The sequence below is a fragment of the Granulicoccus phenolivorans DSM 17626 = NBRC 107789 = JCM 15570 genome, from assembly GCF_000423085.1.
GTDB classification, from domain to species: Bacteria; Actinomycetota; Actinomycetes; order Propionibacteriales; family Propionibacteriaceae; genus Granulicoccus; species Granulicoccus phenolivorans.
Genome location: NZ_AUHH01000022.1, coordinates 1 through 57,671, shown reverse-complemented (window position 1 = coordinate 57,671; position 57,671 = coordinate 1). Strand labels below are relative to the sequence as shown.

Here is a 57,671-nt window from a genome sequence, read left to right as displayed (position 1 = left end):
CCTGGGGGCGTACCGCCGACGACGCGGTCCGCACCGTCGGCCTCTACGACGTCAACGACGGCCGGCTGCTCGCCTCGGGCAAGCTGTCCACCGACCAGGTGAACGCCGGGATGCCCCTGACAGTCTCCCCGGGCGGGGAGTTCGCCGCCGCGGGTCCGTTGTTGGTCCGGCTCGCCGACGGGACCTCGAAGGTGGTCGACCGCTGGTCCACGATCAAGGCGGACGCCAAGAACATCTACGGCACCCGCGACGGGATGAAGATGGTCTGGACCGGCCAGGGCGACCCCCAGGAACTGCCGGCCGATTCGGTGATCCCCTGGGGGATGTCCGATCAGCGGCTGGCGATCGTGCTGGACGCCCACCCCAGTGACAACACCAAGTTCCTCCTCGGCGGGCTCAAGGGCTGACCCGGCTCAGGCGCCGCGCAACCGGTCGCCGAACCGCGCCTCGACCTGCTTGGAGATCCCGTACGCCGACCGGGCCGCCCGGCGTACCAACGGCATCGCCCGGGTGGTGAGCGTACGCCGCCCGCCCGGCAGTTCCAGGCGGCCGAGCAGCGCCTCGGGGAAGAAATCGGGGTAGTCGGCCCCATGCGCGGCCAGCCATGCCGCCACCCGGGGGCGCCGCGCCGCCAGCAACAGCGGCTGCATGCAGAAGCCGACCGCTTCGACCAGGCCGGCCACCTCACCGGCCGGGGCGCCGGGCCGCCGATCGGGCCCCGGGTACCGGGCGTCGACCAGCACCAGCGGGATCCGATTGCTGTTCGGGTACGGCTTCAGCCGCCGGATCAGCGGTCGGGTGCCGACGCGGATCACCGGGATGGCGTACAGCTCCGCGGCGGTGGCCAGGGCCGTGGAGAAGCAGCCGACCACCAGGTCGGGACGGGCCCGGGCGTACAGGACCTCGGCCAGGACCGGCTCGGCGAACACCCGCACCTCGGCGCCCAGCGCGGCGGCCCGCTCCAGCAGGGCCCCGGTGAGTTCGGCCGGGGCGCTGGGATGGGGTTTGAACACGATCCGCCGGGCCCCGGCCCCGACCGCGGCCGCCAACAGGTCGGCGTGCAGTTGTTCCTCCTCGCCCGCGCTGACCAGCCCGAGCGGGGACAGGTACTGGCCCAGCAGCAGGGCGACCGGGCCCTCGCCGGCCGGTGGCTGCGGCAACGCCTGACCCTGCGCCAGCCGGTCGATCACCGCGGTGAACGCGGCGGTGTCGATGACGGTGCGCGGGGTGGCGAACTCGGTCAGCAGCAGCGGATCCAGCCCCGGCACCAGATCCAGATGCAGCAGCCGGTCGATCCGGGCGCCGATCTCGGAGACCACCCGGGTCCGGGTCGGCGACCAGGTCATCAGCCCGTCGGCGTACACATCGATCCCGGCCTGCGGGAAGACCAGGGCGAGGGTCTGCGCGGGGGAGACCTGAATGGACTCCACGATGAGCTGGACCGGCGTGTCGCCCAGGTCCCACAGCAGCCGGAAGTAGCGCTCCCACAGCGGGGCCTCGGCGTCGGAGGGGCGCCAGCCGCTGGGGTGCAACGGCGCGATCGCGGCGTTGTAGGAGACCACCCGATCGAACGGGGCGGCCAGCTCGGCGAAGCCGGGGGCCTCGGTGAGCGGGGCCGCACTTTCCGGGGCGGCCGAGTTGTTGGTCAGCAGCAGCACCCGCAGCCCGGTCCCGCCGGCCTGCTCGAACAGGCCCTGGTCGAGGGCGGCCCGCACGGTCGCCAGCCCGTACAGGGTGGACACCTCGAAGATCTGGGTACGGACCGGCGCGGCTGGGACGGCTGCGTTCATCGGGACTCCTGGGGCGTGTGTTCGGCGATCAGCCGGGTGAGTCGGGACCGGCGTTCGGGCGCCAGCTCGGCGAGCACGTCGTCGAGGGCCGGCTGCGGGCAGCGGGCCAGCGACCCGCCGACCAGCCCGAGGAAGCTGCGGCGCAGCGGCCGCGGATAGCGCGACAGCAGGCTCAGGTGCCGCAGGGTCAGCTCGCAGTAGCGGCGCAGCACCTTCGGCAGGAACCGGTCGGCCTCCGGGTCGGCGAGCACCAGCGCGATCGCCTGTTCCATCGCGGGGACGAAATCGAATTGGCGCGAGTCCACCACCCGGGACAGCGATCCCGGGAGATCGCGTCGATAGAACAGGCCCACCGGCTCGGCGATCGCCATCTGCGGCACGGCCAGATGCAGCCGCCAGATCCACGGCCGGTCCTCGGCGGTGTGCAGGTGCTCATCGAAGGTCAGCAGGCCCGCCTCGGCGAGTTCGCGGTGGTAGATCCCGGCCCAGGCGTACGGATGGTCGATGGAGGTCTGCTGGGCGGCCGGCAGGATCTGGGTCCGTGGACTGCCGGTACGGCCCTGCCGCAACTGCGACGGGATCCGCCGGATCACCCGGTCCCGGCCGGTCACCACGACGTGGTCGCAACGCAGCATCGGGACCGCCTTCGCGGTGATGTCGTCCAACAGGGCGCCGAAATAGCCGGGCGCGACGTAGTCGTCCCCGTCGAGAAAGGTCAGGTACGCCGTCTCGGTCTCGGCGACCCCGCGATTGCGGACCGCGGAGGCACCCAGCGGATGGTCGTGGCGGATCATCCGGGCCCCGGGCAGCTCCCGCGCGGCGCGGGCCAGCAGGTCGGGGGTCCGGTCGCCGGAGCCGTCGTCGATCAGCAGCACCCGGACGCGCGCATCGATCGCCCGGCCGATCGAGGCCAGGGTCGTGGGGGCAAGGTCGGCCAGGTTGTAGAAGCCGACGATGACGGTGAGGCCGGGGTCAGCCATGCCGAACCTCGGGGACTGCGGCGGGGCCGGCCGGCAGCGCGGCGAGCAGCCGGCCCGCCCGGCGTACCGCCCCGATCGCCTGGGCCCGGGGCTCGGGCATCGACGCCACCGCCTCGGCCAGCACCGCCGGATCGGCGGCGTCCAGGATCTGCGCCGCCTCGCGATAGAACCGGGCCCGCAGCGCGGGGGAGAACCGGGCCCGCAACGAGTAGTGCCAGGAGATCAGCCCGCACTGGTTCTGCACCAGCTTGAGCTCGAAGCGCTCCGCCTCGGGATCGGCGTGCACGATGTCGGCGATCTGCCGCAGCGCCGCCAGGAACGCCAACTGCCGCACGTCCCCGGTCCGGGTCAGCGAACCGGCATTGTCCCGGCGATAGAACACCCCCACCGTCCGCGCGATCGTGAACGCCGGCACCTGCAGGTGGAGCTTCCAGATCGCCGGCCGGTCCTCGGCGGTGCGCAGCTCGGCGGGGTAGTGCACGATGCCCGCCTCGGCCAGCTCCCGGTGATACACCCCGGACCAGGCATGGGCGAAGTCCACCGAGGTGGTCCGGGCGCCGGTGATCGAGTCCCGCGGGACACCGATCCGCCCGGCCCGGTTGCGGTCGGGGATCCGGATCAGGGTACGCCGGGTGCCCTCGGTCTCCACGTGATCGGTGCGGACCCACGGGACGCCGGCGGCGAGCACCTCGTCGAGCAGGGCGGGCAGGTATCCCGCCGCCAGGTGATCGTCCCCGTCGAGGAAGGTGAACCACGGCGTGTCGAGCAGTGCCAGCCCACGGTTGCGGGCCTCGCCGAGGCCGACATTGTCCGGCAGGGCGAGCACCTGCGTACGCGGCAGGGTCCGGGCGGCGGTTTCCAGCAGGTCGCGGGTGTCGTCGGTGGAGGCGTCGTCGACCAGCACGAACCGGATCCGCGGGTCGGTGTTGCGGGCCAGGCTGCGCAGCGCCGGCACCGCATCGGTCCCCAGATTGTAGAAGTTCACGATGACGGTCAGCGCCGCGGCGCGGACGTGCGCGCGTTCCGTGGGCGGCACCGAGGCTGCGCTGCGGAACGAGGTCATGGGGGCCACCCTAATCGGGTGCTAGCCTGAGCCCGACCTAGGGGGTTTGAATGAACGCTGCGCAGGGACCAACCCGCCAGATCGGAAGCCGCACCGTCGGGGCGGGCCATCCGGCCTTCATCACCGGTGAAATCGGCATCAACCACAACGGCGACATCGAGAACGCGACCAAACTGATCAAGATCGCCGCCGAAGCCGGCTGCGACGCGGTCAAGTTCCAGAAGCGGACCCCGGAGATCTGCACGCCGCGGGACCAGTGGGACGTCATGCGGGACACCCCGTGGGGCCGGATGCCCTACATCGAGTACCGCCACAAGGTCGAGTTCGGCGAGGACGGCTACGCCGAGATCGCGAAGACCTGCGCCGAGCACGGCATCGAGTGGTTCGCCTCCCCGTGGGACGAGCCGTCGGTGGACTTCCTGGAGAAGTTCGACGTCCCGGCGCACAAGGTCGCCTCGGCCTCGCTGACCGATGACGGGCTGCTGAAGAAGCTGGCCGGGACCGGCAAGACGATCATCCTGTCCACCGGGATGTCGACGATGGAGCAGATCGAGCATGCGGTGGAAACCGTCGGGACGCAGAACCTGATCCTCGCCCATGCCACCAGCACCTACCCGGCGCAGGCCGAGGAACTCAACCTGCGGATGATCAACACCCTGGCCGCGAAGTACCCCGAGGTGCCGATCGGCTACTCCGGGCACGAGACCGGGCTGCAGACCTCGCTGGCCGCGGTCGTGCTGGGGGCCTCCTTCCTGGAGCGGCACATCACCCTGGACCGTGCCATGTGGGGCTCCGACCAGGCCGCCTCGGTCGAGCCGGGCGGGCTGGAGCGGCTGGTCCGCGATATCCGGGTGGTGGAGGCGGCCCTGGGTGACGGGGTCAAGAAGGTCTACGACTCCGAACTCGGCCCGATGAAGAAGCTGCGCCGCTTCCAGGGCGAGCAGCAGTCCTGATCCACCGGCCCGTGCCCGATCCCGGACCGCAGCCCCGCCCGGCGCTGGCGCTGGTCGAGTCCCCAGCGCAATTGCTGAACGCGATCGAGTGGGCGTACCACAGCGGTACGCCCACCACCGCGGTCGTGCTCGGACCCACCGATCCGACCACCCGGTGGCAGCTGCACCGGGTCGCGGAGTTGGCGCCCGATCCGGTCGCGGTGCAGTGGGCCGAGGTCCGCTCCGGTGCCCGGGCGCCCGCGCTGGCCCGGGTCGCGCGCGGCGTACGGGCGGCCGGGACGGTGGTGATCGGTGACCCGTACTCCGGGATCATCCACACGCTGCTGAATCTGGTGGGTACCGACCCGCGGCTGGTGGTGATCGACGACGGCACCGCCACGATCCGGTACGCCGAGCAGTGGGCCACCGGCGTACCGCTGAACCGCTGGCACCTGGGGGCGACCGACGCCCGGGTACACCCGCTGCGCCGGCGCGCCCAGCGCCTGCTCGGCCACCGCAGCGCGGCGGTGGAGCTGTTCACCGCCATGCCCCTGCTCACCGGGACCGCCCCCCACACCGGGACCGGCGACACACCCACCGGCGACACCCCGCCGGTGACCCCGAACACCTACGCCTGGGTCCGCGACACCTTCGGTCCGCCCCGCGTCCTGGCCGGCACCGACCTGATGGGGACCTCGCTGGTGGAGAGCGGCCTGATCTCCGAGGATGCCTATCTGGCCGGGATCGCCGGCCTGGTCGCCGGCCGCAGCGTCGCCCGGTATCTGCCGCACCGCAAGGAGTCGGCGGCGAAGCTGGCCCGGATCGCCGCGCTCGGTCCGCAGTTGGTCCGCCCGGCCCTGCCGATGGAGCTGTATGCCCGGATCGGGCCGATCGGGCGCACCCTGCTCAGCTTCCCCTCCACCGTGCTGCACACCCTACCGCTGGTCCTGGCCGGGACCGGGGTGGAGATCGCGGCCCTGTCGGTGGCGGACTCCTGGTTCACCGGCACCGCCGCCGCCGACCAGCGGGACTTTGTGAACCGCATCACCGGCTGACGAAACCGGTTGGGGTGCCCAGCTGTGGGCACGGTAGGCTCGCCGGGTGGATTCTCTGACTTTGCTTCCGGCAGTGGACGTACGCGGCGGGCAGGCCGTGCAACTGGTGCAGGGCGAGGCGGGCTCCGAGAAGGTCTTCGGTGACCCTCTGGAAGCCGCGCAGCGCTGGCAGGACGCCGGTGCGCACTGGATTCACCTGGTCGATCTGGACGCCGCGTTCGGCCGGGGTTCCAACGCCGAGGTGATCGCCGAAGTGACCTCGCAGATGAAGTTGCAGGTGGAACTGTCCGGCGGGATCCGCGACGACGCCTCCCTGGAGCGGGCCCTGGCCACCGGCTGCGCCCGGGTCAATATCGGCACCGCCGCCCTGGAGAACCCGCAGTGGTGCGCCGAGATCATCGCCCGCCACGGCGACCGGATCGCGATCGGGCTGGACGTGAAGGGCGATCGACTGGCCGCCCGCGGCTGGACCCGGGAGGGCGGGGACGTGTTCGAGACCCTGCAGCGGCTGGACGAGGCCGGTTGCGCCCGGTTCGTGGTGACCGACGTGAAGTCCGACGGGATGCTCAGCGGCCCCAACTTCGAGCTGCTCGGGGCCATCTGCGCGCGGACCGACAAGCCCGTGGTCGCCTCCGGCGGAATCTCCACCCTGGCCGACATCCGGCAGCTGGCCGGGCTCGTCCCGATCGGGGTCGAGGGCGCCATCATTGGCACCGCCCTGTACGAAGGCCGGTTCGCGCTGTCGGATGCCCTGCGCATCGCAGCCGGCGAGGAAACCGACGCCACGGCATGAGCGAGACCACTCCCGTCGTCACCGGGGTCCGGGGCGGCCGCACGCTGGACGGTCGGATGGCCGACCTGCTGGCCGGCAAGAAGATCGTCATCACCGGGGTCACCGGCTTCATCGGCGAACAGCTGTTGTGGAAGTTGCTGACCTCCCTGCCCGACACTCGCGCCGGCGTTCTGGTCCGTCGCAAGGGTTCGGCCACCGCCCGGGCCCGGGTCATCCAGCTGCTGAAGAAGCGCATCTTCAAGGATCTGCGGGAGGCCGCCGGCGGCCCGGAGGCCCTGATCGAGCAGCGGATCGACGTGATCGAGGGTGACCTGCCCAACGTCCCGGACCTGCCGCACGACCTGGACGTGCTGGTGCACTGCGCCGGTGACGTGTCCTTCGACCCGCCGATCGACCAGGCCTTCGCGACCAATGTGATCGGCACCCGGGCACTGATGACCAAGATGCTCGAGGCGATGACCGTCGACGGCAAGCTGGCCAAGATCCCGCACTACGTGCACGTCTCCACCGCCTACACCGCCGGCCGGCGGCGCGGTGCCATCCCGGAGGCCCCGCACGAGCACGAGGCCGACTACATGGTCGAGACCGAGGCCGCGCTGGCGATCGCCGAGCGGATCCGGACCGACTCGCGTACCCCGGAGCGGCTGGGCAAGCTGCGTCGGGAGGCCGAGCGGGTGCATCGCCAGGCCGGGTACCTGACCACCGCCAAGGACATCGAGCGCCGCCGGGTGCAGTGGGTGCACGACGAACTGGTCCGGGCCGGGACCGAACGTGCGCGCTCCCTGGGCTGGACCGACGTGTACACCTTCGCCAAGGCGATGGGGGAGCGGATCGTGGCCGACCTGGGCCGCGAGATCAAGGTGTCGATCGTCCGGCCGGCGATCGTGGAGTCCTCCCTGGTGCATCCCTACCCGGGCTGGATCGAGGGCTTCAAGATGGCCGAACCGATCATCCATGCCTACGGCAAGGGCCAGATGCCCGAGTTCCCCGCGTCCCCGGACTCGGTGATCGACATCGTGCCCTGCGACCACGTGGTGAACTGCATCCTCGCGGTGTGCGCCACCGAGCCCGAGGTCGGGACGCCGGAGTTCTATCACGCCAGTTCCGGCGCGCGGAATCCGCTGACCTTCCGCCGGGTGTATCACCACATCCGCAACTACTTCACCGAACACCCGATGGCGACCGGGGCCCGCTCCACGCCGTTGGCGACCTGGAACTGGCCGGGATCGGCCAAGGTCGAGCAACTGCTGACCACCTCCGAGCGGGCCTCGAAGGTCGCCAACCGGCTGCTCGATTTTGCCCCGCGCAGCCGGCGGACCCGCAGCCTGGCCGAGCAGGTCGACAAGCTGTCCAGCCGGACGGTCTTCATGCGTCGCTACCTGTCGCTGTACGGGGAATACCTGCGCTCCGAACTGCACTTCATGGACGACCACACCCTCGCCCTGCACCGTTCGCTGCATCCCGACGATGTCGCGACCTGGGCGATGGACACCGCGGTGATCGACTGGCGGGAGTACATCGAGGAGATCCACACCCCCTCGGTGACCGAACCCGTCCGCCGGATGGATCGGCTGCGCCGCCGGGCCGGGACCCGGGCCAGCACGTTCCGGGACCTGTCGAAGGTCAAGGACGATCCCAGCACGGTGATCGCGGTCTTCGATCTCGACGGCACCGTGATGAGCGGCAACGTGGTGGAGACCTACCTGTGGGCGCGGCTGCCGGAGTTGTCGAACCGGGAGAAGCTGTCGGAGGTGACCGCCCTGCTGGGGTCGCTGCCGGCGTACCTGCGCGCGGAGCGGACCGATCGCGGCACCTTCCTGCGCGCCATTTACCGCCGCTACGCCGGGGCGGACCTGGCCCAGTTGGAGGCGGCGATCGACGGCCATGTCGGGCGTCGGATCCTGGACCGGCTGAGCCCGGACGCGATCCGCCGGGTCCGCGAGCACCGGGCCGCCGGGCACACCACCATCCTGATGACCGGGGCGATCCGGCCGCTGACCCGCCCGCTGGCACCGCTGTTCGACCACATCGTCGCCGGCGAACTCGACGTCGACGCCGACGGGCGCTGCACCGGGTTCCTCACCGGACCGCCGATGGTCGGGGAGTCCCGGCCGGCCTGGCTGAAGCGGTTCGCCGAGACCCACGGGATCGACCTGTCGAAGTCCTATGCGTACGCCGACTCCCACGCCGACCTGCCGATGCTGGCCGCGGTCGGCAACCCGGTCGCGGTGAATCCTGACCTCGGCCTGATGCGGGCCGCCAATTCGAATTCGTGGACGACCGTCGAGTGGGACGCCATGGCGCAGACCCCTCGCTGGTCGGTCCAGTCCTGACCGGCTAGGAGAACCGACATGTCCCGTCCTGGATTCCTTCTCGAAACCGACGAGCGCACCCCCGAACTGCTGGTCCCCGCCGGTCCGGGCGTCCGGATGCAACGGATGCCGCGGGGGACCGAGGTGCTGTACCCCAGCGAGGCACTCGACCGGGTCCCCGATTCCCTCGAGGCCATCGACAAGGCCCTGGCCACCCCGCTCGGCTCGGCGCCGCTGCGGACCCGCCTGGCCGGGGTACGCCGGCTCGCCCTGGTGGTCACCGATTCCGCGCGGCCGGCTCCTGCGATGGCCGGCTCCGACATCCGCGCCACCGTGCTGGAGCGGATCCTGGAACTCGCCGCCACCGCCCGCGTCGACGAGGTGACGGTGCTGCTGGCCAATGGGCTGCGGCGCAAGATGAGCGGCTCGGAGCTGCAGCAGCTGACCGGGGAGCGGGTACACCGTTCCTTCTTCCACGACGGCAAGCTGTTCAGCCATGACGCGACCCAGACCCGCAGCCTGACCACGCTCGCCGACGGGGTCAGCGTCAACGAGGCGGTCGGCCAGGCCGACCTGGTGATCAACCTCAATGTGACCGGCGAACTCGGCCACACCAACGGCCGACAGCTGACCCGAGGCATCACCGGGCAGCAGACCGCCTGGGCCCAGCTCGGGCTGGATCCGGATCCGGCCACCGAGGACCGGGTGCTGGCGGAGATCACCAGCGCGGTGCCGGTGTTCGCCGTCGATGTGGTGCTCAGCCCCGGGGTCTGGACCGGTCCGCTGCGCTTCCTGAGCAAGCGCGAATGGGAGTGGCAGCTGCAGGATCGGGCCGCGGCCGCCGCGGTGCAACGGGCCCTGACGATCGCGCCGCGGCAGACCCGGCGCCGCCTGTTCGCCGGCGCCACCCAGGACTACGGCGTCCTGGCCGTCCATGCCGGGGGCATCGCCGAGGTGACCGGGCGTACCACCGAACTGCTGAGCGCCCAGCAGAGCGTCGAGGTGGTCGGGCAGTCCGATGTGCTGATCACCGGGCCCGCCTCGACCACCGAGCACAACGTGGACGCGGTGATGAACCCGCTGGTCGCCGCCTGGGACTGCCTGGCCCACAGCTTCGGCAGCCACGCCGGCACCCCGGCGGTCCGCCCCGGCGGGGTGATGATCTGCTTCGCGCCGCTGGCCCAGGCCTTCAGCGCGCGCTTCGACACCGCCGCCGCCGACTTCTTCGCCGAAGTGCTGCCGGAGACCACCGACGCCACCGTGATCCGGGACCGGTTCGAGGCCCGCTTCGCCACCGACGAGTGGTACCGACACCAGTACGCCACCCAGGGCGCCCACCACGGCCTGCACCCGCTGGAACTGTGGTACGCGATCCAACCCGCGGTCCGGCACTGCAGCGACATCATCTGGGTCGGTGCCGACCGTGCCGCCGCCGCTCGGCTCGGCTTCCGGGCCGCCAGCACCCTCGCCGATGCGCTCGAGATCGCCTCGGCCCAGGTCGGCCGGACCCCCCGGATCCGCCTGCTGCACACCCCGCCGGTACGCGTCCAGGTCACCGAGGCCACGGCATGAGCGGCATCTGCCGGGCGGGCGCTCGGGGCGTGACCTGGTACGGCACCCAGCGGGTGCCGCGCGGGGGCGCGGTCCTGGTGTCGAACCATCCCACCGATCACGACGCCCGACTGCTGGCGGGGGCGGTTGCCGGGCCGATCCTGGTGATCCGCCAACTCGGGGATCGGGTGGGCCGGTCCTGGGGGGTGCGAGCGATGGACTTCGACCACCCCGGCGCCCAGGCCGACCTGATCGTGCTCGCGCTGAAACGCGGCCTGAAGGTGCTCACCTTCCCCGAGCAGGAGCCCGGGCCGACGCTGCGCCGCTTCCACGAATATCCGGCCGAACTGGCCGAACGGGCCCGCGTCCCGCTGGTGCCGGTCGGGATCCGGGGGGCGTACGCCGCGGCCACCGACCCCGACATCCGGATCCGCTTCGGCGAACCCATTCCGGCCGGGACGCCGAGCACCACCACCGTCGCCGCGCATGCTGCGGTGATGGATCTGCTGGCCGAGGACTCCACCAGTTGGTGGCAGGTGCAACAGGTGCGCGCCCGCGGCGAAGATCCCTCCGAGGCCGTGGAATCGGGCGCGAACTGGCTCCGGGTCTGGGCCCAGACGGCCGCGCCCCGGTTGGGCCACACCCCACCGACGCGACGAATATGGCGATAAGTCGATAGATCACCTTCTGGGAACACGGCGTCGGCCGGTCCGGGCCTGACTATGCTTGAGAAGTTGGCAGTGGCGCCGTGACCTCAGGAGGTGGGTATGACGCACGTCCTCGATGACGTGACACCGTTGACCTGGTCAACTCCGACCCAGGCGGATATGTCCGATGTGATCGGCCTGGTTCACGGGATCTACTACTTCGACAACTCGGCCGAACGGATGAGCGAGACCGAGATCATCGAAAGTTTCCCCAGCGGACACCCCGAGCTCGTCATCGCCGGACGGGCCCAGGACACCCTCCTGGCGGTCGGGTGGAACATCCCCTGGGACGCCGGTCAGGACTCCCCGATCGGCCGGGTGAACCTGCGCGGCGGCGTCCACCCCGCGTACCGGCACAAGGGCATCGGCCGGCACCTGCTGGAGTGGCAGATGCAGATGACCCGCCGCTGGTGGTGGGAGAATCGCGGCCCGCTGGAAACCGACCTGGAGATGTACACCACCGCGGACGCGCACCTGACCACCCGGCGCCGGATGTACGAGCACGCCGGCTTCCAGGAGTACCGCTGGTTCTTCGATCTGCACCGCGACCTGGTCCACGAACTGCCCGAGCGCTGCGCGTGCGGCGCGGGGCTGCGGCTGGTGAAGTTCGGCCCCGAGCTCAGCGAGGCCACCCGGCAGGCGCACAATGCGGTCTTCGCCGACGCGTTCGGGGCCGAGGAGATCAGCGCCCAGGAATGGACCGAGTCGCTGGCGCGGCCGAACGCCCGCCCGAGTTGGTCCTGGGTCGTGGTCGACGCCGAGGACACTGTGGTCGGGTACGCCCTGAACTCCTGCAACGACCCCGACAGCCGCTTCCCCGAGGGCTGGACCGACCGGCTCGGCGTACGCCCCGACTACCGGCACCGGGGGATCGGCCGCGGCCTGCTGGTGGAGTCGCTGCGGACCTTCGCCGAGGTCGGCATGTCCAGCGCCGGCCTCGGTGTGGACACCCGACCCTCGGCTCACGTTGCGGGGGACACCGAGGAGACCGAGCTGGCGCTGTATCGTTCGGTCGGATACGAAGCCACGGACACGATCGTGCAGTACCAGCGCACCGAGTGCCTGGAGCACGTCCGCGAGCAGATCAAGGGAAAGTGAGGTGCCCGGTGTCGGGACACTCCAAGTGGGCAACCACCAAGCACAAGAAGGCCGTCATCGATGCCAAGCGGGGCAAGCTGTTTGCCAAGCTGGTGAAGAACGTCGAGGTCGCGGCGCGGCTCGGCGGAGGCGATCCGGCCGGTAACCCGACGCTCTACGATGCGATCCAGAAGGCCAAGAAGTCCTCGGTACCCAACGACAACATCGATCGCGCGGTCAAGCGCGGAGCCGGTGAGGGCGCCGACGCGGTCAACTACGAGACCCTGTTCTACGAGGCGATGGCCCCCGGCGGGGTCGGGCTGCTGATCGAATGCCTCACCGACAACCGCAACCGCTCGGCCTCCGAGGTCCGGGTCGCGGTCACCCGCAACGGCGGCTCGATGGCCGATGCCGGTTCGGTCTCCCGTATCTACCAGCGCAAGGGTGTGGTCGAGATCGCCAAGCAGCAGGACGGCCGGACGGTGACCGAGGACGAACTGCTCGAGGCCACCCTGGAAGCCGGCGCCGAAGAAGTGCTGGATCAGGGCGAGGGCTTCACCATCCAGTCCGATCCCTCCGATGTGGTCGAGGTGCGCAAGGCCGTCCAGGCAGCCGGGATCGACTACGAATCCGCCGAGGTCTCCTTCCTCCCGGACTACGACACCGACGTGGACGCCGAGACCGCGGAGAAGGTCGAGCGGATCATCGACGCCCTCGAGGACTGTGACGACGTCCAGAACGTCTTCGCCAACTACAACGCCCCCGACCAGCCGGAGGACTGACGGTCCGGATCGGGTCCCGGACGTGCGCGAGTCGCTCACGTGCTTGATGTCGCTCGCGCGAGTCGCTCACGTGCTTGATGTCGCTCGCGCGAGTCGCTCACGTGTTCGAACGGGAGCGCGGGCTAGGCTGAACCGGCTTGACCCGGCCGCGTGCGTCCCGCCGGGGCCGATCGAGGTAAGGGGTGGTCGCCGGTGCGCGGTGTCATGCGGGTCCTGGGCATCGATCCGGGCCTGACCCGATGCGGGGTAGCCGTCGTCGAGGGGCGGCCCGGCCAACCGCCGCAGCTGCTCCAGGTCGGGGTCATCCGCACCGACGCCACCCTGGACACCCCGCGCCGGCTGGTCACCATCGAGGCCGAGATCGACGCACTCGCCGCCGCCTGGCTGCCCGACGTGGTCGCCGTCGAGCGGGTATTCGCCCAGCACAACGTGAACACCGTGATGGGCACCGCCCAGGCGGCCGGCGTGGCGATGCTGGTCGGCGCCCGGCGGGGGATGCCGGTGGCCCAGCACACTCCCAGTGAGGTCAAGGCCGCCATCACCGGCTCGGGACGGGCCGACAAGGACCAGGTCGGCAGCATGGTGGCCCGGATCCTGCGGCTGAGTGAACCCCCGAAACCGGCCGACGCCGCCGATGCGGTCGCGCTGGCCATCTGCCAGGTCTGGCGCGGGGGCACCAGCAATCGGTACGCCGAGGCCATCGCCAAGCAACAGCGGGCCAAGAACACCCGGGCCGGAGGACAGTGATGATCACCCATCTGCACGGCACCGTCTGCGCGGCCGGGGCCACCTGGGTCGACCTGGATCTGCAGGGGTTGGGGTTCCGGGTGCTGTGTACGCCCGCCACGGCCGCCGGCGTACGCCTGGGCGAGGCGACCCACCTGCAGACCCATCTGGTGGTCCGGGAGGACTCGCAGACGCTCTACGGCTTCGCCACCAGCGAGGAGCGGGACTGCTTCGAGCTCTGCCTGGGCGCCTCCGGGGTCGGGCCCAAGCTCGCCCTGGCGATCATGTCTGTGCTCAGCCCCGGCGAACTCGCCGCAACCGTCGAGGCCGGCGACCACAAGACGCTGACCCGGGTCCCCGGCATCGGCCCGAAGGGCGCCCAACGGATCGTGCTGGAACTCAAGGGCAAGGTGATCGGCTTCGCCGGCACCGGGCCGGCGGCGGTCGCGGCGCCGGTGAGCGAACCCTGGCGCGAGCAGGTCAGCACCGGGCTGCAGGGGCTCGGCTGGTCCACCAAGGATGCCGAGGCCGCCTGCGACCGGGTGGCGCCGCTGGCCGAGACCGAGGACAACGTCGCGGTGCTGATGCGCGCGGCCCTGCAGACCCTGGCCAAGTAGCTCGCCGAACCCGGGGCCCGGCCCGGACCCGGGTACCCTCGACCCGGCGGACCGCTCGCCGGTCAGGAAGGATCGTGGATGGAACACTCACCGGTGGACCCGCACGCGGACCCGGCCGAATCGGCCGAGGAAGCAGCACTACGGCCGGGCACCCTGGCGGAATTCCGGGGCCAACCCCGGGTCGCCGACCAGCTCGGCCTGGTGCTTGCCGCCGCCCGGGGCCGCGGTCAGGTACCCGACCATGTCCTGCTGTCCGGACCGCCCGGACTGGGCAAAACGACCCTGGCGATGATCATCGCCGCCGAAATGTCGGCACCGCTGCGGATCTCCTCGGGCCCGGCCATCCAGCACGCCGGCGACCTGGCCGCGATCCTGTCCGGCCTGGTCGAGGGGGAGATCTTCTTCCTCGACGAGATCCACCGGATGTCGCGACCGGCCGAGGAAATGCTCTACCTGGCGATGGAGGACTTCCGCGTCGACGTGGTGGTGGGCAAGGGCCCCGGCGCCACCGCCATTCCGCTGGAGATTCCCCGCTTCACCCTGGTCGGGGCGACCACCCGCGCCGGGCTGCTGCCCGGACCGCTGCGGGACCGCTTCGGGTTCACCGCCCAGCTCGACTACTACCGACCCGCCGACCTGATCGGCATCCTGCGCCGCTCGGCCGGCGTACTCGGGATCCAGCTGGCCGAGGACGCCGCCGCCGAGATCGCCGGCCGCTCCCGCGGCACCCCCCGGATCGCCAACCGGCTGCTGCGCCGGGTCCGCGATTTCGCCGAGGTGCACGGCGACGGCCGGGGCGATCTGGCCACGGCCCGGGCGGCGCTGGAGTTGTACGAGGTGGACGAACTGGGCCTGGATCGACTCGATCTCAACGTGCTCACCGCGCTGTGCCGCAACTTCGGTGGTGGTCCGGTCGGCCTGGGCACCCTCGCGATGGCGGTCGCCGAGGAGGCCGAGACCCTCGAGGAGGTGGCCGAGCCCTTCCTGGTGCGGCAGGGCTTCCTGATGCGTACGCCGCGCGGCCGGGTGGCGACCCCGGCGGCCTGGGCACACCTGGGCCTCACCCCACCCCAGGGATGGGACCAGGCGGGGCTGTTCGGGGCCCGCTGAGCCGGCACCGGGTACCGGGACCGCCGGCGCCGGGGGTGTCGGGAGTCGGGGTTTTGCCGGATTCGTGGGTAGACTCCGGCAGTCGGCGCATGCGACGGATCCGACAACGGGTCCGGTGGGCCGTGAGCGAAGGGAAACTCAGTGGACGCATTCACGATTGTCCTCATCGTGGCCATGGTGGCAATCTTCTACTTCATGGTCCTGCGGCCGAACAAGAAGCGGCAGGAACAGCAGAAGCGGACCATCAATGAGCTGACCGAGGGCACCACCGTGCTGCTGCAGAACGGCTTCTACGCCACCTTCATCCGGCGCGAGGGCGAGAACGCCGTGGTCGAGCTGTCCGAGGGCGAAGAGGTCCTGGTGCTGAACCAGTTGATCGCGCGCCCGACCCCGGATGTCAAGCTTCCGCATCAGCAGATCGACGACCTGAACGAATGGCCGGTGCTGGATTCCGACCCCGGGCTGCATGATGACCGGATCGGGGAGTTCCCCCACGCCGAGCAGGACGATCTGGACCGGCGCCTGAACGAGGCCGCCGAGGCGTCCGACACCGATCCGGCCGCCCACGCCGATCCCACCGCGCAGGCCGAGGCCACCCCGCACTCCGATGCCACCAAGCCCGGCGACAGCGCCCCCGACGCCAAGCCCGGCGAAGGTGCCCCCGGCACCGACGAACCGGGCGACCCAAAGGCCGATCCGAAGAAGAACTGACCACCCACCCCGGGGAGCACGAAGACAGTGGCAAAGTACGGTCATCCGATCCGCACCCTGGTGATTTTCCTGGTGGTGCTCGCAGGCCTGTTCGTGACGATGGCCGTCCAGCACACCTGGTCGCCCAAGCTCGGTCTGGACCTGCGCGGCGGCACGACGATCACCCTCACCGCGCGGACCACCGACGGTGGCGCACCGACCGCGGAATCGCTGGAGCAGGCCCGCACCATCGTTCAGAACCGCGTCGACTCCCTGGGCGTGGGCGAATCGGAGGTCACCACCTCCGGTGACCGGGAGATCCAGGTCAGCGTTCCCAACGTCCAGCAGGACGAACTGGTGCGCATGGTCGGCCAGACCGCCGTGCTGAGCTTCCGGGCGGTCAAGTTCGCGCTGCCGACCACCCCCGAGCCCGCGACCAACCTGCCGCTGGCCCCGGCCAAGCCGCTGGCCGACATCCCGGCCGAACAGAAGCTCAGCTGGGACCCCAGCGCCGACCAGCAGATCCAGACCGAGTTCCTCAGCTGGACCTGCAACGACAAGTTCGTCGAGACCCCGAACGCCCCGCTGTTCTCCTGCAACCGCGAGGGAACGATGAAATACCTGCTGGGTCCCACCATCGTCTCCGGGCAGGACCTCAAGACCGCCACCGCCGGGATTCCGCAGGGCCAGCTGCAGTGGGTGGTGAACCTGCAGTTCAACGACCAGGGCGCCAAGCTGTTCGAGGACGCCACCCGCACCCTGTCGGCCAACGTGCCCCAGTCCCAGTACGCCCCGACGAACTCCTTCGCGATCGTGCTGGACGGCAAGACCATCTCCGCGCCGACGGTGAACGAGGCGATCCCGGGCGGTCAGGCCCAGATCTCGGGGTCGTTCAACGAGGCGTCGGCGAATGAACTCGCCAACGTGCTCAAGTACGGCTCACTGCCGCTGGCCTTCGATGTCAGCTCGGTCGACAACGTCTCGCCGACCCTGGGTGGGGACCAACTGCGGGCCGGCATCATCGCCGGCATCATCGGCCTGATCCTGGTCGTCGCCTTCGCGGTGCTCTACTACCGCGGCCTCGCCCTGCTGGTGGTGCTCTCGCTGGCCGTCGCCGCGGCCGCCACGTACGCGATCATGGTGCTGCTGGGGCAGAACGTGGGCTTCGCGCTGAACCTGCCCGGCATCGCCGGCGCCATCGTGGCGATCGGGACCACCGCGGACTCCTTCATCATCTACTTCGAACGCATCCGCGATGAGGTGAGAGAGGGCAGATCCCTGCGCTCGGCGGTGGAAACCGGCTGGAAACGCAGTCGCAGTACCATCCTGATCTCCGACGCGGTGAACCTGCTGTCGGCGACGGTGCTGTTCATCCTGGCCATGGGCGGCATCAAGGGCTTCGCGTTCACCCTCGGCCTGACCACCCTGATCGACGTCGCGATCATCTTCTGCTTCACCAAACCGCTGATGTCGCTGCTGGTGCGTACCAAGTTCTTCGGCGAGGGCCGCCCGTTCTCCGGTCTGGAAGCCGACCGGTTGGGCGTACGCAGTCTCACCGGCCGGTTCGCCCGGCGCGGCTCGCGCAGCAGCGCGGTCAGCGCCCGTACCCGCACCACCCCGAAGGAGGCGTGATGGCCAGCGAATCCCGCAAGGCATCCGGCCCGGCGAAGGTCCGCGGCACCGAGGAGCCCGGGTCCGCGCCCAGCCCTGCTGAGGCCAGCGAGGACAACATCTCCCACGAGGCCGCGGGCGGCCTGGCCCACCGGCTGTACACCGGCAAGACCAGCTACGACTTCGTCGGCAACTCCAAGCGCTGGTACAAGATCTCCGCGGTGCTGCTGATCATCTGCGTGCTGGGCATCGCGATCCGCGGGCTGAACCTCGGCATCGAGTTCACCGGCGGCGCCGACTTCCAGGTCCCGACCAAGGTCACCAGCACCACCGTCGCCGACTTCAGCCGCGCGGTGACCGAGTCCGGCGTACCGGATCTGGACCAGGCCCAGGTGACCACGCTGGGCGACAACACCGTCCGGATCCAGACCCGCACCCTGGATTCCAACACCGAGGTCCCGCTGGTCCGCCAGGCCCTGGCGAATGAGGCCCGGATCCAACCCGACCAGGTCGCCTACAGCCTGATCGGCGCCTCCTGGGGCAAACAGATCACCCAGCAGGGGATCATCGCCCTGGTGGTGTTCCTGGCCCTGGTGATGGTGCTGATCTGGGTCTACTTCCGGGACCTGAAGATGTCGCTGGCCGCGATCACCGCACTGCTGCACGACCTGGTGATCACCATCGGGATCTATGCGATCGTCGGGTTCACCTTCACCCCGTCGACGCTGATCGGCATGCTGACGATCCTCGGCTACTCGCTCTACGACACCCTGGTGGTCTTCGACAAGGTCCGGGAGAACACCGGCGCCCGGATGCGGGAACGTCGCCAGACCTATGGGGAGGCGGCCAACATGGCGCTGAACCAGGTCCTGGTCCGCTCGGTGAACACCACGATCATCGGCGTGCTGCCGGTCATCGCGCTGCTCGTCGCCGGCATCGTCGTGCTCGGTACCGGCCCGCTGAAGGACCTCGGCCTGGTCCTGCTGATCGGCATGATCGCCGGCGCGTACTCCTCGCTGTTCATCGCCACCCCGATGCTCAACGACATGAAGCGCCGCGAGCCCGCACTGATCGCGTACCACAAGTCCATCGGGCGGACCGACGCCCTCCCCGGGGCCGCGGGCCGCAGCGCGAAGAAGCGGAAGAGCGAGGACGCGGCGACCGCCGACGAGGCGGACGCGACCGAGACCACGACACCGCCGCCGGACTCGGCCGACCCTGCCGATACCGTGGGTTCGGTGGAGGCCACCAGCGAGTCCGAACCCGGCGACGCCGAGTCCGCGGGCAGACCCAATGTCGAGATCCGGGTGAGCCAGGTGCACACCCAACCGCAGCGGTCCCCGCGGCAGCAGCCCCGCAACCAGCCCCGTAGCAAGCGCAGGAGTTGACGATGAGCGCGTCCACCACCGAGCTGATCTCCGGCCTGATCCGCGACGTGCCCGACTTCCCCGAACCCGGGGTCACCTTCAAGGACATCACGCCGCTGCTGGCCGACCCGGAGGGGTTCGCGGTCGCCACCAGGGCGCTGGGGGAGGCGTTCCCCGGTCCGGTGGACGCGGTGTTCGGGATGGAGGCCCGCGGGTTCATCCTGGGCTCGGTGGTCGCGCGCGAACTGGGCTGCGGCTTCGTCCCGGTCCGCAAGCCGGGCAAGCTGCCGCGGGAGGTGCATTCGGAGGACTACCAGTTGGAGTACGGCTCGGCCACCCTCCAGGTGCACGCCGATGCGGTACGCCCCGGCGCCCGGGTGCTGGTCGTCGACGACATCCTGGCCACCGGCGGCACGGTGGGCGCGGTCGCGTCCCTGGTGGCGGACCTGTCGGCCGAACTCGTCGGCGTCTCGGTGCTGCTGGAACTGGTCGGCCTCGGTGGTCGGACCCGGCTCGCCGATGCCGGCGTCACCGACATTTCGGCGATCCTCACCGTCGCATGAGCAGTCTGATTCCCGATCCGCTGGGCAACATCGGGAGCACCGACGAAGCGATGGTGTCGCTGCCCAGTCAGCAGAAGCAGTCCCCGACCAAGCAGTTGCTGATGCGCGGCGCGATTGGGCTGATGCTGCTGGTGATCACCACCCTGATCGTGTGGCTGGACCGGGGCTCCTACCGGGACAACACCAACGGTGACGGGATCTCGCTGCTGGACGCGTTCTACTACGCGACGGTCACCGTCACCACCACCGGCTACGGCGACATCACTCCGGTGGCCGAGCATGCCCGGCTGATCAATGCGGTGGTGATCACCCCGCTGCGCATCATCTTCCTGGTGCTGCTGGTGGGAACCACCCTCGAGGTGCTGGCCACCGAGGGCCGTCGCGTCATGATGGACAACCGTTGGAGAAGGCGGATGCGCAATCACATCGTCATCATCGGCTACGGCACCAAGGGGCGCTCGGCCCTGCGTACGCTGGAACGCCACGGCAAGGACCTGACCCGGATCGTGGCCATCGACAGCGCCGCGCAGGCCATCGCCGACGCGAACGCCGACGGCATCGCCGCGATCCAGGGCCCCGCCTCGCGCCGGGAGACCCTGCAACGCGCCGAGATCTCCAAGGCCAGGGAAGTGATGGTCACCCTCGACCGCGATGACACCACCATTCTCACCTCGCTGATGATCCGGCAGCTCAACCCGACCGCCCATCTGGTGGTCGCGGTCCGGGAACGGGTCAATGTCGCCCTGTTGCGTCAGTGCGGGGCCGACGCGGTGATCACGTCCTCGGCCGCGGTGGGCCGCCTGCTCGGCCTGGCCGCGGTCAGCCCGGCGATCGGATCCACCTTCGAGGATCTGCTCACCTCCGGGGTGGGCCTGGAGGTGGGCGAGCGTCAGGTGGCCCCCGAGGAGGTCGGCAAGGCACCGATCGACATCACCCCGGAGCGGGTGGTGGCGGTGGTCCGCAATCGCACCCTGCGCCGCTACTACGACCCGGTCGTGGCACGACTGGAGGCCGGCGACAAGCTGGTCGTGGTCCGCAAGGCCGATGCGCCCAAGGAGGTTCGCGACATCGAGGAGCGGGTCGTCTTCGAACGCGACCGGGGCAGCCTCACCGACGACTGAGTCCGGCGGATTCGCCGCTGCACCGAGCCCCTCCCACAGCCGCTGGCTGGGCAGTACACTGGGCGCACTTCAGTCAGCCCACAGTAGTGGCACGCACCCTCGAGGAGCCCGTTGAGCGAATCCACGAACACCGGTTCCCGGACTCCGGTACGCCCGGAGGAGCCTGCTGCGAGCACGCCGTCGATGCCGGCCGCCGGGCACCAGCTGGATCGCTTCTCCACCGGACCCGAACAGCCCCGGATGTCGATGCGGCACCGGCTGGCGCGCCTGGGTGCGCCCCGACAGCCCCAGGCGGCGGTGCTGGAACCCCTGTTCAAGGTGCTCAAATCGAATCACCCGAAGGCCGACACCGCCGTGGTCGGCCGGGCGTACCGGACCGCGGAGCACTATCACCGCGACCAGACCCGCAAGAGCGGGGACCCCTACATCACCCATCCGCTGGCGGTCGCCACGATCCTGGCCGAACTGGGCATGACCGAGCCGACCATCGTGGCGGCGCTGCTGCACGACACCGTCGAGGACACCTCCTACACCCTGGAACAGCTCACCGCCGACTTCGGCACCGAGGTGGCGACCATGGTCGACGGGGTCACCAAGCTGGACAAGATCACCTACGGCGAATCCGCCCAGGCCGAGACCATCCGGAAGATGATCGTGGCGATGTCGCGCGACATCCGGGTGCTGGTGATCAAGCTCGCCGACCGGCTGCACAATATGCGGACCCTGCACTTTCTGCGGCCGGACAAGCAGGTCCGCATCGCCAAGGAAACCCTGGAGATCTTCGCCCCGCTGGCGCATCGGTTGGGCATGAACGCGATCAAGTGGGAACTGGAGGACCTCGCCTTCTCCACGATGCAGCCCAAGGTGTACGACGAGATCGTGCAACTGGTCGCCGAGCGGGCCCCGCGCCGGGAGAAGATGCTGCGGGAGGTGACCGAACAGGTCGAGGCCGACCTCAAGGAGGCCCACATCAAGGCCTCGGTGACCGGGCGACCCAAGCACTATTACTCGATCTACCAGAAGATGGTCGTGCGCGGTCGCGACTTCACCGACATCTACGACCTGGTCGGGATGCGGATCCTGGTCGAGAACACTCGCGACTGCTACGCCGCACTCGGCGTCCTGCACGTGCGCTGGAACCCCCTCCCGGGCCGGTTCAAGGATTACATCGCGATGCCGAAGTACAACATGTACCAGTCGCTGCACACCACGGTGCTGGGGCCCTCGGCCAAGCCGGTGGAGTTCCAGATCCGTACCTGGGACATGCATCGGCGTGCCGAGTACGGTGTCGCCGCCCACTGGAAGTACAAGGAGCGGCCCAAGGGCACCTCGTCGGTGAGCAGCGACGGAACCGATCTCAGTTGGGTCCGCTCGCTGACCGAATGGCAGCAGGAAACCGTCGATCCGAACGAGTTCCTGGACACCCTGCGCTATGAGATCAACACCGGTGAGGTGTACGTGTTCACCCCCAAGGGCGATGTGCTGCAGTTGCCCCAGGGTGCGACGCCGGTCGACTTCGCGTACGCCATCCACACCGAGGTCGGCGAACGGTGTGTCGGGGCCCGGGTGAACGGGCGGCTGGTGCCGCTGGAGTCCGAACTGCACAACGGCGATGTGGTCGATGTGCTCACCTCCAAGGCCGAGGGGGCCGGCCCCAGCCGGGACTGGCTGAACTTCGTCAAGAGCCCGCGGGCGCGGAACAAGATCCGGCACTACTTCACCCGGGAGCGTCGCGAGGAATCGATCGAACTCGGCCGCGAGGAACTCGCCCGGGCCGTCCGCAAGGCCGGGCTCGGGCTGCAGCGGATCCTCACCGGAGTGCACCTGACCGAGGTGGCCAGCCATTTCCGGTTGGCCGACATCCCGTCGCTGTACGCCGCGATCGGCGAGGGCACGGTGAGCGCGCAGGCGGTGGTGCAGCGGCTGGTCCAGCTCGAGGGCGGACCGGAACAGGCCGCCGCCGAGGTCGCCGAACGCAGCAGTCGCGGATCGCGCCGCAAGTCCGGCAACGCCGACAGCGCCGGGATCGCCATCGAGGGCGATGCCGACCTGTGGGTCAAACTCGCCAAGTGCTGTACGCCGGTCCCCGGCGACGACATCATCGGCTTCGTCACCCGGGGCTCTGGCGTCTCGGTACACCGGCGCGACTGCACCAATGCCGCCGAACTGATGACCCACCCCGAACGGCTGGTCGAGGTCTCCTGGATCCCGAACGTGACGACCTCCTTCATGGTCAACGTGGAGGTGGAGGGCCTGGATCGCAAAGGCCTGCTCACCGAGGTCACCCGGGTGGTCACCGAGCATCACGTGAACATCACCTCCGCCACGGTCAACACCAGCCGCGACCGGATCTTCAAGGCACGCCTCGGCTTCGAGACCCCGGGCACCAAACATCTGGAGGCGCTGCTCAAGTCGATCCGCGCCATCCCCGGGATCTACGACGTCTACCGGGTGACCCAGTAACCGCCCGCGGCGCCACGGCGGAACCGCTCGGGCGCACGGCCGGACAACACACTGCGGGGCGCCGATCGGCTCGATCGGCGCCCCGCGGGGGTGTTCGGGAGTGGGTGGTGAGAGTCAGCCGCGGTAGTCCTCGGCCGCCTTCTTCGCCGGCGCCAGCAGCGCCCGGTAGGACTCGGCGGAGGAACGCAGCTCGGCGGCCTTCTTCGCGTCCCCGCGGCCCTCGGCCTTGGCCGCCTTCGCCTCGAGTTCGTCGATCTTGGCCTGGAACTTGTTCGCGGTCCCCTCGGCCAGCTCGCGCGCGGCCGGATCGGTACGCCGCCACTGCTCCTGCTCGGCCTCGTTCACCGCCTGCTCCAACGCGCGCACCCGGTTGTCGATCGGCCGCATGGCATCGCGGGGGACCTTGCCGAGCTCGTTGAACTGGGCCAGGAAATCCCGGAACCGGGCGCGCCCCACCTTCGGATCCCGCACCGGCAGGATGGACTGCTCGGCCTCGGCCAGCAGCTTCTCCTTCGCCTCCTGGTTGCCCCGGAACTCCGAATCCTGCTCGGCCATCGCCGCGGTCCGGGCCTGGAAGAAGGTGTCCTGGATGCCCCGGAAGCGCTGCCACAACTTCTCATCGACGTCGCGCGGGGCGGGCCCGGCCGCCTTCCAGCGCTGCATCAGGTCGCGGAACCCGCCGGCGGTGGGGCCCCATTCGGTGGAGGAGGCCAGCACCTCGGCCTCGGCGATGATCTTCTCCTTGACCGTCTTCGCCGCCTCCCGCTTGGTGGCCTGCTCGGCGAACTGGGCCTTGCGGCGCCGGGTGTACTGCGTCCGGGCGGAGGAGAAGCGGTGCCACAGGGCGTCATCGGTGGATTTGTCGATGCGGGGCAACTGCTTCCACTCATCGAGCAGGGTCCGGAACCGGGTGACCCCGTTGCGCCAGTCGGTGCCGGCGGCCAGCTTCTCCGCCTCGGCGACCATCTTCTCCTTGGCCGCCCGGGTCTCTTCGTTCTGCTGGGCCTTGACCGCCTTGCGGGCCTCGGCCTGTTCGCTCAGCAACGGTGCCAGGGCGTCCAACCTGGCCTCCAACCCCTTGAGGTCACCGACGGCGTTCGCGTCCACCACGGCCGTGCGGGCGGTGGCGATCGACTTGCGTGATTCGTCGGGAGACAGTTTGCCGGCGCGTACCCGTGCTTCGAGCAGGCCGACCTCAACCTCGAGGGCCTCGAACCGCCGGACATAGAACGCCATGGCCTCATCGGGCGTGGCGTCGGGGACCTGGCCCACCATGCGCTCGGTGTCGCCGACAGTCACATAGACGGTGCCGTCAGCCTCCACCCGACCGAACGAAGTGGGATTGGGGCTTTCACTCATGCGCTCCATCTTGCACCATTCCCGGCGGCAATACCGGCGAGAACACCGAGTGGCACCCCGCGGTCGACTCCGAGCGCGGGGGATCGGCACGCTAGACTCAGCCGCTGTGCTGATCGCCTCCTTTCCCGCCGGTGCCTTCCAGACCAACTGCTATCTGGTCGCCGAGGCCGCGGGAACAGCGTGTGTGATCGTCGATCCGGGGGTGGGTGCCGCCGAGCCGGTACGCCGGATCATCGCCGAGCAGCGGCTGCGGCCGGCAGGCATCGTGCTCACCCACGGCCATGTCGACCACATCGCCGCGGTGGAGGAACTGTGCGCCGAGTTCGATCTGGCGGTCTGGATCCATCCGGCCGACCGGCACCTGCTCAGTGACCCCGGCGCCGGCCTGGGACCGCAGATGGCCGGTCAATTGGCCTCGCTGGCCGGGCGCGCCACGTTCGCCGAACCGGCTCGGGTGCACGATCTCACCGGCGAGGTGGTGGAACTGGGCGGCTTTCGGATCGGCCTGGCGCACGCCCCCGGTCACACCGCGGGCTCGACCCTGCTCCGCTTTCCGTACGCCGACCCGGCCAACCCGGCGATCAGCGAAGTGATCTGCACCGGGGACGTGCTGTTCCAGCAGTCGATCGGGCGCACCGATCTGGCCGGGGGAGACCCGGCGGCGATGACCCGTACCCTGCGCGAGGTCGTCCTGGCGCTGCCCGACAGTGCCGCCGTCCTGCCCGGACACGGCCGGCAGACCTCGATCGGCGCCGAACGCGCCCACAATCCCTACCTGCGTCCGGAGGCCCTCGGGCTCCCGATGCCGGCGAACCACGATGCGAAGAAGGATGAGCGATGAGCCGACCCCGGCCGATTTCCGGCTACCCCGAATTCCTGCCCCGCGGCCGGATGGTCGAACGGCGGGTGTTGGAGGTGCTGGTCGAGACCTTCGAACTGCACGGCTTCGCCGAGATCGAGACCCGGGCGGTCGAACCGATCGAGGTGCTCAGCCGCAAGGGTGAGATCGACAAGGAGATCTTCACCGTACGCCGGCTGCACGCCGAGGACACCGACGCCGCCGACATGGCGTTGCACTTCGACCTGACCGTCCCCTTCGCCCGCTACGTGCTGGAGAACTCCGGCCACCTCGACTTCCCGTTCCGGCGCTACCAGATCCAGAAGGTCTGGCGCGGGGAGCGGCCCCAGGAAGGGCGCTATCGCGAGTTCCGGCAGGCCGACATCGACATCGTCGGCTCGCAGACCCTGGCCGCCCACCACGACGTGGAGATCCCGCTGGTGGCCCTGGAGGCCTTCGAGCGGCTGCACACCGAACTCGGCATCCCGCCGGTGCTGATGCACGTCAACAACCGCAAGCTCTCCCAGGGCTTCTACGAGGGCCTGGGCATCACCGACACCGCGGCCGTGCTCCAGCGGGTCGACAAGTACGACAAGATCGGCCCGGCCAAGGTGACCGAACTGCTGGTCACCGAACTCGGGCTCGCCGAATCGGTCGCCGCGCAGTGCGTGGCGCTGGCCGACATCCGCAGCGCCGACGCGTCCTTCGTGGAGCAGGTGCGGGCGCTGGGGGTGACCTCCGACCTGCTCGAGGAGGGCCTGGCCGAGCTGGCCCACCTGGTCGAGGCGGCCGCCGCCGCGGTGCCGGGCCGACTCGTCGCCGACCTGAAGATCGCCCGCGGCCTGGACTACTACACCGGCACCGTCTACGAGACCGAACTGGTCGGCCACGAATCGATGGGCTCGGTGGCCTCCGGCGGCCGCTACGACTCGCTGGCCTCCGACGGCAAACAGACCTATCCGGGGGTCGGCTTCTCCTTCGGGGTCACCCGGATCCTGGCCCCGCTGATTTCCAAAGGCCTGTTGGCCGCCGATCGCAGTGTCCCCAGCGCAGTGCTGGTCGCGGTGGATTCCGAGGAGACCCGGGACGCCGCGGTGGCGATCGCCCAACAGCTGCGGGCCCGGCGGATCCCGACCGAGGTGGCGCCCAAGGCGGACAAGTTCGGCAAGCAGATCCGCTATGCCGATCGGCGGGGCATCCCGTTCGTCTGGTTCGGGGCCGATCAGGTCAAGGACATTCGCTCCGGGGACCAGGTCGCGGCCGATCCCGCCACCTGGCAGCCGCCGGTGAGCGACCTGCGGCCCGGCGTACGCCCGAGCGAGTAAACCGGTACCGGCAGGGGCTCTGGGTCAGTCGTCGGAACTGTCGCGGGCCCGGGCATGCCGGATCGGCAGCAGCCGGTGCGCGATCAGGGCGAGCTCCCGGTCCGCGCCGTCGGCGGTCCGGGCCAGGGCGGCCAGGGAGACCTCGTCGGTGAGCTCGCCCAGCGCCATCACCGCGGCGATGGCGATCTCGGTGTCCGGGTCGTCCAGCTGCACCGCGATCGCGGCCGCGGCCGGATCCGCCGCCGGTCCGCCGAGTCCGGCGAGGGTCTCCAGGGCGTGCAGGCGTACCCGGGGACGGGGATCGGCGGTGGCGGTGATCAGCCCCGGCACAGCGGCGGTTCCCAGTAGCACCAGGTTGCGGGCCAACTGGTCGCGCTGAACCTCCTCGCCGTCACCCAGCCGGGCGAGCAGCGGCTCGATCACCTCGGCACGACCGGTCGCGGCCGCGGCCCGGTACGCCCGGATCGCCACCATCGGCTCGGTATCGGCGATCAGCGGCACCACGAACGGGGCCACCCGCGGCTCGCCGATCTTGGACAGCACGTGCAGGGTCTGTGCCCGCACGGCCGGGTCCGGGTCGCCCAGTTGACCGATCAGCTCGTCCATCGCATCCTCGGCGTGCTGCACCGTGGCCCAGGTGAGCATCTCGCGGACCCGGGCATCCTCCTCCGGGCCCAGGGCCCGGGCCAGTGCGGGCCCGATCGCGGCGTCCCCGCGGGTCCCCAACTCCATCGCGGCGCGATAGCGCACATTGGGGTCCGGATCGGCCAACTGGGCGATCGGGTCGGCCGATTCCGAGTGCTGCGGGCCGGTGCTCATAGAAGGTCCTCTCGACCCGATGAGACTAGCGCCCGCGGGCGCGCACGGCACCCGCACGGTTTCTGGCTAAGATTCGGGAAGTCTTCGCCGCGCCGGTAGGGCGCACCGGGCCGCACCGTCTATGCGGACCGGTCGGGCGAGGCAGACAGAGAGGAATATCGTGATCCGTACCCATGATGCCGGGACCCTGCGTACCCAGGACATCGGCAGCACCGTGACCCTGGCCGGCTGGGTGGCCAAGCGACGCGACCATGGGGGAGTGGCCTTCATCGATCTGCGGGATGCCACCGGAACCTGCCAGGTGGTCGTCCGCGACGAATACCTCGAGTCGGCCGGGATCCACGATCTGCGCAACGAGTTCTGCGTCAGCGTCACGGGCGTGGTCGACGGGCGTACGCCGGAGAACGTGAACTCCAACATCCCCACCGGCGAGATCGAGGTCGCGATCCGCGAGCTGATCGTGCTGAACCCGTCGGCGCCGCTGCCGTTCCAGATCGACGAGCACACCCAGGTAGGCGAGGAGACCCGGCTGAAGTATCGCTACCTCGACCTGCGCCGTCCGCAGTCGGGCAACGTCCTGCGACTGCGCTCCAAGGTCAACCAGGCCGCCCGCGCGGTACTCGGCGAGCGCGACTTCGTCGAGATCGAGACCCCCACGCTGACCCGGTCCACCCCGGAGGGGGCGCGCGACTTCCTGGTCCCGGCGCGGCTCTCGCCGGGCAACTGGTACGCCCTGCCCCAGTCCCCGCAGCTGTTCAAGCAGTTGCTGATGGTCGGCGGCATGGAGCGCTACTACCAGATCGCCCGCTGCTACCGCGACGAGGACTTCCGCGCCGACCGGCAGCCGGAGTTCACCCAGCTCGACATCGAGATGAGCTTCGTCGACCAGGAGGACGTGATCGAACTCGGCGAGGCGATCGCCAAGGCCGTCTGGGCGATTCAGGGGGTGGACCTGACCACCCCGTTCCCGCGGATCACCTATCGCGAGGCGATGGACAAGTACGGCTCGGACAAGCCCGATCTGCGCTTCGAGAACCCGATCGTGGAGGTCACCGAGTTCTTCGCGAACACCCCGTTCCGGGTCTTCCAGAACGAGTACGTCGGCGCGATCGTGATGCCCGGTGGGGCCGACCAGCCCCGGCGTACCTTCGACGCCTGGCAGGAGTGGGCCCGGCAGCGCGGGGCGAAGGGCCTGGCGTACGTGACGGTGAGCCCCGAGGGCGAACTCGGCGGCCCGGTCGCCAAGAACATCTCCGACACCGAGCGGGCCGGGTTGGCCGAGTTCGTCGGCGCGAAGCCGGGAGACTGCATCTTCTTCGGGGCCGGCAAGCGCAAGGGCGCCCAGGAACTGCTGGGTGCCGCCCGGGTCGAGATCGCCCGGCGTACCGGCATGATCGACGAATCCGCCTGGTCCTTCCTGTGGGTGGTCGACGCGCCGCTGTTCGAACCCGCATCCGAGGCCGTGGCCGCCGGTGACGTCGCCGTCGGCGAGGGCGCCTGGACCGCGGTGCACCACGCCTTCACCTCTCCCAAGCCGGAGTGCCTGGACACCTTCGACACCGATCCGGGCAGCGCGCTGGCCTATGCCTATGACCTGGTCTGCAACGGCAACGAGATCGGCGGTGGCTCGATCCGTATCCACCGGCGCGACGTGCAGGAGCGGGTCTTCGCGGTGATGGGGATCAGCCAGGATGAGGCCGAGGAGAAGTTCGGCTTCCTGCTCGACGCGTTCTCCTTCGGCGCCCCGCCGCACGGCGGCATCGCGTTCGGCTGGGACCGGATCGTGGCCCTGCTGGCCGGCGTGGACTCCATCCGTGACGCGATCGCCTTCCCGAAGTCCGGTGGCGGCTACGACCCGCTCACCGCGGCCCCGGCGCCGATCACGGCCAAGCAGCGCCGGGAGGCCGGCGTCGACTTCAAGCCGAAGCCGGAGGACGCCAAGCAGGACCCGAAGGCACAGGCGGACCCGAAGGCGCAGCAGGCCGCGAAGCAGCAGGACACCAAAAGTTCATCTGCCGGCGACAACTGATTCAGACGTAAATAGTTGAACTTTGAACTTGATCCGTCTAAGATCTAGTTGAAAGCTGAACAACACACAAGGAGCTTCATATGACCGACCTGCAGTCGCTCACCGGTACCTACGCCATCGACCCGTCGCACTCCAGCCTCAGCTTCACCACGCGTCACGCGATGGTGACCAAGGTCCGCGGCAGCTTCAATGACTTCACCGGCACCATCGTGGCCGACGGCGCGAACCCGGAGAACTCCTCGGTCGACGTCACCGTCCAGGTCTCCTCGGTGAACACCCGCGACGAGGGCCGGGACGGCCACCTGGTCTCCGGCGACTTCTTCAACGCCGAGCAGTTCCCGACCATGACCTTCAAGTCCACCAACGTGGCCTACAACGGCAACGTCTTCGAGATCACCGGCGACTTCACCATCAAGGGTGAGACCCACCAGCTGACCCTGCCGATGGAGTTCACCGGCGGCGCCAAGGATCCCTTCGGCAACGAGCGGATCGGCTTCGAGGGCGAGCTCGACGTCAACCGCAAGGACTTCGGCCTGACCTGGAACGCCGCGCTGGAGACCGGCGGCGTGCTGGTCTCGGAGAAGGTCAAGCTGATCTTCGACATCTCCGCGATCAAGCAGGCCTGACCCACCGACCACCTCGGCGGCAGCACTGGGCGACCCGGACACCTCGGTGTCCGGGTCGTCTGCTGTTTCCGGGGTGGATCCGGGACCCGGCCCGGCGGCGCGGCTACTGCGCCGGCAGCTCGAAGGTGCCCTGCAGCGTGGCGCGGCCGATCGAGTGGAAGAACAGGTTGAACCCGAGCATGTTCGGGGTGGCCGAGGCGGGCAGGCCCAGCGACTCCACATCCACCGCATGCACGACGAAGAAGTATCGGTGCGGGCCGTGGCCGGCCGGCGGAGCGCAGCCCAGGTAGCCGGGGAAGCCGGCGTCATTGTTCAGCGCCAGGGCCTGTTCGGGCAGCAGGTTCTTCTCCGGGTTGCCCGCGTCGGTGGGCAGTTCGGTCACCGCGGCCGGAATGTCGCAGACCGCCCAGTGCCACCAGCCGCCCTGGGTCGGGGCGTCGGGGTCGTACATGGTCACCGCAAAGGACTTCGTTTCCGCGGGGAACCCCCACCAGCTCAGTTGCGGCGAGACGTCCTGGCCGCCGGGGATCTGCATCCGACCGGACAGGTAACGCCCGCTCAGCGGCTGCCCGTCGGCGATGTCGGAGCTGGTCAGCTGGAAGATCTCGACCTGATTCAGGTTGGCGAAGGGGGAGTTGGTGAACTGGGCCATGGGTCCTCTCCTGCGGTGGGGCGGCGGGTGCCGGTCCCGGTCAGTCTAGGAACCCCGCGGTCGGCCCGGCAGGCCACCCTCCGGCCCGGCGGCGTACGCTGACGCCATGCGCGTCCACATCGCCACCGATCATGCCGCCTTCGATCTGAAGGAGTACCTGGTCGAGCAGCTCACCGAACACGGGTACGAGGTCGTCGATCACGGTGCGACCAGCTATGACGCCGACGACGACTACCCCGACACGGTGATTCCGTGTGCCGAGGCGGTCGCGGCCGGCGGCGAACTCGGCATCGTGCTGGGCGGGTCCGGCAACGGCGAGCAGATCGCGGCCAACAAGGTCAAGGGGTGCCGGGCGGCCTTGGCGTACAACGTCGAACTGGCCCGGTTGGGCCGGCAGCACAACGACGCCAACGTCGTCAGCCTGGGTGGGCGGATGCAGACTCTCGACGAGGGCTGGCAGATCGTGAAGGCGTTCCTGGAGACCCCGTTCAGCGGCGAGGAGCGACACGTACGCCGGCTGGCGAAACTGGCGCACTACGAGGAGACCGGCTCCCTGGAGTAGGCCCGCGGCGGCGCCGGCTCAGGCCTGTCGCAGGGCGGCCGGCAGCTTTTCGCGCGGACACCCCAGGTTCAACGAGATCTCCACGGCCGCGGCCAGCAGTGCGGTCACCTGTTCGGGGTGCGGCTGCTCGGGAATCACCCCGCCGGGGGCGACGATCGCCAGCGTCCCGGCGATCAGCCCGTCGTGTCCCAGGACCGGCGCGGCCAGGGCATTCATCCCGTCGAAGGTCTCGTTCGGCGCGGTCGCCCAGCCCCGGTAGCGGGCCTCGGCAACCTGGGCCCACAGTTCCTCCGGATCGGTGATCGTGGCCGGCGTACGCCGCTCGTCGGTGAGCCCGGACCACCGGGCCTTCTGAGCGGCATCGGCGAAGGCGAGCGCCACCTTGCCCTGGGCCGAGGAGTTGTACGCGAAGTTCGTGCCGGGCGGAAAACTGACGCCCAGGGTGGAACTGCTGCTGAGGGTCTCGGTGACCACGATGCCGGAGTCGGTGACCTGGGAGAACACGATGGTGTTGCCCACCTGTTCGCTCAGCGTCGCCATCACCGGCGCGGCAATGGTCACCACCGGGGAGCGCTGCCCGATGGTGCGGCCCATCAGGATCAGTCGCCAGCCCAGGCCGTAGCGGCGGGTCTCGGCGTTGCGGGACAGGTAACCCGCCTCGGTGAGCAGGGTCAGATGGCGGTGCACCCGGCCGCGGGCCAGCCCGAGTTCGGCCCCCAGTTCGGAAACCCCCCAGTCCCCGTCGCGGCGCAGCATCACCTCCAGCAGGCGCAGGGCCAGCAGGGTCGGCGAGTTGGACGCGCCGGTCTCGGGGGAGTCGGGGGCGGGCGGGCTGCCGGGGTCCGGGGTGTCCGGATCGGTCGGGGCGGCGCCGCCGGTGTCGGCGGGGGAGGTGGTCACAGCTGGTTCCTCGGACGTCTCGGATGCGGGGAATGCGGGGACAGGCAAGGGTGGCCGGTCCAGGGTAGTCGGGCTCAGGCGTCCATCGCGTACTCGGCGAGGACCCGGTAGCTCTGGGTGTTCGGCTTGGCCCGGTCCTCGGCATGGACGGTGCGCAGGGAGCTGACCCCCTTCAGTTGGGCCGGCAGGGCGAAACAGCGGGTGAAGCTGGTGGCCTCGTGCGGCGTGGTCGGCGCCAGGACCGGCAGGACGCCGAACTCCGCCCAGGGGTCCCCGGGGCCGTGGGTGCGGGTGGTGCCGTCGGTCTCGATGGTGATCTCGCCGTACCGGGTGATCCGCAGGCCGGGGCCCTGGTGCAGGTGCGTCCAGGCGACCCCACCGGCGGGGAAGGTGACGGTGTCGCAGCGCAGCAGCCAGTCGTAGCGATCGTCCAGGTCGAAGTCGACGGCCAACTTGAGTTCGCTGGTGGCCTGCGGGGCCGACCGCAGCGCGAACGCCTCGTCGGCCAGGTCGGTGCCGTCGGCCAGCTCGAAGCGCCACAGCACCGCGGCCAGGCTCTCCACCTCGAGGGTGAGCTGATCGTCGCCGGCGTAGGCCAGATCGGCACTCAGGTACTGGTGCGTGCTCGGGGTGACGAAGTGGGCGGCGCCCTCGCGTACGAAGATCGCGCGATCGCCGTAGGGGAGGTAGATCGGCTTGGCCCCGGCTTCGATCCGGTCCTCGAACAGCCTCATGGTGCGGACGGTCATCTGGTGCTTCCTTTCGGCGCAGCGACTCCACTGACGGGTCGTGTCTCAATGAACAGTACACAGGTATCAACCAAAAGGACAACCGCTTGAAGTCTTCCTGGAAATCTTGCTACCGTCCCTCTGGATCACGATGGACATGACACATGTCCTGATGAACAGAACAATCAAAGGAGATACCGGTGACGCGAACAGTGGATACCGACCGCGAGCCGTGGTGGCGCGGGCGCACCCGCCAACAGTGGAACGTCTTCGCCGCAGCCTTCCTGGGCTGGGCGCTGGATGTGATGGATCTGATCATCTTCTCGATGGTCATCGGCTATGTGATCAAGGAGTTCAACTCCGACCGCGGCATGGCGGGGCTGGCGGCCTCGTTCGCGCTGGTTGCCTCGGCGGCCGGTGGCCTGCTGTTCGGATTGCTGGCCGACCGGATCGGGCGCAAGAAGTCGATGGTGCTGTCGATCCTGACCTACTCGATCGGCACGGTGCTGTGCGGCCTCAGCACGAGTATGGGCATGCTGATGGCCTTCCGGATCGTCGTCGGGATCGGCGTCGGCGGCGAATGGGGAGCCGGTGCCGCGCTGGTCACCGAAACCTGGCCGGCCAAGGTCCGGGGCCGGGTGATGGCCTGGGTGCAGAGCGCCTTCGCCGTCGGCTATGCCCTGGCCGCGATCGTGGTCGCGATCTTCGCACCGACCCTGGGCTGGCGCTGGGCCTTCTTCTTCGGGGTGCTGCCCGCCCTGCTGACGCTGTGGGTCCGCCGCCACACCGATGAGTCCGAGGCCTGGGAGAAGGCGGAGAAGCTGACCGTGCGGCAGGCCTTCGCGAAACTGTTCGCCACCGGTTATGCCAAGCCGTTCTTCATCTGCCTGGCCTTCACCACCGCCGCCATGCTCGGCTACTGGGGTCTGTTCACCTGGATCCCGAACTACCTGGGCACCCCGGTCGCCGAGGGTGGCCGGGGGATGGACCTGATCGGGTCGACCCTGTGGATCGTGATCATGCAGGTGGGGGCCTGGTTCGGCTTCATCAGTTTCGGCTATGTCGCCGACCGGATCGGCCGGCGCAAGACCTTCATCGCCTACTTCGTGATCGCAGCGGTCTGCGTGCCGATCTTCATCAACCTGCAGAACCCGGTGCTGGTGATGATCTTCGCGGTCATCATGGCGCTGTTCGGGACCGGCTTCTACTCCGGCTTCGGGCCCACCTTCGCCGAGCTGTTCCCGACCGAGGTGCGCGCCTTCGCCCAGGGCTTCATCTACAACGGGGCCCGGGCGATCAGCGCGACCGCACCGGCCATCGTCGGCTTCGCCTCGGCGAGGTTTGGGGTGGGCGGGGCACTGACCATCACCGCGGCGTTCTACCTGCTGGCCGCGATCATCGTGTTCTTCTGGCTGCCGGAGACCAAGGATCGCGAGCTGACCGAGGTCGGCCACGATCCCGCCGAATCCCGCCAGGGTTGAGCCTCGAGGTGTCCCGATCCTGCCACCAGCCGGTCCGAATCGGCCGAAATCGGCCCTTCCGGGCCTCCTGGTGGCAGGATCGGGACACCGTCGCCGGGTGAGTTACCCTCTCCCGGTGACTGAGGACCTGTTCGGCATGGTGCCCCGCCCCGAGCCCGCCCTCGGCGGGTCCCTGGCCGATGTGGACCGGCCGGATGCTCCGCTGGCGGTCCGGCTGCGCCCGCGCACCATTGACGAGATCGTCGGTCAGCAGCACCTGCTGGGCGCCGGCGCACCGCTGCGCCGGCTGGCCAGCGGTGAGGCGGCGATGTCGGTGTTCCTGTGGGGGCCGCCGGGGGTCGGGAAGACGACCATCGCGTCGGTGGTGTCGCGATCCAATGCGGCCAAGTTCGTCGAGATCTCCGCGGTCACCGCCGGGGTCAAGGAGGTCCGGGCGGTGCTCGAGACGGCCCGCCGCGATCTGGCCCGCGGGCAGAAGACCGTGCTGTTCGTCGACGAGGTGCACCGCTTCTCCAAGGCCCAGCAGGATGTGCTGCTGCCGGCGGTGGAGAACCGGATCGTCACCCTGATCGCGGCCACCACGGAGAATCCGAGCTTCTCGGTGATCTCCCCGCTGCTGTCCCGGTCCCTGCTGCTGACGCTCAAGCCGCTGAGCGCCGCCGACATCGACGTGCTGATCGATCGGGCGCTCAGCGATGCCCGCGGCGTGCATCCGAGCGCGGGTGGGGACTTCACGCTGACCGAGGATGCCCGCAGCACCATCCGGCAACTGGCCGGCGGCGATGCCCGCCGCGTGCTCACCTACCTCGAGGAGGCCGCCGCCGGGGCCGAGGCCATCGGCTCCGACACGATCGACACCGCCGTGGTCGAACAGGCCGTCGACCGCGCCGCGGTCCGCTACGACAAGGGCGGCGACGAGCACTACGACGTGACCAGCGCCTTCATCAAGTCCGTGCGGGGCTCCGATGTCGATGCGGCGCTGCACTATCTGGCCCGGATGATCAGCGCGGGGGAGGACCCCCGGTTCATCGCGCGGCGGTTGATCATCCTGGCCAGCGAGGACATCGGCACCGCCGACTCCTCGATCCTGCCGCTGTGCGTGGCCACCGCCCAGGCCGTGCAACTCATCGGAATGCCCGAGGCCCGGATCAACCTGGCCCACGCCACCGTCGCCTGCGCCATGGCGCCGAAATCCAATGCGGCCTACCTGGCGCTCGACCGGGCCACCGCCGATGTGGCGGCCGGAAAATCCGGCGTGGTACCGCCGCATCTGCGCGATGCGCACTATCCGGGAGCGAAGGGGCTGGGCCACGGCAAGGGCTACCGCTATGCCCACGATCATCCGCACGGCGTGGCCCGGCAGCAGTACCTGCCCGATTCCCTGGCCGGGGCCCGCTACTACGAACCGACCGATCACGGGCAGGAGGCGGCCCTGCAGCAGCGGCTGACCAGCCTGCAGCGCCTGCTCGGCCGCAACGAGGACTGAGCCACCGCCCCGAGGACTGAGCCACCGACGCGCGACTGAGCCACCGCCCCGAGGTCAGTCCACCAGGGCGCGCCGCGGCGCCGGGGCGTCCGCGGGAATCCCGCTCATCGGCGGTACGCCGGCCCCGGTGGCGATCCGCTGCGGCGGCGGCGCGGGATCCAACCCGAACCGGCCCATCTCGGCGATCCCGACCACGATGGCCGCCGCGACCCCGACCCCGAGAATCTGGCTGCCGATGGAGGCGAAGCTGTCCAGGTCCCAGCCGAAATCGGGCGCGTAGGCCATCAGCACCGCCGCGCAGGCCGTGACCAGGGCGTAGCCGCAGAAGACCAGCACCCGGGCGGTCCGGTTGAACCGGCGCCCGTCCACATTGGCCCACTCGCCCTCGGTCAGCAGGCGCCAGAGCAGACCGGCGATCAGGACGCCCAGGGTGGAGAAGCCGAGCAGCGCCGACAGCGGCTCGGCGAGCAGTTCCCGCTCCGGGAAGATCAGCAGGATCCCCGCCCCGATCGCCAGCAGGAACCATTGCTGCGCGGTCAGCGGTCCCCGCCGGCGCCACCACAGGCCCAGCGCGAGCAGCACCAGGGTCAGCAACCCGGAGATCTGTCGATGCGGGGTCCCGGTGACCCCCAGCCCGAACATCAGCCCCATCCCGGCCAGGCTGACCGCGACCGGGGCCAGCACCGTCGCGGCGGCCGTACTGCCCCGCCGAGCCGCCCGTTCGGCGAGCACCAGGGCGAGGACCGCGGCGAACCCCATGGCCACCGGATTGCGCAACCGGCCCGGGACCGGCAGCAGGGCGACCACCAACCACACCGACATCGCCAGGCCGAGCGCGCCCGAGGCCTTCATCAGGGACTCCGCCATCGTGGTGGGTCGCGGCACGTCCCAGGGCCCGAACCGCCGAGCCCGCACCAACCAGACCCGGGCGACCAGCAGGGTGGCCGCGGTCCACAGCACCGCTTTCAGGTAGGTCGGCCCCGCGAAGCCGTCGGCGGCCAGGAGGGCCAGATTCCCGGCGAGCAGCAGGATCGCCAGCAGCGGCCAGATCCCCGGCCGGACCCAGTGCCGGATCTCCGACAGGGTCCACGTCGCGGTGTTCACCGAGATCTGGATGAACGACGCCCCGGCGGCGTACGCGGTCGGCACCGCCAGGACCGCCAGCACGAAGATCAGCACCGAGGTCAGCGCCACCGACATGCTGACCGCGCCGACGTCCCCGGCGAACAGCACACTCACCAACAAGATCGGCACCAGGACGATCCAACCCATCGCAGCCAGCGCCGCCAGCCCCACCCACACCCGCAACGGCCGCCCGACCAGCGCGAACGCGCCCACCAGCAATACCACCAGCACCGCCGGGACGCTCAGCACGAACCCCAGCAGTACGCCCCGGGCGTACGGGACGATCGCGACTAGGGTCAGCACCGTCGGCGACCCCGCGATGGCGAACACGATCGCCTGCAGCGGCAGCCGGAGGTACCAGCGCAGCTGCAGGGCGGCGAGGTAGCCCAGGGTCAGCAACACCGGCAACATCGTCAGCAGGGCGAGCCCACCGGCCAGCCCCATCCGCAGCCCCCCGGTCCCGATCGGGGCCACGTCACCCAGCAGTCGCGCACCGAGCACGGTCAGCATCGCGCCCAGGTAGGCGAGCAGGGCCACCGCGGCCACGACCGCCAGCCCTCGACTCCAGCCCCGGGTCCGGATCCGGCCGTCCTGGATCGGCACCACGAACACCTCTCGCAGGGTGGTGCCCAGGATCGATCCCAGCGCCCGGTGCGCGCTCACTCCCGCCGCGGCACCGGCGGGCCCGTTCCCCGCGGCACCGGCGGGGACCTGCGCCGCGGGGCCTTCCGGGGCGATCGGGCCGGGCGCGGGCTGCTGGCTCATGGGCTCAGGGTAGGCGATCAAGCTCACGCGCCGAATCTTTCGTCCCGGCCATGGCGGGGTCGACCGCGTGGGAGCATGGCGCCATGACCACCCACATCGTGACCCTGGGCGGCGGCGGCTTCTCGATGTCGCCGAACGCGACGGTAACCCAACTGGACCGCTACCTCGTCGGGCTGGCCACCCGGCCCAACCCGCTGGTCTGCTTCGTGCCGACCGGCTCGGCCGACGATCCCCGCTACATCAACCGGTTCCTCACCGCGTTCGGCCCGATGGGGCTGCGCACCACCGTGCTGACCCTGTGGGAGGGGGCGCGGGCCTCGGTCCGGCAGGCGCGGGAGGCTGATGTGTTCGTGATCGGGGGCGGCTCGACGGTCAACCTGGACGCCCTGCTCCGGGCCCACCGGGTGGACACCATGTTCGCCGAGATCGCCGCCGAGCGCGACGTGGTCTTCGGCGGGATCGCCGCGGGGGCCTCGGTGTTCTTCGAGGCCTGCACCACCGACTCCTTCGGGGCCGAGATCGAGCCCTGGCGCGGTGGCCTGGGGATGCTGACGGGATCGTTCTGCCCGCACTACGACGGCGAGGAGGACCGCGCCCCCTTCTACACCAATGCCGTGGGCGCGGGCCTGTTGCCCGACGGGTACGGCGTCGACGACGGGGCGGCCCTGCACTTCGTGGACGGCAAGCTGACCCGAGCGCTGGCCGAGCGACGCGGGGCGGGGGCGTGGCGGGTCAGCGCCAACTTCTCCCCGGTGACCAGCGGTGTGGTGGCCGAACCGCTGAAGATGCGCGCCCTGTGACCCCGGTCCCGGGACGGGAATATCCCCGACCCGGAAACGTTCACCCCGCGGAGTGGCTGCCGCCCCTGCACTAGGCTGACCCGGGTACGTTGGGCTGCGCCGAAGGTGGCCCACACATCAACGACTTCGAGGATGACGATGACCCTGGGTGAAATCGCCGGGATGATCGCGGCCGTCGCCGCGGTGATCTTTGTCGCACTGTGTGCTGTCCCGCTGCACAAGCTGGGCCGCGTACTGGAGGAACTGCGGCTCAGCGTCCGCGATATCGGCCACAACTCGGTGCCGATCCTGCACGAGCTGCGGGGCACCGTGGCTGCCACCAACGCCGAGCTGGAGAAGCTGTCGGTGGTGACCGAGGACGCCGCCAAGGTGACCGGACACGCCACCGTCGTCTCGGAGAATGCGGCCCAGTTGGCCACCCTGTTCAGTGCCACCGTCGGCGGCCCGCTGGTCAAGACCGCCGCCACCGCCCACGGCCTGCGCAGCGCGTTGCGCCAGGGCAAGGCGCGACGGGCCGCGAAGTGAAGCGGCTGTTCTGGTTCGCCGCCGGCGCGGCCGCCGGGGCCTACGTCGCCCTGCGGGTCCGCAAGGAACTCACCCCCGCCTCGGTGGGGCAGCGGCTGCGCCGCAGTGTCGGGCTGGCCCCGGCGGCCGGGTCGGAGGACCTGCGGACCCGGGCCGATGAGTTCCGCCGGCGTACCGATGACTGGGGCCGACAGTTGGCCGACTTCTGGTCGCGGGTCCGCAACTCCTCCGACGAGTACGAGGTCGAATTGCGCGAGGCCCTCGGGATGACCGACGAGGACGAGGTCGAGGCCCTCCGCGCGGTCCGCGCCACCCATTGATCCACCCATATCCGATCTGAAGGACCTATCGATGAAAACCGCCGAGATCCGGCGTCGCTTCCTGGACTTCTTTGCCGCGCGCGGCCACAGCATCGAGCCGTCGGCGCCGCTGGTCTACCAGGACCCGACCCTGCTGTTCGTGAACGCCGGCATGGTGCCGTTCAAGCCGTACTTCACCGGGGCCGAACAGCCCAAGTGGGACCGCGTCGCCAGCGTCCAGAAGTGTGTCCGCACCCTGGACATCGAAGAGGTCGGCAAGACCACCCGGCACGGCACGTTCTTCCAGATGGCGGGCAACTTCTCCTTCGGTGACTACTTCAAGGCCGATGCGATCGCGTACGCCTGGGAACTGGTCACCTCCCCGCAGTCCAAGGGCGGCTTCGGCTTCGATCCGGAGAAGATCTGGGTCACCGTGCTGGGCCCGGGGCATCACCCCGATCATCCCGACGGCGACACCAAGGCGTACAAGCTGTGGCGCAAGGTCGGCGTCCCCGAGGAGCGGATCCAGCGCCGCGGCCTGAAGGACAACTACTGGAACATGGGCGTGCCCGGCCCGGGCGGCCCCTGTTCGGAGATCTACATCGACCGCGGCCCGGAGTACGGCGCCGACGGTGGTCCGGAGGCCGATGAGGATCGGTTCCTGGAGATCTGGAACCTGGTCTTCCAGACCGAGGAACTGTCCGCGGTGCGCGCCAAGGACGATTTCGATGTCAAGGGCACCCTGCCCAACAAGAACATCGATACCGGGATGGGTCTGGAACGCGTGGCTTTCCTGCTGCAGGGCAAGGAAAACATGTACGAGATCGACGAGATCTACCCGGTGATCGAGAAGGCGTGTGAACTGTCGGGGCGCACCTACGGGGCGAACCACGACGACGACGTGCGGATGCGCGTGGTCGCCGACCACGTCCGGGCGTCGCTGATGCTGATGAGCGATGGCGTGGTGCCCGGGAACGAGGGCCGTGGCTACGTGTTGCGCCGGTTGCTGCGCCGCAGTGTCCGCTCGATGCGGCTGCTCGGGGTGGACGAGCCGGTGCTGCCCGCGCTGCTGCCGATCAGCCGGGACCTGATGGGCGAGTCCTACCCCGAGGTCATCGAGGCGTGGCCGCGGGTGGAGCGGGCGGCGTACGCGGAGGAGGAGGCGTTCCGGCGCACCCTGACCGCGGGTACCCAGCTGTTCGATCAGGCGGTCAGCCAGACCCGGGCGCAGGACCAGCAGGTGCTGTCGGGGGACAAGGCGTTCCAGCTCCATGACACCTTCGGCTTCCCGATCGACCTGACCCTGGAGATGGCCCAGGAGGCCGGCCTGCAGGTCGACCGCGACCGGTTCGTGGAACTGATGGGCGAACAGCGGGCGCGGGCCAAGGCGGACGCCAAGGCCAAGAAGGGCGGGGCGCAGAACCCCGAGGCGTACGCCGAACTGCGCGCGGGCGGCGAATCCCACTTCCTGGGCTACGACGAACTGACCACCGAGACCAGCGTGCTCGGCATCCTGCGCGACGGGGCCTCGACTCCGGTCGGCAGCGCAGGGGAGATCGTCGAGGTCGTGCTCGCCGAGACCCCTTTCTATGCCGAGTCCGGTGGCCAGGACGCCGATTCCGGCACGATCACCGCCCCGGGTACCGAACTCGAGGTGCTCGACGTGCAGAGCCCGGTCCCCGGACTGATCGTGCACAAGGTGCAGGTGAACGCCGGGGAGGTCCACCTCGGGCAGCAGGTCACCGCCGCGGTCGACCCGCTGCACCGGATGGGCGCCTGCCAGGCCCACTCGGCGACCCATGTGATCCATGCGGTGCTGCGCCGGACCGTCGGGCCGGACGCGGTGCAGGCCGGCTCGTACAACAAGCCGGGCTATCTGCGCTTCGACTTCCAGTCCCCGCACGGGCTCAGCCAGGATCAGCGTGAGGAGGTCGAGGGCCTGTCCAACGAGGCGATCACCGCCGACCTGCCGGTCACCTCGGCCATCATGGGGCTGGATGAGGCCAAGGCGATGGGTGCGATGGCGATGTTCGGGGAGAAGTATCCCGAACGGGTCCGGGTGATCGAGATGGGCGGGGAGTTCTCCCGCGAGCTGTGCGGCGGAACCCACGTCCAGCACTCCTCCCAGATCGGGATGCTGGCGCTGCTGGGGGAGTCCTCCATCGGTTCGGGCGTACGCCGGGTCGAGGCGCTGGTCTCCACCGATGCGTTCCAGCACTTCGCGGCCGAACGGACCCTGGTGAACAACCTCACCGGCATGCTCAAGGTGCGCCCGGAGCAGTTGAGCGAACGGGTGGAGAAGCTGCTGGTCCAGCTCAAGGATGCCGAGAAGCAACTGCAGGGCTACCGCGCCCAGGAGGCGTTGGGCAGCGCGAAGAAGATCGCCGACACCGTCAAGGACATGTGGGGGGTCGGTTTCGTGGCCCAGCACGCGGCCGGGGTGAACGGGGGCGACCTGCGCAACCTGGCGATCGAGGTGCGCGGTCAGCTCGGGGACCGGCCCGCCGTGGTGGTACTCGCCGGCGGGACCGACGCCAAACCGGCGCTGGTCGTGGCGACCACCCAGGCGGCCCGGGACCGGGGGCTGAAGGCCGGTGACCTGGTCCGCGTGGGCACCGAGAAGCTCGGCGGCAAGGGCGGCGGCAAGGACGACCTGGGCCAGGGCGGCGGTTCGGACGCGACCGGGATCGACGATGCGCTGCTGGCCGTCGAGCACGCGGTCGGCAGCGTGGTCACCCGGTGACCGACGCCGGCCTGCGACCCGGGGTCCGGCTCGCGCTGGACTGGGGGGATGCCCGGATCGGAGTCGCCGCGTGCGACTCCGCCGGCATCCTCGCCTACCCGGTCGAGACCGTGGCCGGCGGGTCGCAGGCCCTGGCCCGGCTGACCGCGCTGGTCGCCGAGTACGAACCGATCGAGGTGGTGATCGGGTTGCCCCGTTCGCTGCGCGGCGGAGAGGGACCCGCGGCAAAGAAGATCCGCCGGAACGCCGCGTCGCTGGCCCGGCGCATTTCCCCGATTCGGGTAAGGTTCGTGGACGAAAGGTTCACCACCGTCGAGGCGGCGCGGACCTTGACCGAACAAGGGCGTACGGCCCGCCAGCAGCGGCGCGTGATCGATCAGGTCGCCGCAGTCACGATTTTGGAGCAGGCACTGGAGACCGAACGCAGCACCGGGCAGCCCCCGGGCATGCCGCTGGAGCTCCGGCCCGCCGGAGAGGAGTGAGGCAGTGAGTAGCCTGCTGAGTCCGGACAAGAAGCGCGAACGCAACTGGAGCGACATCTCCCACCTCGCGAAGAACATCTTCGCGGTGGGGCTTTCGCTGCTGGTCCTGGTGGGCGGCTCGCTGTTCGCCTACCAGAAGATCTCCCAATCGGTGAGCGGCGTCTTCGCCGCCAAGGACTACCCGGGGCCCGGGGAGGCGGATGTGACCGTGGTGGTCGAACCGGGCACCTCGGTCAGCGAGATCGGCGGACTGCTGGTCGACAAGGATGTGGTCGCCTCCATCGAGGCGTTCACCGAGGCGACCGCCCAGTTCCCCGACATTCAGTCGCTGCAGGCCGGAACCTACCACCTCAAGACGAAGATGAAGGCGACCGATGCGATCCAGTCGATGCTGGACGCGGGCCTCAAGGGCGGCAAGAAATTCCGGATCCTCGAAGGATTGCGGCTGAGCGAACAGGTGGCTGCGCTGTCCAAGGACACCGGCATCTCCGAGGGAGAGATCAACGACGCCCTGAAACGGGTCGATGAGTACAAACTCTCGGCCTGGGCCGAGGGCAATCCCGAGGGTTTCCTGTTCCCCGACACCTACGAGATGACCGGCAGCGACCCGATCTCCCCGCTGAAGATGATGGCGGAGAACTTCACCAAGAAGGCCACCGACATCAAGCTCGAGGAGAAGGCGAAGGCCCTGGGCCGCAGCCCGCGCGACGTGGTCATCGTCGCCTCCATCATCGAGGCCGAGGTACGCCGGCCCGAGGACCGCCCGAAGGTGGCCCGGGTGCTGTACAACCGGCTGGACAAGAACATGCCGCTGCAGTTGGACACCACCGTCGAGTACGCGAACAACAAGCCGCGCGGTCAGGGCGCCACCACCACCGACCAGGAGCGGGCCAACCCCAGCCCGTACAACACCTATCTGCATCCCGGTCTGCCCCCGGGGCCGATCAGCGCGCCGGGCAAGGCCGCGCTGGAGGCGGCGGCGGCCCCGGAGAACGGCGGCTGGATGTACTTCGTGGCGGTCAACCTGGACACCGGCGAGACCGCGTTCGCCGACACCTTCGACCAGCATCAGGCGAATGTGAAGAAGTTCCAGGAGTGGTGCCAGTCGCACCAGGGCCGGTGCTGACCCCGATGCCGGGCGGGTCCGGGCCGGGAGCCGTCCCGGGATCGCGGACCTGCGCGGTGCTCGGGTCCCCGATCGCGCACTCGTTGTCCCCGGTGCTGCACCGGGCGGCGTACGCGGCGCTCGGCCTGGACTGGACCTTCGAGCGACACGAGGTCGGGGCCGGCGGACTCGCCGATTTCGTCGCCGGTTGCGGCCCGCAGTGGCGCGGGTTGGCGCTGACCATGCCGTTGAAGATTGAAGCGGTCGAGCTGGCCCGGCGCAGCGGTGGGGAGGTACGCCCGACCGCCGAACTGGCCCAGGTGGCGAACACCCTGCTGTTCGAGCCGGACCCGACTGCTCCCGGCGGGCGTCGGATCGTGGTCGACAACACCGACGTCGACGGCTTCGTCCAGCCGGTGCTGCGGCGCTTCGGGACCCCCGAGCAGGGGTCGGTGCTGCGGTCGGCGGTGATCCTCGGCGGTGGTGCGACGGCCCGTTCGGCGTACGTGGCGCTGACCCGACTGGGGGTCACCGAGATCACCGTGGCGGCCCGGACCCCGGCCAAGGTCGAGGCCTGGCAGCCGGTGTTCGAGGCGACCGGGATCACCCCGCGGATCACCGGCTTCCTCGACTTCCCGCCCAGCGACCTGCTGATCCAGACCGCGGTTGCCGGCGCCGCCGACCCGCTCGCGGTGCGGATCGCCGAGACCCAGGCGGCGCTGTTCGACGTGATCTACCACCCGTGGCCCACCCGGGCCGCCCAGGTCGCCGCGGAGCGGGGCCTGGTGGTGTTCTCCGGTCTGGATCTGCTCGCCCACCAGGCGGTACGCCAGGTGGAGCTGATGACGGGGCGCTCGGTGGACCCCGACATACTGGTGGCGGCCGCACGCGCGGCCCGCTGAGCGACCCAGGAGACATGAGATGCCCGAGCCGGCCGACGAGATCACGATCAACCCGTTCCGGCGCCGGCCCGGTGCCGCCGACCGGATCGACAAGCATCGGCTGCCGGCCGAGGGGATGAGCCCGGCGGCGGCGCGTGACGTGGTCCGCGATGAGACGATGCTGGACGGCAACGCGCGACTGAACCTCGCCACCTTCGTGACCACCTGGATGGAGGACGAGGCCAAGGAACTGTACGCCGACGCGTTCGACAAGAACATGATCGACAAGGACGAATACCCGCAGACCGCCGCGATCGAGCAGTACTGCCAGGAGATGATCGCCGACCTGTGGCACGCGCCGGACCCGGCCGCCGCCCCGACGACCTCCACCATCGGCTCCAGCGAGGCCTGCATGCTCGCCGGCATCGCGCTGAAGCGCCGGTGGCAACATCGCCGGGAGGCCCAGGGGGCCGACACCTCGAAGCCGAACCTGGTGATGTCGGCGGCGGTGCAGGTGTGTTGGGAGAAGTTCTGCAACTACTTCGAGGTGGAGCCGCGCCTGGTGCCGATCAGCGCGGAACACCCGACCCTGGACGGTTCGCAGCTCAATGACTACGTCGACGAGCACACGATCGGTGTGGTCGGCATTCTCGGGGTCACCTACACCGGCGCGTACGAACCGATCGCCGACCTGCAGCAGGCCCTGGACACGATTGCGCAGCAGCGGGGACTCGACATCCCCATCCACGTCGACGCCGCCTCGGGCGGGATGATCGCGCCGTTCCTGCAACCGGAGCTGGAGTGGGACTTCCGGCTGCCGCGGGTCGCCTCCATCAACACCTCCGGGCACAAGTACGGGCTGGTCTATCCGGGCTTGGGCTGGGTGGTCTGGCGCGACCGGGACGCGCTCCCGGAGTCGATGATCTTCCGGGTCAGCTACCTGGGTGGCGAGACGCCGACGCTCGCCCTCAACTTCTCCCGCCCCGGTGCGCAGGTCCTGCTGCAGTTCTTCCTGTTCCTGCGGCTGGGGCGCTCCGGATACGAAACGGTCCAGGGCGAATCGCAGCAGGTCGCGCAGCATCTGGCCGCCGAAATCGGGGCGATGCCGGCCTTCGAGCTGATCTCCGACGGCTCCACGATTCCGGTCTTCGCCTGGCGCCAGGTCGCCGGGCACACCGACAAGTGGGATCTGTACGACCTCTCCGACCGGCTGCGGATGCACGGCTGGCAGGTCCCGGCGTACCCGATGCCCGATGACCTGGCCGAGGTCACCGTGCAACGCATCGTGGTGCGCAATGGCCTCACCATGGATCTGGCGAATGAGCTGCTCGCGGTGATCGCTGCGCAGGTGGCGTACCTGGACAACCTCACCGCGCCGCTGCCCAAGCGGACCACCTCGCACGCCTTCACGCACTGAGCCGCACCACGAGAACGCGGAAGGCGCCGGGCCGACCCCCCGGATCGTGACAGACTGTGCCCCATGCTGCGTTGGCTCACTGCTGGAGAATCCCATGGCCCTGCCCTGGTGGCGACGATTGACGGGCTCCCCGCCCACATCAACGTCACCACCGCCGACATCCAGGAGTCGCTGGCCCGCCGGCGGCTCGGCTACGGCCGCGGTGCCCGGATGAAGTTCGAGGCCGACCAGGTGACCATCCTGGGCGGGGTCCGGCACGGGGAGACCCTCGGGTCGCCGATCGCGATCCAGGTGGGCAACACCGAGTGGCCCAAGTGGGAGACCGTGATGGCCGCCGACCCGGTGGATCCGGAGGTGCTCGCCGCGCAGGCCCGCGGCAAGGCGCTGACCCGCCCGCGCCCCGGGCACGCCGACCTGACCGGCATGCAGAAGTACGACTGGGCCGAATCGCGCCCGATCCTGGAGCGGGCCTCGGCGCGGGAGACCGCCGCCCGGGTGGCGCTGGGCCGGGTTGCGCAGAACTTCCTGGAGCAGGCGTACGGCATCCGGATCCTCTCCCATGTCGTGGAACTCGGCCCGGTCCGGGCACCGGCCGGGTTGCTCCCGACAATGGCGGACCTGCCCCGGATCGACGACGATCCGTTGCGTTGTGCCGACCCGGAGACCTCCGCGGCGATGGTGGCCGAGGTCGACGAATGCCAGAAGGCCGGGGACACCCTCGGCGGGGTGGTCGAGGTGCTGGCCTGGGGCTGCCCGCCCGGCCTCGGCTCGCACACGATGGGCGACCGCCGCCTGGACGCCAAGCTCGCCTGCGCCCTGATGGGGATCCAGGCGATCAAGGGCGTGGAGGTCGGCGACGGCTTCGAGCTGGCCCGCACCCGCGGGTCGCTGGCCCACGACGAAATCCTGCCGACCGAGCACGGGATCCAGCGGGCCGGTCACCGCGCCGGCGGGACCGAGGGTGGGATGACCACCGGGGAGGTGCTCCGGGTCCGGGCGGCGATGAAGCCCATCTCCACGGTGCCGCGGGCCCTGCGTACGCTCGACACCGCGACCGGGGAGCCGGCGGTGGCGCACAACCAGCGCTCCGACGTCTGTGCCGTGCCGGCGGCCGGTGTGGTCGCCGAGGCCATGGTCGCACTGGTGCTCGCCGAGGTGGCGCTGGAGAAGTTCGGCGGGGACTCGGTCGCCGAGACCCGGCGCAACCTGGAGTCCTACCTGGAGTCGGTCCGCAGCCGCGGACTCGAGATCGCCCAGTGACCCCGGCCTACGACCCCACCCGGCCACTGGTGCTGGTGGGCTCACCCGGGTCGGGCAAGACGACGATCGCCGCCCTGCTCGCCGAACGTCTGGGCCTGCCGGTGCGCGACATCGATGCCGAGATCGAGGCGGCCCAGGGCCGCGAGATCAGTGACATCTTTGCCGTCGACGGTGAGGCCGCCTTCCGTGAACTCGAGCGCGCCGCCACCGACGCCGCCCTGGCCGGGGACGCCGCGGTGCTCTCGCTGGGCGGGGGAGCCATTCTGGCCGAGGAGACCCGCCGCGCCCTGGCCGGACACCAGGTGATCTGGTTGCAGGTCTCCGCCGCCGAGGCCGCGCGTCGGGTCGGGCTGAACACCGCTCGGCCGCTGCTGCTGGGCAACGTCCGCGGCCGGCTGGCGAAACTGCTCGCCGAACGGCTTCCGCTGTACGCCGAGGTCGCCACCTGGCAGTTCGAGACCGATGACCGGACTCCCGAGGCGGTCGTCACGCAGATCCTGACCGAGTTGGGTGGAGGCCCCGATGAGTGATTTCAGCCGGACGATCACGGTCTCGGCCGAGCGACCGTACGACGTGCTGGTCAGCCACGGGGCGCGACACCGCCTCCCGGAGCTGATCGGCGACGCCCAGCGGGTGGCGATCCTGTACGCCCCGCCGCTGGCCCTGCTGGCCGAGGAACTGGCCAGTTCGCTGCCGGCGGAGGTGACTGCGCTGGTGCTGCCCGATGGCGAGCAGGCCAAGACCGCCCAGGTCGCGGTCGGCTGCTGGGACGCCCTGGCCGCAGCCGGGTTCACCCGCTCCGATGTCGTGGTCGGCCTGGGCGGCGGCGCCACCACCGACCTGGCGGGCTTCATCGCGGCGACCTGGTTGCGCGGGGTCGGCCTGATCACGGTGCCGACCACGGTGCTCGGCATGGTGGATGCGGCGGTCGGCGGCAAGACCGGGATCAACATCCCGGCCGGGAAGAACCTGGTCGGGGCCTTCCACGAACCGCGCGGGGTGCTGTGCGACCTGTCGGTGCTGGCCACCCTGCCGCCGCAGCAGATCCGGGCGGGAATGGCCGAGGTGATCAAGTGCGGCTTCATCGCCGACCCCGAGATCCTGGACCGCTACGAGGCCGATCCGGATGCCGCGGTGGACCCGGCCTCGGATCTGCTCGCCGAGCTGATCGCCCGCGGCATCGCGGTCAAGGCCCAGGTGGTCTCCGGCGACCTGCGCGAGGCGACCTCGGTGGGCACCACGGTGGGCCGGGAACTGCTGAACTACGGCCATACCCTGGGCCATGCGATCGAGCGCCAGGAGCAGTACCGCTGGCCGCACGGGGAGGCGATCAGCGTCGGCATGGTATACGCCGCCGAGCTCGCCCAGCGGATCGGCTGGATGTCGGCCGACCTGACCCAGCGCCACCGCCGGATCCTGACCCGACTCGGACTGCCGGTCCGTTACCGCCCCGAGGCGTGGCCGCAACTGCGCGACGCGATGGCCCTGGACAAGAAGACCCGCGGGTCGCAGCTGCGGTTCATGCTGCTGCACGATCTGGGCCGCCCGGAGATCTGCGCCGGTCCGGCCGAGGCGGATCTGGCCGCGGCGTACGCTGCCCTGACCACGCCCCGGGCCTGACCCGGCGCGCGGAACTCAGAAGTAGTACCGAACTCAGAAGTAATACTGGGCGAAGCGTCGGCCCTCGATCTCGTGCACCTGCAGGTCCATGTCGTAGATGTCGGCGAGCGCCTCGCTGGTCATGATCTCCTCCGGTGACCCCTGGCGGCAGACCCGGCCGTGCTTCATCGCCACGATCTGATCGGAATAGGCGGCGGCGAAGTTGATGTCGTGAATGACGATCACCACGGTCTTGTTCAACTCGTCGGCGGTCCGCCGCAGCCGGCGCATCATCGAGCGCGCATGGGGCATGTCCAGGTTGTTCAGCGGCTCGTCCAGCAGCACATAATCGGTGTCCTGGGCCAGCACCATCGCCACGAAGGCGCGCTGCCGCTGCCCGCCGGACAGCTCGTCCAGGAAGCGGTCCTCCAGACCCTCCAGATCGAGGTAGGAGATCGCGGTGCGCACCAGGGCCCGATCGGTCTCGGTGAGCCGCCCGCGGGAGTGCGGGTAGCGGCCGAAGGAGACCAGATCCTGCACCGAGAGGCGTACGGTCAGCGGGTTGTCCTGCTTGAGCATCGCCAGCACCCGGGCCAGTTCCCGGGTGTCGGCGGTCGAGACGTCCAGCCCGGCCACACTGATCCGACCGCCGTCCAGCGGAAGCAGCCGGGCCACCGTCGAGAGCAGGGTGGACTTGCCCGCCCCATTGGGCCCCACGATCGAGGTGACCCCACCGGTCGGCAACTCCAGACTGACCCCGTCGACGACGACCGAGGTCCCGTACGCCTTGGTGGCGTTCTCGACCCGGATCATCGCTGGCGTCCGTTTCTCAGCAGCAACACGATGAAGACGATCCCTCCGACGAATTCGATGATCACACTCAGCACGGTGCCCATCCCGAACAGATGTTCCAGGACCGCCTGCGCCCCGACCAGCGTGATGATCGACAGGAGCGCGGCCACCGGCAGCACATAGCGATGCCGGTGGGTCCCGGCCAGTTGGTAGGCCAGATTCGCCACGATCAGACCGAAGAAGGTGATCGGGCCGACCAGGGCGGTGGACACCGACACCAGGACCGCCATGCCCACCAGCCCGATCAGCACCGTGCGGCGATAGTTGACCCCGAGCATGGTGGCCAGTTCCCGACCCAGCGCGAGCACGTCCAACTCGTCGCTGCGCAGCCAGATCACCAGCGAGACCGCCACGACCAGCACGGCGGCGATCGGCAGCAGGGCCGGATCGGCGTTGGTGAAGGAAGCGAACAGCCGCGACTGCAGGGTGAGGAACGAGTTCGGCTCCATGATCCGCTGCAGCAGCGTGGCCAGCGAACGCAGCAGCGTCCCGAAGATGATCCCGACCAGGACCATCAGGTACAGCGAGCGGCGCGGGCCCCCGAACAGCCACAGGAACAGCGCCGTTGAGGAGATGACCATCAGCACCGCGGACAGCCCGAAGTTCATCGCCGAGGACAGGGTGCCCACCCCGAACGCCGAGGTCACGAATACCAGCACCGTCTGCAGCAGGGCGTACAACGAATCGAAGCCCATGATCGAGGGGGTGAGGATCCGGTTCGCGGTGATGGTCTGGAACAGCACCGTGGAGATCGCCACCGCGATCCCGACCAGCACCATCGCGGCAACCTTCTGGCTGCGATAGGTGAGCACGAAGTTGATGTTGCCGTTGGCGTTGATCAGGTAGTACGCCGCGGCGCAGGCCAGGGCGAGCAGCGCGAACAGCACCAGCCGGGCCGGGGGTGAACCCAGCAGCGCCAGCAGCCGCCGCGGTGGCGCGGTGGCGGCCGGATCCTGCGTGGTCCTCCCGCTCATCCCGGCCCGGGAGGCCGGGGAACTCATCCGCGCTGTCCCCGGCGCAGCAGCATCACCAGGAAGATCGCGGCGCCGACCACGCCGACCACGACGCCGACCGGCACCTCGAAAGGCTGGTTGATGGTCCGCGCGAGGATGTCGCAGATCAGGACCAGCAACGCCCCGGAGATCGCTACCACGGGCAGGTTGCGGCGCAGGTTGTCCCCGAGCACGGAGCAGACCAGGTTCGGCACGACCAGCCCGAGGAAGGGCAGGGCGCCGACGACCACCACGGTGATGGCCGCGGTGATCGCGACCAGGCCGAGACCGAGGGCGAGCACCGCCTGGTAGCGCAGCCCCAGGCTGGTGGCGGTGCTCTCGCCGAGGCTGGCGACGGTGAACCGGTCCGCGGCGAACCAGCAGATCACCCCGACCAGGGCCAGCACCCACAGCAGTTCGAAGCGGCCGCGCATCACGCCGGAGAAGTCACCGGTCATCCAGATGCCCATCGCCTGCAGCAGGTCGGTGCGGTACGCGATGTAGGTGGCGACCGCGGAGATGATCCCGGACAGCATCATCCCCACCAGCGGCACCACGATCACCGAGGAGCGCGGCGGAATGGCGCGCAGGATGCGTAGGAACAGGAAGGTGCCGAGCAGGGCGGTGACCACGGCCACGAGCATCTTGCCCGACAGCGGCAGGCCGGGGGCGAGCAGGTTGGCCAGCAGCAGGCCGAGACCGGCCGACTCGGTGGTGCCGACGGTGCTGGGTTCGACGAACCGGTTGCGAACCAGCATCTGCATCAGCAGCCCGGCCAGGGCCATCGCGGCACCGGCCAGCAGCACGGCGACGGTGCGCGGGACCCGGGAGATCCACAGCAGGTCCCAGGTCAGGGTGCCGGCACCGATCAGCAGGCTGACCACCGACCCGGCGACCAGCAACCCGCCGCCGACGGCGATGGCTAGGTTGCGGCGCGAGTTGCGCGGGTCCCGGGCGGCGCCGCGGCGGGCGGTGGGCGTGGAAGTGGCCGAACCGGCCGCAGCAGACGCTGCGGCCGGACGGTCGCGATCGAGATCGAGCAGGGTGGTCATGGCTTACTTCGCCTGGGCCCCGGCATCGGCGAGCATGGTGCGGACGTTGTCCAGGCCGTGGATGATCACGTACCACCGGCCCCCGTCCAGGTAGACCAGCTTGCCGTTCTTGGCCGCGTTGGTGTTGTTGATCAGTTCGTTGTTCAGGACCTCGGCGGCGGGCTGGCCCTGCTGGCCGACGGCCACGTCGCGGTCGATGATGAACATGACATCCGGGTTGGCCTGGGCGATCGCTTCGAAGCTGGCCGGCTGGCCGTGCGAATCGGCCTGGATCGCCGGGACGGCGGGGGAGAAGCCGAACAGCTGGTGCACTGCGCCGAAGCGGGAGTTCTCCCCGTGCAGGGTGGCCTTGCCGCCGGAGGTCATCACGATCAGTGCGGACCTGCCCTGGCCGATGCCCTTGAGGCCGTCGGCGGTGGCCTGCAGTTCGGCGCTCTTGGCCTCGGCCTGCTGGGTGGCGCCCAGGGCGGTGCCGATGACCTTGGCGGCCTGGATGGTGCCGGTCACCACGTCGACGTCGGTGTAGGTGATGTCGATGGTGGGCCAGGTCTTGGCGAACTCCGGGTACTTCGCGGCGCTGCGGAAGCCGACGATGACCAGATCGGGGTTGGCCTGGTTCATCTTCTCCAGGTTGATGTCCTGCATCGTGCCCAGGTCGATGTACTTGTCGGCCTTGAACTCCGCCAGGGCGTCCGGGATCGCCCCGGACTTGGGCAGCGCCACCACGCGGTCGGCCAGGCCGAGCGCCTTGATGGTGTCCAGCGAGCCGAGGTCGGTCACCGCGATCCGCTGGGCGGGACCGTTCGGCAGGACCGTCTCACCCTGGGTGTGGGCCACGGTGATCGGGCCACTGTTGCCGGGGCCGGATTCGGGCTGGGTGGGGGACGACCCGGTCGAGCAGGCGGTCAGGGTGAGCAGACCGACCACCATCAGGGCGGCGAGCAGGCGTGCGATGCGCGTCATGAAACAACTCCGGTTCAGGAGGCCGCCTTAGGGAAGGCGAACCTAACAACGATGAAGTTAGGCTAACCTCGCCTCAGGTTTGAGGGCAACCCGAGCGGTTACTCTGTGAGTCAGATCACAGCATCGAGCGCGGTGCGCAGGTCGTCGACCAGATCCTCGGTGGCCTCGATCCCCACCGACAGCCGCAGCAGGCCGTCGGTGATCCCGGCCTCCTTGCGGGCCTCCTCGGTCATCCCGGCATGGGTCATCGTCGCGGTGTGCGAGATCAGCGACTCGGTTCCGCCCAGTGACTCGGCCAGGGTGAAGCAGTGCAGGGCGGGCAGCAGTTGCTTGACCTCGGCCACCCCCGCCAGCTCGAAGCTGACCATGGCGCCGAACCCGGACTGCTGCCGGGCGGCCAACTCATGGCCGGGATGCTCGGGCAGGCCGGGGTAGTACACCGCCCGCACCGCCGGATGGGCCAGCAGTACCTCGACCACCGCCGCGGCGTTCTCCTGGTGCGCCCGCATCCGGGTGTGCAGCGTACGCAGACCGCGCATCCCCAGATAGGCGTCGAAGGCGCCGCCGGTGCAGCCGTACACATTGGCGAAGTAGCTGATCTCCTCGGCCAGTTGCGGGGTGGCCGCGGTCAGCGAACCACCGACCATGTCGGAGTGCCCGTTGATGTACTTGGTGGTGGAGTGCAGCACCAGGTCGGCCCCCAGGCTGAGTGGCTGCTGCAGCAGGGGAGAGCAGAAGGTGTTGTCGGCCACCACCAGCGCGCCGGCGGCGTGGGCGGCCGCGGACATCCGGGTCAGGTCGGTGATCCGCAGCAACGGGTTGGAGGGGGTCTCCAGGAAGACCAGGTCGGGCTGCAGCTCGGCCAACCGGGCGGCCGCGGTGTCGGCCGCGGTGAAGTCGACGGTGTGCAGTTCGCAGTAGCCGCGTCGGGCGAGGTTGTCGAACAGCCGCCAGGTGCCCCCGTACGCGTCGTGCGGGATCGCGACCCGGGCCCCGGCGGTGACCACCGAGAGCACGGCGGTGGTCACCGCGGACAGCCCGGAGGAGGTGATCACCGTGCCGCTGCCGCCCTCCAGCGCGGTGATCGCGTCGGCGAACACCTGCCGGGTCGGATTGCCGGCGCGGGAGTAGTCGTACCCGCGCGGCTCGGCGTACCCGGTGAAGGAGTAGTTGGTGCTCAGATTGATCGGCGGCACCACTGCGCCGTTCGCCGGGTCGGTGTCGATTCCGGAGCGCACCGCCCGGGTGAGGGCACTGAACCGGTCTGCGGCCTGATCGAATTCCTGCATGTCGACCATTGTGGCCGCTCGCCGCCTCCGGTCGGGACCTCGGTGCAGATGTGAGCGGGTTTCGGAGGCGAGCCGGTCGCCCGCTCGGCCGCTTGAGACCAACGTCCGCGCAGGGTACAGCTAGAGTGGTACGCCGAGTGTGACGACGAAAGGGCACCAGGGTGGCAAACACCAACGACATCAAGAACGGGATGGTCCTCGACCTCGACGGTCAGCTGTGGCAGGTGATGTGGTTCCAGCATCACAAGCCTGGCAAGGGCAACTCCGTCGTCCGCACCAAGATCAAGAACGTCCTCAGCGGCAAGATCGTGGACAAGACGTTCAACTCCGACTCCAAGGTGGACACCGCCACCGTCGACCGGCGCGAGATGCAGTACCTCTACCACGACGGTGACGGGTACGTGTTCATGGACACCGCCAGCTTCGAGCAGCTGAGCCTGGGCGAGGACATCGTCGGGGACGGCAAGGACTTCCTGCTCGAGGAGATGATGGCCACCGTCGCCACCCACGACGGCAACCCGCTGTTCATCGAGCTGCCGACCTCGGTCGAGCTCGAGATCACCTACACCGAGCCCGGCCTGCAGGGCGACCGCTCCACCGGCGGCACCAAGCCCGCCACGCTGGAGACCGGCAAGGAGATCCAGGTGCCGCTGTTCATCACCCAGGGCGAGAAGGTCAAGGTCGACACCCGTACCGGGGACTACCTCGGCCGGATCAGCTGACCCGAATGCCTGCAGACACCACCGACCCTCGTCCGCCGCGGCGTCCCCGGATGCCCGACGGCGAGATCAAGCTGGTCGGCCCGTCGAAGGATCAGACGACGGGCCGGCCGATGCGTACCCAGACCAAGGCCCGGCGCCGGGCCCTGGACCTGTTGTTCGAGGCCGAACTGCGCCGGCTCGATCCGGTCGAGCTGCTCACCGAGCGGGAACTCGATCGGGATTCGATCCCGGTGCGGGTGTTCACCGACGAGTTGGTGCGCGGGTACGCCGCCCACGCCCCGGAAATCGACCGGGTGATCCGCAGCGTGTTGGCCGAACAGTGGAGCCTGGATCGGATGCCGCGGGTGGATCGCAACCTGGCCCGGCTCGCGGTCTATGAGCTGCACTACACCGATACCGACCGACGGATCGTGATCTCCGAGGCGGTCTTCCTGGCCCAGGAACTGTCCACCGATGACTCGCCGGCCTTCCTCAACGGCCTGCTCGGCAAGGTGCCCGAGGCCCCGACTGCCGAGGTTCCCGCGGCCGAGGTCCCCGCGGCCGAGGTCCCGGCGGCCGAGGTCCCGGCGGCCGAGGTTCCGACCGCCGACACCGGGGCAACCGGCGCGGAGGACTGAGCCGGCGCGGGACTGAGAGGGGGCGCAGCGATGCTGCCGATCCGGCTGCCGCTGGAGCCGATGCTGGCCCGCAGCGTGGCGACGATCCCGCCCGGCCTGGTCTACGAGCCGAAGTGGGACGGTTGGCGCGCCCTGCTCGCCCGGGACGGGGACCGGGTCGAGGTGTGGAGCCGGCACGGCACCGACCTCTCCGGGTTCTTCCCCGAACTGGAGCAGGCCGCCCTGGCGTACCTGCCCGAGCAATGCGTCCTGGACGGCGAGATCGTCATCATCCGGGGAAACACCCTGGACTACACACTGCTGGCCGCGCGGCATTCCTCCCGCTCCCGGGCGGCTCGGCTGGCCCGGGAGATTCCGGCAAGTCTGGTCGCCTTCGATCTGCTCGCTTTCGGGGAAACCTCGCTGCTGGATGAGCCGTGGCGGGTCCGCCGGGAACTGTTGGAGACCCTGGCCGAGGACTGGCAGCCGCCGCTGCTGCTCTCCCCGGTCACCCGCAGTTTCGAGGTCGCGCAGGGCTGGTTCGAGGCCTTCGAGGGGGCCGGCCTGGACGGGGTGGTCGCCAAGGGGCCCGAGCTGAGCTACCAACCGGGCCGCCGGGGACACCTGAAGATCAAGCACCGGCGGACCACCGATGTCGTGGTCGGGGGATTCCGCTACGACCGCACCTCGACTCCGGAGCACCCCCAACTGGGCTCGTTGCTGCTGGGCTTGTTCGACGATTCCGGGGCGCTGCAATTCCTGGGGGTGTGCGCCGGGTTCCCGGGCAGTGCCCGCGGTGACCTCGCCCGGACGCTGTCCGCGCTGGAGATCACCGACAGCGACCCGCAGTGGGCGGCGCATCCCTGGAGTCCGGAGCAGGCCGGGCGGACCGGCGCCCGGGTACCCGAGGGCCTGACCCGGTGGTCGCAGCCACGCGAACAGGTGCATCTGATCTCCCCGATGCTGGTGTGCGAGGTCGACTACGACTATGTGCACGCCGTTCCGGGGGACCCCCAGGGCACCCGGTTCCGCTCCACCGCCGACTTCCGCCGCTGGCGGCCGGAGCGTACGCCGGAGTCCTGCCACTGGGACCAACTCGAGCTGGTTCCGGAGTTCGACCTGCGCGAGATGCTCGACCTGTCCTAGTCAGCTCTGGTCCGGGGGATTGGGCAACGCAAGCCCCGCAGTGGCGGACCGGTGGAGCCGCGGGGGAAGTCCGGTCGCGCGGGCTGGGTTCGGGTCCGCGGGCCCTGCAGGGGCCGCGAGCCGGATCCGGACCTGGGAACAGCCACGAGCGCCCGCGAACCCGGCCAGGACCCGCGCGAAGCCACCAGCCACGAGCCATCAGCGCCCGCGAACCGGGGGACGACCCGCGCAACGTCACCGGGGCCCGCGCCCGTGCGAGCCGGCCTGCCGACTCGGGTACGCGGGGGAAAGTTCGGTCGTGCGGGCTGGGTTCGGGTGTGCGGGTCCTGCAGGGGCAGCAAGCCGGATCCGGACCAGCGAGCAGCCATCAGCACCCGCGAACCGGACGAGGACCCGCGCGAAGCCACCAGTCACGAGCCATGCACGCCCGCGAACCGGATCCGGACCAGCGAGCAGCCAGCAGCGCCCGCGAACCAGGGGGGGGACCCGTGCAACGTCACCGGGGCCCGCGCCCGTGCGAGCCGGCCCCCGGACGGCGACCTGCCGACTCGGATGTGCGGGGCAAGTTCGGTCGTGCGGGCTGGGTTCGGGTCCGCGGGTCCTGCAGGGGCCGCAAGCCGGATCCGCACCAGCGAGCAGCCACGAGCGCCCGCGAACCGGACGAGGACCCGCGCGAAGCCACCAGCCACGAGCCATGCACGCCCGCAAATCCGACCTGGACCCGCGCAACGTCACCAGCGCCCTCGAACCAGGGGGGGGAGGACCCGCGCAACGTCACCGGGGCCCGCGCACGTACGAGCCGGCCCCCGGACGGCGACCGGCCGACTCGGGTCCGCGGGGCAAGTTCGGTCGCGCGGGCTGGGTTCGGGGCCGCGGGCCCTGCAGGGGCCGCGAGCCGGATCCGGACCAGCGAGCAGCCAGGAGTGCCCGCGAACCGGACGAG

53 protein-coding genes (1 of these 53 running past the window's edge) are annotated in these 57,671 nt (G+C 69.9%); 39 read left to right on the top strand and 14 right to left on the bottom strand.

The features are described 5' to 3' along the window. A protein-coding gene (locus G531_RS0110420) for a hypothetical protein (RefSeq protein WP_026927216.1) crosses the window boundary here: on the top strand, positions 1-407 show its 3' end. 1,402 nt of this gene lie to the left of the window's left edge; only the last 407 of its 1,809 coding nucleotides appear in the window; its start codon lies off the left edge, out of view; its stop codon occupies positions 405-407. Between the two features lie 6 nt (positions 408-413). Here G531_RS0110420 and G531_RS21825 read toward each other — a convergent pair whose 3' ends face one another. The 3 genes from G531_RS21825 to G531_RS21815 are packed head-to-tail and all read right to left on the bottom strand — an operon-like array spanning position 414 to position 3,833. Beyond that, the gene (locus tag G531_RS21825) at positions 414-1,790 is read right to left on the bottom strand and encodes a polysialyltransferase family glycosyltransferase (RefSeq protein WP_035758509.1); all 1,377 of its coding nucleotides are present in this window, start codon (positions 1,788-1,790) and stop codon (positions 414-416) included. Then, complete coding sequence (locus G531_RS21820) at positions 1,787-2,770, bottom strand: glycosyltransferase family 2 protein (RefSeq protein WP_035758508.1); 984 nt, start codon at positions 2,768-2,770, stop codon at positions 1,787-1,789. Before G531_RS21820 ends, G531_RS21825 begins: the two co-directional genes overlap by 4 nt. Next, positions 2,763-3,833: a glycosyltransferase family 2 protein gene (locus G531_RS21815; RefSeq protein ID WP_051215338.1), complete on the bottom strand. Its 1,071-nt coding sequence runs from the start codon at positions 3,831-3,833 to the stop codon at positions 2,763-2,765. The genes G531_RS21820 and G531_RS21815 overlap by 8 nt, the downstream gene beginning before the upstream one ends. A gap of 50 nt (positions 3,834-3,883) precedes the next feature. Between G531_RS21815 and G531_RS21810 the strand changes: the two genes are divergently transcribed. The 17 genes from G531_RS21810 (at position 3,884) to G531_RS0110310 (ending at position 23,310) form a co-directional block, all read left to right on the top strand. Further along, the gene (locus G531_RS21810; protein ID WP_035758507.1) at positions 3,884-4,786 is read left to right on the top strand and encodes an N-acetylneuraminate synthase family protein; all 903 of its coding nucleotides are present in this window, start codon (positions 3,884-3,886) and stop codon (positions 4,784-4,786) included. An 11-nt stretch (positions 4,787-4,797) separates the two neighbouring features. Then, on the top strand, positions 4,798-5,820 hold the full coding sequence (locus tag G531_RS21805; RefSeq protein WP_051215337.1) for a hypothetical protein: 1,023 nt from the start codon (positions 4,798-4,800) through the stop codon (positions 5,818-5,820). A 46-nt stretch (positions 5,821-5,866) separates the two neighbouring features. Continuing rightward, complete coding sequence (gene priA / locus G531_RS21800) at positions 5,867-6,613, top strand: bifunctional 1-(5-phosphoribosyl)-5-((5-phosphoribosylamino)methylideneamino)imidazole-4-carboxamide isomerase/phosphoribosylanthranilate isomerase PriA (protein ID WP_035758506.1); 747 nt, start codon at positions 5,867-5,869, stop codon at positions 6,611-6,613. Further along, positions 6,610-8,946 carry an HAD-IB family hydrolase gene (locus G531_RS21795; RefSeq protein WP_245630547.1) on the top strand — a complete coding sequence of 779 codons (2,337 nt, stop codon included), beginning with the start codon at positions 6,610-6,612 and terminating at the stop codon, positions 8,944-8,946. The genes priA and G531_RS21795 overlap by 4 nt, the downstream gene beginning before the upstream one ends. Before the next feature lie 18 nt (positions 8,947-8,964). After that, a complete protein-coding gene (locus G531_RS0110370; protein WP_026927214.1) occupies positions 8,965-10,497 on the top strand; it encodes a lactate racemase domain-containing protein in 1,533 nt (510 codons plus the stop codon). Beyond that, a complete protein-coding gene (locus tag G531_RS0110365) occupies positions 10,494-11,147 on the top strand; it encodes a lysophospholipid acyltransferase family protein (protein WP_145978795.1) in 654 nt (217 codons plus the stop codon). The genes G531_RS0110370 and G531_RS0110365 overlap by 4 nt, the downstream gene beginning before the upstream one ends. A gap of 96 nt (positions 11,148-11,243) precedes the next feature. Next, a complete protein-coding gene (locus tag G531_RS24575; RefSeq protein ID WP_051215336.1) occupies positions 11,244-12,281 on the top strand; it encodes a GNAT family N-acetyltransferase in 1,038 nt (345 codons plus the stop codon). A gap of 8 nt (positions 12,282-12,289) precedes the next feature. Continuing rightward, complete coding sequence (locus tag G531_RS0110355) at positions 12,290-13,042, top strand: YebC/PmpR family DNA-binding transcriptional regulator (RefSeq protein ID WP_026927212.1); 753 nt, start codon at positions 12,290-12,292, stop codon at positions 13,040-13,042. A gap of 213 nt (positions 13,043-13,255) precedes the next feature. Further along, positions 13,256-13,789: a crossover junction endodeoxyribonuclease RuvC gene (ruvC, locus tag G531_RS0110350; RefSeq protein ID WP_211221824.1), complete on the top strand. Its 534-nt coding sequence runs from the start codon at positions 13,256-13,258 to the stop codon at positions 13,787-13,789. After that, positions 13,789-14,385: a Holliday junction branch migration protein RuvA gene (gene ruvA, locus G531_RS0110345; protein ID WP_026927210.1), complete on the top strand. Its 597-nt coding sequence runs from the start codon at positions 13,789-13,791 to the stop codon at positions 14,383-14,385. The genes ruvC and ruvA overlap by 1 nt, the downstream gene beginning before the upstream one ends. Before the next feature lie 78 nt (positions 14,386-14,463). Continuing rightward, on the top strand, positions 14,464-15,495 hold the full coding sequence (ruvB, locus tag G531_RS0110340; RefSeq protein ID WP_026927209.1) for a Holliday junction branch migration DNA helicase RuvB: 1,032 nt from the start codon (positions 14,464-14,466) through the stop codon (positions 15,493-15,495). Positions 15,496-15,636: 141 nt separating this feature from the next. Next, the gene (gene yajC / locus G531_RS24570) at positions 15,637-16,206 is read left to right on the top strand and encodes a preprotein translocase subunit YajC (RefSeq protein WP_051215335.1); all 570 of its coding nucleotides are present in this window, start codon (positions 15,637-15,639) and stop codon (positions 16,204-16,206) included. Positions 16,207-16,305: 99 nt separating this feature from the next. Further along, positions 16,306-17,817: a protein translocase subunit SecD gene (gene secD, locus G531_RS0110330; protein WP_174522488.1), complete on the top strand. Its 1,512-nt coding sequence runs from the start codon at positions 16,306-16,308 to the stop codon at positions 17,815-17,817. Further along, a complete protein-coding gene (gene secF, locus G531_RS21780; RefSeq protein ID WP_051215334.1) occupies positions 17,817-19,184 on the top strand; it encodes a protein translocase subunit SecF in 1,368 nt (455 codons plus the stop codon). The genes secD and secF overlap by 1 nt, the downstream gene beginning before the upstream one ends. Before the next feature lie 2 nt (positions 19,185-19,186). Then, on the top strand, positions 19,187-19,726 hold the full coding sequence (locus G531_RS0110320; RefSeq protein WP_026927207.1) for an adenine phosphoribosyltransferase: 540 nt from the start codon (positions 19,187-19,189) through the stop codon (positions 19,724-19,726). Continuing rightward, on the top strand, positions 19,723-20,847 hold the full coding sequence (locus G531_RS21775; RefSeq protein ID WP_051215333.1) for a potassium channel family protein: 1,125 nt from the start codon (positions 19,723-19,725) through the stop codon (positions 20,845-20,847). The genes G531_RS0110320 and G531_RS21775 overlap by 4 nt, the downstream gene beginning before the upstream one ends. Positions 20,848-21,030: 183 nt before the next feature. After that, on the top strand, positions 21,031-23,310 hold the full coding sequence (locus tag G531_RS0110310; RefSeq protein WP_081684016.1) for a RelA/SpoT family protein: 2,280 nt from the start codon (positions 21,031-21,033) through the stop codon (positions 23,308-23,310). Positions 23,311-23,424: 114 nt separating this feature from the next. On the opposite strand, the gene G531_RS0110305 is transcribed toward G531_RS0110310, so the two are convergent. After that, positions 23,425-24,669, bottom strand: coding sequence for a DUF349 domain-containing protein (locus G531_RS0110305; RefSeq protein WP_026927205.1), 1,245 nt, complete (start codon positions 24,667-24,669; stop codon positions 23,425-23,427). Between the two features lie 106 nt (positions 24,670-24,775). Between G531_RS0110305 and G531_RS0110300 the strand changes: the two genes are divergently transcribed. Continuing rightward, positions 24,776-25,510 carry an MBL fold metallo-hydrolase gene (locus G531_RS0110300; RefSeq protein WP_026927204.1) on the top strand — a complete coding sequence of 245 codons (735 nt, stop codon included), beginning with the start codon at positions 24,776-24,778 and terminating at the stop codon, positions 25,508-25,510. Further along, the gene (hisS, locus tag G531_RS0110295; RefSeq protein ID WP_026927203.1) at positions 25,507-26,832 is read left to right on the top strand and encodes a histidine--tRNA ligase; all 1,326 of its coding nucleotides are present in this window, start codon (positions 25,507-25,509) and stop codon (positions 26,830-26,832) included. The genes G531_RS0110300 and hisS overlap by 4 nt, the downstream gene beginning before the upstream one ends. Before the next feature lie 24 nt (positions 26,833-26,856). On the opposite strand, the gene G531_RS24565 is transcribed toward hisS, so the two are convergent. Further along, entirely contained in the window at positions 26,857-27,651 is a 795-nt protein-coding gene (locus G531_RS24565; RefSeq protein WP_051215332.1) for a HEAT repeat domain-containing protein, read from the bottom strand. Between the two features lie 160 nt (positions 27,652-27,811). On the opposite strand from G531_RS24565, the gene aspS reads away from it, so the two are divergent. Both aspS and G531_RS0110280 read left to right on the top strand, forming a co-directional pair. After that, complete coding sequence (gene aspS / locus G531_RS21765) at positions 27,812-29,680, top strand: aspartate--tRNA ligase (RefSeq protein ID WP_051215331.1); 1,869 nt, start codon at positions 27,812-27,814, stop codon at positions 29,678-29,680. A gap of 80 nt (positions 29,681-29,760) precedes the next feature. Continuing rightward, a complete protein-coding gene (locus tag G531_RS0110280) occupies positions 29,761-30,306 on the top strand; it encodes a YceI family protein (RefSeq protein ID WP_026927202.1) in 546 nt (181 codons plus the stop codon). Between the two features lie 103 nt (positions 30,307-30,409). On the opposite strand, the gene G531_RS0110275 is transcribed toward G531_RS0110280, so the two are convergent. Next, a complete protein-coding gene (locus tag G531_RS0110275; protein ID WP_026927201.1) occupies positions 30,410-30,958 on the bottom strand; it encodes a YbhB/YbcL family Raf kinase inhibitor-like protein in 549 nt (182 codons plus the stop codon). A gap of 106 nt (positions 30,959-31,064) precedes the next feature. Here G531_RS0110275 and G531_RS0110270 point away from each other — a divergent pair, with 106 nt between their 5' ends. Beyond that, positions 31,065-31,520 (top strand): ribose-5-phosphate isomerase, encoded by a 456-nt coding sequence (locus tag G531_RS0110270; RefSeq protein WP_026927200.1) that lies wholly within the window; start codon positions 31,065-31,067, stop codon positions 31,518-31,520. Positions 31,521-31,538: 18 nt separating this feature from the next. Here G531_RS0110270 and G531_RS0110265 read toward each other — a convergent pair whose 3' ends face one another. Continuing rightward, on the bottom strand, positions 31,539-32,420 hold the full coding sequence (locus G531_RS0110265) for an IclR family transcriptional regulator (RefSeq protein ID WP_026927199.1): 882 nt from the start codon (positions 32,418-32,420) through the stop codon (positions 31,539-31,541). A gap of 74 nt (positions 32,421-32,494) precedes the next feature. Continuing rightward, positions 32,495-33,169: a hypothetical protein gene (locus G531_RS0110260; protein WP_026927198.1), complete on the bottom strand. Its 675-nt coding sequence runs from the start codon at positions 33,167-33,169 to the stop codon at positions 32,495-32,497. A 179-nt stretch (positions 33,170-33,348) separates the two neighbouring features. Here G531_RS0110260 and G531_RS21760 point away from each other — a divergent pair, with 179 nt between their 5' ends. Together G531_RS21760 and G531_RS0110250 are read left to right on the top strand one after the other, a co-directional pair. Next, a complete protein-coding gene (locus tag G531_RS21760) occupies positions 33,349-34,629 on the top strand; it encodes an MFS transporter (RefSeq protein WP_211221822.1) in 1,281 nt (426 codons plus the stop codon). Between the two features lie 136 nt (positions 34,630-34,765). Next, complete coding sequence (locus G531_RS0110250) at positions 34,766-36,115, top strand: replication-associated recombination protein A (RefSeq protein WP_174522489.1); 1,350 nt, start codon at positions 34,766-34,768, stop codon at positions 36,113-36,115. A gap of 54 nt (positions 36,116-36,169) precedes the next feature. Here the strand turns inward: G531_RS0110250 and G531_RS0110245 are convergent, their stop codons facing one another. Next, complete coding sequence (locus tag G531_RS0110245; protein ID WP_026927196.1) at positions 36,170-38,005, bottom strand: hypothetical protein; 1,836 nt, start codon at positions 38,003-38,005, stop codon at positions 36,170-36,172. Between the two features lie 83 nt (positions 38,006-38,088). Here G531_RS0110245 and G531_RS0110240 point away from each other — a divergent pair, with 83 nt between their 5' ends. The 11 genes from G531_RS0110240 (at position 38,089) to aroB (ending at position 49,137) form a co-directional block, all read left to right on the top strand. Continuing rightward, the gene (locus tag G531_RS0110240) at positions 38,089-38,805 is read left to right on the top strand and encodes a Type 1 glutamine amidotransferase-like domain-containing protein (protein WP_026927195.1); all 717 of its coding nucleotides are present in this window, start codon (positions 38,089-38,091) and stop codon (positions 38,803-38,805) included. Between the two features lie 138 nt (positions 38,806-38,943). Then, positions 38,944-39,330, top strand: a complete 387-nt coding sequence (locus G531_RS21755) for a DUF948 domain-containing protein (protein WP_035758505.1) — start codon at positions 38,944-38,946, stop codon at positions 39,328-39,330. Beyond that, the gene (locus G531_RS0110230; protein ID WP_026927194.1) at positions 39,327-39,650 is read left to right on the top strand and encodes a hypothetical protein; all 324 of its coding nucleotides are present in this window, start codon (positions 39,327-39,329) and stop codon (positions 39,648-39,650) included. Before G531_RS21755 ends, G531_RS0110230 begins: the two co-directional genes overlap by 4 nt. A 31-nt stretch (positions 39,651-39,681) precedes the next feature. Further along, on the top strand, positions 39,682-42,372 hold the full coding sequence (gene alaS, locus G531_RS0110225; protein ID WP_026927193.1) for an alanine--tRNA ligase: 2,691 nt from the start codon (positions 39,682-39,684) through the stop codon (positions 42,370-42,372). Next, positions 42,369-42,854, top strand: a complete 486-nt coding sequence (gene ruvX / locus G531_RS0110220) for a Holliday junction resolvase RuvX (protein WP_245630548.1) — start codon at positions 42,369-42,371, stop codon at positions 42,852-42,854. The genes alaS and ruvX overlap by 4 nt, the downstream gene beginning before the upstream one ends. Before the next feature lie 4 nt (positions 42,855-42,858). Continuing rightward, positions 42,859-43,980: an endolytic transglycosylase MltG gene (gene mltG, locus G531_RS0110215; RefSeq protein ID WP_051215329.1), complete on the top strand. Its 1,122-nt coding sequence runs from the start codon at positions 42,859-42,861 to the stop codon at positions 43,978-43,980. Then, positions 43,953-44,861 carry a shikimate dehydrogenase family protein gene (locus tag G531_RS0110210; RefSeq protein WP_245630549.1) on the top strand — a complete coding sequence of 303 codons (909 nt, stop codon included), beginning with the start codon at positions 43,953-43,955 and terminating at the stop codon, positions 44,859-44,861. Before mltG ends, G531_RS0110210 begins: the two co-directional genes overlap by 28 nt. 19 nt (positions 44,862-44,880) lie before the next feature. Then, positions 44,881-46,257: a glutamate decarboxylase gene (gene gad, locus G531_RS0110205; protein ID WP_026927189.1), complete on the top strand. Its 1,377-nt coding sequence runs from the start codon at positions 44,881-44,883 to the stop codon at positions 46,255-46,257. A 63-nt stretch (positions 46,258-46,320) separates the two neighbouring features. Beyond that, positions 46,321-47,517, top strand: a complete 1,197-nt coding sequence (gene aroC / locus G531_RS0110200; protein WP_026927188.1) for a chorismate synthase — start codon at positions 46,321-46,323, stop codon at positions 47,515-47,517. Continuing rightward, complete coding sequence (locus G531_RS0110195; protein ID WP_035758504.1) at positions 47,514-48,047, top strand: shikimate kinase; 534 nt, start codon at positions 47,514-47,516, stop codon at positions 48,045-48,047. Before aroC ends, G531_RS0110195 begins: the two co-directional genes overlap by 4 nt. Beyond that, the gene (aroB, locus tag G531_RS0110190) at positions 48,040-49,137 is read left to right on the top strand and encodes a 3-dehydroquinate synthase (RefSeq protein ID WP_026927186.1); all 1,098 of its coding nucleotides are present in this window, start codon (positions 48,040-48,042) and stop codon (positions 49,135-49,137) included. Before G531_RS0110195 ends, aroB begins: the two co-directional genes overlap by 8 nt. A gap of 33 nt (positions 49,138-49,170) precedes the next feature. On the opposite strand, the gene G531_RS0110185 is transcribed toward aroB, so the two are convergent. The 5 genes from G531_RS0110185 to metB form a co-directional block, all read right to left on the bottom strand. Continuing rightward, positions 49,171-49,929, bottom strand: coding sequence for an iron ABC transporter ATP-binding protein (locus G531_RS0110185; protein WP_026927185.1), 759 nt, complete (start codon positions 49,927-49,929; stop codon positions 49,171-49,173). Then, positions 49,926-50,969: an iron chelate uptake ABC transporter family permease subunit gene (locus G531_RS0110180; protein WP_211221821.1), complete on the bottom strand. Its 1,044-nt coding sequence runs from the start codon at positions 50,967-50,969 to the stop codon at positions 49,926-49,928. The genes G531_RS0110185 and G531_RS0110180 overlap by 4 nt, the downstream gene beginning before the upstream one ends. Next, complete coding sequence (locus tag G531_RS0110175) at positions 50,966-52,012, bottom strand: ABC transporter permease (protein WP_081684013.1); 1,047 nt, start codon at positions 52,010-52,012, stop codon at positions 50,966-50,968. Before G531_RS0110175 ends, G531_RS0110180 begins: the two co-directional genes overlap by 4 nt. A gap of 3 nt (positions 52,013-52,015) precedes the next feature. Further along, positions 52,016-52,975 (bottom strand): siderophore ABC transporter substrate-binding protein, encoded by a 960-nt coding sequence (locus G531_RS0110170; protein WP_026927182.1) that lies wholly within the window; start codon positions 52,973-52,975, stop codon positions 52,016-52,018. A gap of 110 nt (positions 52,976-53,085) precedes the next feature. Then, on the bottom strand, positions 53,086-54,264 hold the full coding sequence (gene metB, locus G531_RS0110165; protein ID WP_026927181.1) for a cystathionine gamma-synthase: 1,179 nt from the start codon (positions 54,262-54,264) through the stop codon (positions 53,086-53,088). Positions 54,265-54,455: 191 nt separating this feature from the next. Between metB and efp the strand changes: the two genes are divergently transcribed. From efp to G531_RS0110150, 3 genes are read left to right on the top strand one after another with little or no spacing between them, the layout of a single operon-like run. Continuing rightward, a complete protein-coding gene (gene efp / locus G531_RS0110160; protein WP_035758511.1) occupies positions 54,456-54,986 on the top strand; it encodes an elongation factor P in 531 nt (176 codons plus the stop codon). Between the two features lie 5 nt (positions 54,987-54,991). Beyond that, positions 54,992-55,603, top strand: coding sequence for a transcription antitermination factor NusB (gene nusB / locus G531_RS21750; RefSeq protein WP_245630550.1), 612 nt, complete (start codon positions 54,992-54,994; stop codon positions 55,601-55,603). Between the two features lie 30 nt (positions 55,604-55,633). Beyond that, positions 55,634-56,728, top strand: coding sequence for an ATP-dependent DNA ligase (locus G531_RS0110150; protein ID WP_035758503.1), 1,095 nt, complete (start codon positions 55,634-55,636; stop codon positions 56,726-56,728). The last annotated feature ends 943 nt before the right edge of the window (positions 56,729-57,671 follow it).

Bases quoted from the DNA above. Each gene is read 5' to 3' on its own strand.
- G531_RS21825 (WP_035758509.1), bottom strand. From the start codon at position 1,790: ATGAACGCAGCCGTCCCAGCCGCGCCGGTCCGTACCCAGATCTTCGAG.
- G531_RS21820 (WP_035758508.1), bottom strand. From the start codon at position 2,770: ATGGCTGACCCCGGCCTCACCGTCATCGTCGGCTTCTACAACCTGGCC.
- G531_RS21815 (WP_051215338.1), bottom strand. From the start codon at position 3,833: ATGACCTCGTTCCGCAGCGCAGCCTCGGTGCCGCCCACGGAACGCGCG.
- G531_RS21810 (WP_035758507.1), top strand. From the start codon at position 3,884: ATGAACGCTGCGCAGGGACCAACCCGCCAGATCGGAAGCCGCACCGTC.
- G531_RS21795 (WP_245630547.1), top strand. From the start codon at position 6,610: ATGAGCGAGACCACTCCCGTCGTCACCGGGGTCCGGGGCGGCCGCACG.
- G531_RS0110370 (WP_026927214.1), top strand. From the start codon at position 8,965: ATGTCCCGTCCTGGATTCCTTCTCGAAACCGACGAGCGCACCCCCGAA.
- G531_RS0110365 (WP_145978795.1), top strand. From the start codon at position 10,494: ATGAGCGGCATCTGCCGGGCGGGCGCTCGGGGCGTGACCTGGTACGGC.
- G531_RS24575 (WP_051215336.1), top strand. From the start codon at position 11,244: ATGACGCACGTCCTCGATGACGTGACACCGTTGACCTGGTCAACTCCG.
- ruvA (WP_026927210.1), top strand. From the start codon at position 13,789: ATGATCACCCATCTGCACGGCACCGTCTGCGCGGCCGGGGCCACCTGG.
- ruvB (WP_026927209.1), top strand. From the start codon at position 14,464: ATGGAACACTCACCGGTGGACCCGCACGCGGACCCGGCCGAATCGGCC.
- secD (WP_174522488.1), top strand. From the start codon at position 16,306: ATGGCCGTCCAGCACACCTGGTCGCCCAAGCTCGGTCTGGACCTGCGC.
- secF (WP_051215334.1), top strand. From the start codon at position 17,817: ATGGCCAGCGAATCCCGCAAGGCATCCGGCCCGGCGAAGGTCCGCGGC.
- G531_RS0110320 (WP_026927207.1), top strand. From the start codon at position 19,187: ATGAGCGCGTCCACCACCGAGCTGATCTCCGGCCTGATCCGCGACGTG.
- G531_RS21775 (WP_051215333.1), top strand. From the start codon at position 19,723: ATGAGCAGTCTGATTCCCGATCCGCTGGGCAACATCGGGAGCACCGAC.
- G531_RS0110310 (WP_081684016.1), top strand. From the start codon at position 21,031: ATGCCGGCCGCCGGGCACCAGCTGGATCGCTTCTCCACCGGACCCGAA.
- G531_RS0110305 (WP_026927205.1), bottom strand. From the start codon at position 24,669: ATGAGTGAAAGCCCCAATCCCACTTCGTTCGGTCGGGTGGAGGCTGAC.
- hisS (WP_026927203.1), top strand. From the start codon at position 25,507: ATGAGCCGACCCCGGCCGATTTCCGGCTACCCCGAATTCCTGCCCCGC.
- G531_RS24565 (WP_051215332.1), bottom strand. From the start codon at position 27,651: ATGAGCACCGGCCCGCAGCACTCGGAATCGGCCGACCCGATCGCCCAG.
- G531_RS0110280 (WP_026927202.1), top strand. From the start codon at position 29,761: ATGACCGACCTGCAGTCGCTCACCGGTACCTACGCCATCGACCCGTCG.
- G531_RS0110275 (WP_026927201.1), bottom strand. From the start codon at position 30,958: ATGGCCCAGTTCACCAACTCCCCCTTCGCCAACCTGAATCAGGTCGAG.
- G531_RS0110270 (WP_026927200.1), top strand. From the start codon at position 31,065: ATGCGCGTCCACATCGCCACCGATCATGCCGCCTTCGATCTGAAGGAG.
- G531_RS0110260 (WP_026927198.1), bottom strand. From the start codon at position 33,169: ATGACCGTCCGCACCATGAGGCTGTTCGAGGACCGGATCGAAGCCGGG.
- G531_RS0110250 (WP_174522489.1), top strand. From the start codon at position 34,766: ATGGTGCCCCGCCCCGAGCCCGCCCTCGGCGGGTCCCTGGCCGATGTG.
- G531_RS0110245 (WP_026927196.1), bottom strand. From the start codon at position 38,005: ATGAGCCAGCAGCCCGCGCCCGGCCCGATCGCCCCGGAAGGCCCCGCG.
- G531_RS0110240 (WP_026927195.1), top strand. From the start codon at position 38,089: ATGACCACCCACATCGTGACCCTGGGCGGCGGCGGCTTCTCGATGTCG.
- G531_RS21755 (WP_035758505.1), top strand. From the start codon at position 38,944: ATGACCCTGGGTGAAATCGCCGGGATGATCGCGGCCGTCGCCGCGGTG.
- alaS (WP_026927193.1), top strand. From the start codon at position 39,682: ATGAAAACCGCCGAGATCCGGCGTCGCTTCCTGGACTTCTTTGCCGCG.
- gad (WP_026927189.1), top strand. From the start codon at position 44,881: ATGCCCGAGCCGGCCGACGAGATCACGATCAACCCGTTCCGGCGCCGG.
- aroC (WP_026927188.1), top strand. From the start codon at position 46,321: ATGCTGCGTTGGCTCACTGCTGGAGAATCCCATGGCCCTGCCCTGGTG.
- aroB (WP_026927186.1), top strand. From the start codon at position 48,040: ATGAGTGATTTCAGCCGGACGATCACGGTCTCGGCCGAGCGACCGTAC.
- G531_RS0110185 (WP_026927185.1), bottom strand. From the start codon at position 49,929: ATGATCCGGGTCGAGAACGCCACCAAGGCGTACGGGACCTCGGTCGTC.
- G531_RS0110180 (WP_211221821.1), bottom strand. From the start codon at position 50,969: ATGAGTTCCCCGGCCTCCCGGGCCGGGATGAGCGGGAGGACCACGCAG.
- G531_RS0110175 (WP_081684013.1), bottom strand. From the start codon at position 52,012: ATGACCACCCTGCTCGATCTCGATCGCGACCGTCCGGCCGCAGCGTCT.
- G531_RS0110170 (WP_026927182.1), bottom strand. From the start codon at position 52,975: ATGACGCGCATCGCACGCCTGCTCGCCGCCCTGATGGTGGTCGGTCTG.
- metB (WP_026927181.1), bottom strand. From the start codon at position 54,264: ATGCAGGAATTCGATCAGGCCGCAGACCGGTTCAGTGCCCTCACCCGG.
- efp (WP_035758511.1), top strand. From the start codon at position 54,456: ATGGTCCTCGACCTCGACGGTCAGCTGTGGCAGGTGATGTGGTTCCAG.
- nusB (WP_245630550.1), top strand. From the start codon at position 54,992: ATGCCTGCAGACACCACCGACCCTCGTCCGCCGCGGCGTCCCCGGATG.
- G531_RS0110150 (WP_035758503.1), top strand. From the start codon at position 55,634: ATGCTGCCGATCCGGCTGCCGCTGGAGCCGATGCTGGCCCGCAGCGTG.